At 44.1% G+C, this 57,671-nt stretch carries 47 protein-coding genes (1 of these 47 running past the window's edge); 23 read left to right on the top strand and 24 right to left on the bottom strand.

Annotation, left to right across the window (positions count from 1 at the left end; all coding sequences use genetic code 11):
• The 3 genes from metK to HCZ91_RS10015 all read left to right on the top strand — a co-directional run.
• Window positions 1–88, top strand: the 3' end of a protein-coding gene (gene metK / locus HCZ91_RS10025) for a methionine adenosyltransferase (protein WP_057760687.1). It extends 1,079 nt beyond the left edge of the window; only the last 88 of its 1,167 coding nucleotides appear in the window; the start codon falls outside the window, past its left edge; it ends in the stop codon at window positions 86–88.
• A 76-nt stretch (window positions 89–164) separates the two neighbouring features.
• On the top strand, window positions 165–521 hold the full coding sequence (locus HCZ91_RS10020) for a DUF3144 domain-containing protein (RefSeq protein ID WP_102078350.1): 357 nt from the start codon (window positions 165–167) through the stop codon (window positions 519–521).
• 233 nt (window positions 522–754) lie between these two features.
• A complete protein-coding gene (locus tag HCZ91_RS10015) occupies window positions 755–1,111 on the top strand; it encodes a hypothetical protein (RefSeq protein ID WP_218870139.1) in 357 nt (118 codons plus the stop codon).
• 158 nt (window positions 1,112–1,269) lie between these two features.
• Here the strand turns inward: HCZ91_RS10015 and HCZ91_RS10010 are convergent, their stop codons facing one another.
• The 8 genes from HCZ91_RS10010 to HCZ91_RS09975 form a co-directional block, all read right to left on the bottom strand.
• On the bottom strand, window positions 1,270–2,922 hold the full coding sequence (locus tag HCZ91_RS10010) for a BCCT family transporter (RefSeq protein WP_057760694.1): 1,653 nt from the start codon (window positions 2,920–2,922) through the stop codon (window positions 1,270–1,272).
• A gap of 242 nt (window positions 2,923–3,164) precedes the next feature.
• Complete coding sequence (locus HCZ91_RS10005; RefSeq protein ID WP_179799272.1) at window positions 3,165–4,808, bottom strand: BCCT family transporter; 1,644 nt, start codon at window positions 4,806–4,808, stop codon at window positions 3,165–3,167.
• Window positions 4,809–4,974: 166 nt separating this feature from the next.
• Entirely contained in the window at window positions 4,975–6,252 is a 1,278-nt protein-coding gene (locus HCZ91_RS10000; protein WP_179799271.1) for a PQQ-dependent sugar dehydrogenase, read from the bottom strand.
• Between the two features lie 207 nt (window positions 6,253–6,459).
• Window positions 6,460–9,057 (bottom strand): ATP-dependent chaperone ClpB, encoded by a 2,598-nt coding sequence (gene clpB, locus HCZ91_RS09995; RefSeq protein WP_179799270.1) that lies wholly within the window; start codon window positions 9,055–9,057, stop codon window positions 6,460–6,462.
• A gap of 309 nt (window positions 9,058–9,366) precedes the next feature.
• Entirely contained in the window at window positions 9,367–9,948 is a 582-nt protein-coding gene (locus HCZ91_RS09990; protein WP_179799269.1) for a L,D-transpeptidase family protein, read from the bottom strand.
• A gap of 111 nt (window positions 9,949–10,059) precedes the next feature.
• A complete protein-coding gene (locus tag HCZ91_RS09985) occupies window positions 10,060–10,851 on the bottom strand; it encodes an SDR family NAD(P)-dependent oxidoreductase (RefSeq protein ID WP_179799268.1) in 792 nt (263 codons plus the stop codon).
• Between the two features lie 72 nt (window positions 10,852–10,923).
• Complete coding sequence (locus HCZ91_RS09980; protein ID WP_179799267.1) at window positions 10,924–12,639, bottom strand: AMP-binding protein; 1,716 nt, start codon at window positions 12,637–12,639, stop codon at window positions 10,924–10,926.
• A gap of 304 nt (window positions 12,640–12,943) precedes the next feature.
• Window positions 12,944–14,074 (bottom strand): DNA topoisomerase IB, encoded by a 1,131-nt coding sequence (locus HCZ91_RS09975; protein ID WP_179799266.1) that lies wholly within the window; start codon window positions 14,072–14,074, stop codon window positions 12,944–12,946.
• Between the two features lie 188 nt (window positions 14,075–14,262).
• Between HCZ91_RS09975 and HCZ91_RS09970 the strand changes: the two genes are divergently transcribed.
• Complete coding sequence (locus HCZ91_RS09970; RefSeq protein ID WP_179799265.1) at window positions 14,263–14,715, top strand: GNAT family N-acetyltransferase; 453 nt, start codon at window positions 14,263–14,265, stop codon at window positions 14,713–14,715.
• Between the two features lie 119 nt (window positions 14,716–14,834).
• Here HCZ91_RS09970 and HCZ91_RS09965 read toward each other — a convergent pair whose 3' ends face one another.
• The 4 genes from HCZ91_RS09965 to HCZ91_RS09950 form a co-directional block, all read right to left on the bottom strand.
• Window positions 14,835–15,119 (bottom strand): pyrimidine/purine nucleoside phosphorylase, encoded by a 285-nt coding sequence (locus tag HCZ91_RS09965; RefSeq protein WP_179799264.1) that lies wholly within the window; start codon window positions 15,117–15,119, stop codon window positions 14,835–14,837.
• A gap of 77 nt (window positions 15,120–15,196) precedes the next feature.
• Window positions 15,197–16,292 (bottom strand): peptide chain release factor 2 gene (gene prfB / locus HCZ91_RS09960; protein ID WP_102078362.1). Its coding sequence is split into 2 segments (ribosomal slippage): window positions 15,197–16,219 and window positions 16,221–16,292, totalling 1,095 coding nucleotides; the frame shifts between segments, so codons are not numbered across the junction.
• Window positions 16,293–16,416: 124 nt separating this feature from the next.
• Window positions 16,417–17,118, bottom strand: a complete 702-nt coding sequence (locus tag HCZ91_RS09955) for an HAD family hydrolase (RefSeq protein WP_179799263.1) — start codon at window positions 17,116–17,118, stop codon at window positions 16,417–16,419.
• 158 nt (window positions 17,119–17,276) lie between these two features.
• Window positions 17,277–17,813 carry a gamma carbonic anhydrase family protein gene (locus HCZ91_RS09950; protein ID WP_179799262.1) on the bottom strand — a complete coding sequence of 179 codons (537 nt, stop codon included), beginning with the start codon at window positions 17,811–17,813 and terminating at the stop codon, window positions 17,277–17,279.
• Window positions 17,814–18,316: 503 nt separating this feature from the next.
• Here HCZ91_RS09950 and carA point away from each other — a divergent pair.
• From carA to HCZ91_RS09910, 9 genes are all read left to right on the top strand, one after another.
• The gene (gene carA, locus HCZ91_RS09945; RefSeq protein ID WP_179799260.1) at window positions 18,317–19,558 is read left to right on the top strand and encodes a glutamine-hydrolyzing carbamoyl-phosphate synthase small subunit; all 1,242 of its coding nucleotides are present in this window, start codon (window positions 18,317–18,319) and stop codon (window positions 19,556–19,558) included.
• A 153-nt stretch (window positions 19,559–19,711) separates the two neighbouring features.
• On the top strand, window positions 19,712–22,975 hold the full coding sequence (gene carB, locus HCZ91_RS09940; protein WP_179799258.1) for a carbamoyl-phosphate synthase large subunit: 3,264 nt from the start codon (window positions 19,712–19,714) through the stop codon (window positions 22,973–22,975).
• A 330-nt stretch (window positions 22,976–23,305) separates the two neighbouring features.
• A complete protein-coding gene (gene greA, locus HCZ91_RS09935; protein WP_057760725.1) occupies window positions 23,306–23,782 on the top strand; it encodes a transcription elongation factor GreA in 477 nt (158 codons plus the stop codon).
• Between the two features lie 471 nt (window positions 23,783–24,253).
• Entirely contained in the window at window positions 24,254–24,538 is a 285-nt protein-coding gene (locus tag HCZ91_RS13985; RefSeq protein ID WP_257020040.1) for a hypothetical protein, read from the top strand.
• Window positions 24,432–24,914: a hypothetical protein gene (locus HCZ91_RS09930; RefSeq protein ID WP_257020039.1), complete on the top strand. Its 483-nt coding sequence runs from the start codon at window positions 24,432–24,434 to the stop codon at window positions 24,912–24,914. The genes HCZ91_RS13985 and HCZ91_RS09930 overlap by 107 nt, the downstream gene beginning before the upstream one ends.
• 211 nt (window positions 24,915–25,125) lie before the next feature.
• The gene (locus HCZ91_RS09925; protein ID WP_179799256.1) at window positions 25,126–25,701 is read left to right on the top strand and encodes a hypothetical protein; all 576 of its coding nucleotides are present in this window, start codon (window positions 25,126–25,128) and stop codon (window positions 25,699–25,701) included.
• Window positions 25,702–25,842: 141 nt separating this feature from the next.
• Window positions 25,843–27,111, top strand: coding sequence for a putative DNA modification/repair radical SAM protein (locus HCZ91_RS09920; RefSeq protein WP_179799254.1), 1,269 nt, complete (start codon window positions 25,843–25,845; stop codon window positions 27,109–27,111).
• Window positions 27,112–27,187: 76 nt separating this feature from the next.
• On the top strand, window positions 27,188–28,060 hold the full coding sequence (locus HCZ91_RS09915; protein ID WP_179799252.1) for a TIGR03915 family putative DNA repair protein: 873 nt from the start codon (window positions 27,188–27,190) through the stop codon (window positions 28,058–28,060).
• A 150-nt stretch (window positions 28,061–28,210) separates the two neighbouring features.
• On the top strand, window positions 28,211–29,542 hold the full coding sequence (locus tag HCZ91_RS09910) for a glycosyltransferase family 4 protein (protein WP_179799251.1): 1,332 nt from the start codon (window positions 28,211–28,213) through the stop codon (window positions 29,540–29,542).
• Window positions 29,543–29,783: 241 nt separating this feature from the next.
• On the opposite strand, the gene HCZ91_RS09905 is transcribed toward HCZ91_RS09910, so the two are convergent.
• Window positions 29,784–30,518 (bottom strand): cupin domain-containing protein, encoded by a 735-nt coding sequence (locus tag HCZ91_RS09905; protein ID WP_179799249.1) that lies wholly within the window; start codon window positions 30,516–30,518, stop codon window positions 29,784–29,786.
• Window positions 30,493–31,233, bottom strand: a complete 741-nt coding sequence (locus HCZ91_RS09900) for a gamma-glutamyl-gamma-aminobutyrate hydrolase family protein (protein ID WP_179799247.1) — start codon at window positions 31,231–31,233, stop codon at window positions 30,493–30,495. The genes HCZ91_RS09905 and HCZ91_RS09900 overlap by 26 nt, the downstream gene beginning before the upstream one ends.
• A gap of 466 nt (window positions 31,234–31,699) precedes the next feature.
• Between HCZ91_RS09900 and HCZ91_RS09895 the strand changes: the two genes are divergently transcribed.
• From HCZ91_RS09895 to HCZ91_RS09870, 6 genes are all read left to right on the top strand, one after another.
• Window positions 31,700–33,043, top strand: coding sequence for a glutamine synthetase family protein (locus HCZ91_RS09895; protein WP_179799245.1), 1,344 nt, complete (start codon window positions 31,700–31,702; stop codon window positions 33,041–33,043).
• A 1-nt stretch (window position 33,044) separates the two neighbouring features.
• Complete coding sequence (locus HCZ91_RS09890; protein WP_179799243.1) at window positions 33,045–34,421, top strand: FAD-binding oxidoreductase; 1,377 nt, start codon at window positions 33,045–33,047, stop codon at window positions 34,419–34,421.
• Window positions 34,422–34,619: 198 nt separating this feature from the next.
• Window positions 34,620–36,113 carry a Na+/H+ antiporter NhaC family protein gene (locus tag HCZ91_RS09885; RefSeq protein ID WP_179799241.1) on the top strand — a complete coding sequence of 498 codons (1,494 nt, stop codon included), beginning with the start codon at window positions 34,620–34,622 and terminating at the stop codon, window positions 36,111–36,113.
• A gap of 132 nt (window positions 36,114–36,245) precedes the next feature.
• A complete protein-coding gene (gene aguB / locus HCZ91_RS09880; protein ID WP_346342190.1) occupies window positions 36,246–37,118 on the top strand; it encodes an N-carbamoylputrescine amidase in 873 nt (290 codons plus the stop codon).
• A gap of 68 nt (window positions 37,119–37,186) precedes the next feature.
• Complete coding sequence (aguA, locus tag HCZ91_RS09875) at window positions 37,187–38,296, top strand: agmatine deiminase (protein ID WP_179799238.1); 1,110 nt, start codon at window positions 37,187–37,189, stop codon at window positions 38,294–38,296.
• Between the two features lie 120 nt (window positions 38,297–38,416).
• Window positions 38,417–39,790, top strand: a complete 1,374-nt coding sequence (locus HCZ91_RS09870) for an NAD-dependent succinate-semialdehyde dehydrogenase (protein ID WP_179799235.1) — start codon at window positions 38,417–38,419, stop codon at window positions 39,788–39,790.
• Window positions 39,791–39,868: 78 nt separating this feature from the next.
• On the opposite strand, the gene HCZ91_RS09865 is transcribed toward HCZ91_RS09870, so the two are convergent.
• The 4 genes from HCZ91_RS09865 to HCZ91_RS09850 all read right to left on the bottom strand — a co-directional run bounded on the left by HCZ91_RS09865 (window position 39,869) and on the right by HCZ91_RS09850 (window position 44,518).
• Window positions 39,869–41,311 carry an APC family permease gene (locus HCZ91_RS09865; RefSeq protein ID WP_101205684.1) on the bottom strand — a complete coding sequence of 481 codons (1,443 nt, stop codon included), beginning with the start codon at window positions 41,309–41,311 and terminating at the stop codon, window positions 39,869–39,871.
• A 60-nt stretch (window positions 41,312–41,371) separates the two neighbouring features.
• Window positions 41,372–41,548: a hypothetical protein gene (locus HCZ91_RS09860; protein ID WP_179799233.1), complete on the bottom strand. Its 177-nt coding sequence runs from the start codon at window positions 41,546–41,548 to the stop codon at window positions 41,372–41,374.
• Window positions 41,549–41,635: 87 nt separating this feature from the next.
• Window positions 41,636–42,895: a 4-aminobutyrate--2-oxoglutarate transaminase gene (gene gabT / locus HCZ91_RS09855; protein WP_179799231.1), complete on the bottom strand. Its 1,260-nt coding sequence runs from the start codon at window positions 42,893–42,895 to the stop codon at window positions 41,636–41,638.
• A 159-nt stretch (window positions 42,896–43,054) separates the two neighbouring features.
• On the bottom strand, window positions 43,055–44,518 hold the full coding sequence (locus tag HCZ91_RS09850) for an NAD-dependent succinate-semialdehyde dehydrogenase (protein WP_179799229.1): 1,464 nt from the start codon (window positions 44,516–44,518) through the stop codon (window positions 43,055–43,057).
• Between the two features lie 220 nt (window positions 44,519–44,738).
• Here HCZ91_RS09850 and HCZ91_RS09845 point away from each other — a divergent pair, with 220 nt between their 5' ends.
• Entirely contained in the window at window positions 44,739–45,503 is a 765-nt protein-coding gene (locus HCZ91_RS09845) for an IclR family transcriptional regulator (RefSeq protein WP_179799227.1), read from the top strand.
• 79 nt (window positions 45,504–45,582) lie between these two features.
• Here HCZ91_RS09845 and HCZ91_RS09840 read toward each other — a convergent pair whose 3' ends face one another.
• The 3 genes from HCZ91_RS09840 to HCZ91_RS09830 form a co-directional block, all read right to left on the bottom strand.
• Window positions 45,583–46,653 carry a histone deacetylase family protein gene (locus tag HCZ91_RS09840; protein WP_179799226.1) on the bottom strand — a complete coding sequence of 357 codons (1,071 nt, stop codon included), beginning with the start codon at window positions 46,651–46,653 and terminating at the stop codon, window positions 45,583–45,585.
• A gap of 117 nt (window positions 46,654–46,770) precedes the next feature.
• Window positions 46,771–47,979 carry a CaiB/BaiF CoA-transferase family protein gene (locus tag HCZ91_RS09835; protein ID WP_218870143.1) on the bottom strand — a complete coding sequence of 403 codons (1,209 nt, stop codon included), beginning with the start codon at window positions 47,977–47,979 and terminating at the stop codon, window positions 46,771–46,773.
• Between the two features lie 204 nt (window positions 47,980–48,183).
• Window positions 48,184–49,368 (bottom strand): acyl-CoA dehydrogenase, encoded by a 1,185-nt coding sequence (locus HCZ91_RS09830; RefSeq protein WP_179799224.1) that lies wholly within the window; start codon window positions 49,366–49,368, stop codon window positions 48,184–48,186.
• Window positions 49,369–49,559: 191 nt separating this feature from the next.
• On the opposite strand from HCZ91_RS09830, the gene HCZ91_RS09825 reads away from it, so the two are divergent.
• The 3 genes from HCZ91_RS09825 (at window position 49,560) to HCZ91_RS09815 (ending at window position 53,283) form a co-directional block, all read left to right on the top strand.
• A complete protein-coding gene (locus HCZ91_RS09825) occupies window positions 49,560–50,387 on the top strand; it encodes an IclR family transcriptional regulator C-terminal domain-containing protein (protein WP_257020038.1) in 828 nt (275 codons plus the stop codon).
• A gap of 163 nt (window positions 50,388–50,550) precedes the next feature.
• Window positions 50,551–52,365 carry an FMN-binding glutamate synthase family protein gene (locus tag HCZ91_RS09820; RefSeq protein WP_179799223.1) on the top strand — a complete coding sequence of 605 codons (1,815 nt, stop codon included), beginning with the start codon at window positions 50,551–50,553 and terminating at the stop codon, window positions 52,363–52,365.
• A gap of 105 nt (window positions 52,366–52,470) precedes the next feature.
• Window positions 52,471–53,283, top strand: a complete 813-nt coding sequence (locus tag HCZ91_RS09815; RefSeq protein ID WP_179799222.1) for a phosphodiester glycosidase family protein — start codon at window positions 52,471–52,473, stop codon at window positions 53,281–53,283.
• 214 nt (window positions 53,284–53,497) lie between these two features.
• Here HCZ91_RS09815 and HCZ91_RS09810 read toward each other — a convergent pair whose 3' ends face one another.
• The 3 genes from HCZ91_RS09810 to HCZ91_RS09800 form a co-directional block, all read right to left on the bottom strand.
• The gene (locus tag HCZ91_RS09810; protein ID WP_179799221.1) at window positions 53,498–54,715 is read right to left on the bottom strand and encodes a globin domain-containing protein; all 1,218 of its coding nucleotides are present in this window, start codon (window positions 54,713–54,715) and stop codon (window positions 53,498–53,500) included.
• A gap of 311 nt (window positions 54,716–55,026) precedes the next feature.
• Window positions 55,027–56,250 (bottom strand): VWA domain-containing protein, encoded by a 1,224-nt coding sequence (locus HCZ91_RS09805; RefSeq protein ID WP_179799220.1) that lies wholly within the window; start codon window positions 56,248–56,250, stop codon window positions 55,027–55,029.
• 159 nt (window positions 56,251–56,409) lie between these two features.
• Entirely contained in the window at window positions 56,410–57,273 is an 864-nt protein-coding gene (locus HCZ91_RS09800; RefSeq protein WP_179799219.1) for a MoxR family ATPase, read from the bottom strand.
• Between the last annotated feature and the right edge of the window lie 398 nt (window positions 57,274–57,671).

Below are 57,671 nucleotides of genomic sequence, written 5' to 3'. Positions count from 1 at the left end.
ACACTTTGGTCGTCCAGGTTCAGAGACTGCCTTTACGTGGGAAAAAACAGACAAAGCTGATATCTTAAAAGCAGACGCTGGTTTATAAGAGTCACTACTTTAAAACGTTTACCAACCATTTTTATATACTAAAAACTACTGACACTTATTATTAGGAGTTGCTTATGTCTCAAGACAATATTCAAGACCAAAACGCTGATGCTAACATCGAAATCACCCCTGAAATGCAGGCATTCTATCAACGTGCTGACGCTATCATCGGTATCGCCAACAGCCAGCTAGGCCCTGAAGCACATTCAGGTCAAGTAGGTGCTTCTTTATTGTATGCTGCAGCACGCTATAGCGCGTCAGTTGCCTCTATCGGCTTCGTCAAAGGCGATGATTTCGCCAAAGAAAAAGACGATATCGTCGAGTTTTATGTCAAACAGTATCGCCAAATGCTGAGCGACAATTTGACTGATTATGCTCAAAACTTTGACAAGTACGTTCAGCTAAATCAAGACGACAAACCAGCTGAATAAGCGAATTTCGTCAGTTTAGATGTCTTTGATTTAGACATGCTGTCGTAATATCAGTATTTGATGGCAGAAAATAAACCCCCAAGCTTAATTTAGCTTGGGGGTTTTTGTATGGTGTTTAAGTGGATAGCTACTGACAAATGAGCTACCATAAACGACTAAATATTTATAATCAGTAGACAAATCCATCAGCGATAACAGGACGCTATCGAATATTATTAATAAGGACATTTCTTATGAAACAAACTATATCTACTCGTCGATTTTCCACAATTAATCAATCTTCGTTCAAACCATCATCACTTATATTGATATTAGTTCTAGCCTTAACGGGCTGTAGCTTTATGTCTGATATCAGCACATCTGGTCAAACACCTACCTCATCCAGTCCTGATATCAGTCAGCAATTTGAAGGTGCTCTGACTCAATGTCCGCCCGTTAACCCTGCCAACAATATCTGTACAGCACAATATGAACCCGTCTGTGTAAAGACGAAAGTTGGATCAGTTTTTAGCTACCGAACGGCTAGTAATGCCTGCTCAGCCTGTAATATCCCCGAAGCCGTTGGTTATACAAAAGGCAAATGCAATTAATCTATAAAACGATTATATCGAAAGCTACTGTACTGAAAGCTACTGTACTGAAAGCTGCTGTATTGAAAGATTTTTTATTAAAAATATTGAACATCCATAAAAATACCCAGCTTATGACAAGCTGGGTATTTTTGTAGCTAAGAAATAAACTCTAAAGCTTAAGCATCTTTCTCAAGTGCTGGTGGGCCTTTTAGCAACTCTTCATCACGGAACTCATTAGCTGAGTTATGCTCTGCTGACTCTTCTGTGGTGAACCATTGCTGATTACGATAGAGTATCAAACGATCTCGACTGAGACCGCGCAATAGAGAATACATCATCACGACGATCACAATAGCAAAAGGAAAGCCTGAGACAATCGATGCCGCTTGTAATGCACTCAAACCACCTGCTGCCAATAATACAGCGGCAATAACACCTTCGGAACCTGCCCAAAATAAGCGCTGGATTTTTGGCGGATTGGTATCACCACCTGATGTCAGCATATCGATGACAAAACTGGCTGAATCTGATGAGGTGACAAACCATAAGACAATCATCACCACGATGAGCAAGTTGACCGCACCCGTTAATGGATAAGATTCCATCAATTTAAAGATAGCGCTACCCGTATCGGCTTTGACCGCTTCGATCAGACCTGGACTAACTATGTTAGGGTCTGCTGCTGCCACCAACTCCATATTTACCGCAGAACCACCAAAAGCAGTAAACCACAAGAAAAGTATCGTGATAGGAATTAACAGCACACCTAATATAAACTCACGGATAGTACGGCCACGAGAGATACGCGCAACGAAGACCCCAACGAATGGTGACCAACTAATCCACCATGCCCAATAGAAAATCGTCCAAGAAGCTTGCCAATTTTCTTCGCCTCTATAAGACTCTGTCCATAGACCTAACGGCACGATTTGATGCAAATAGTTGCCGATATTTTCTACAAAGCTGTTAAAGATAAACTGCGTAGGCCCAAAGATAATCACAAAACTTAGCAATATCACAGTGAACAATATATTGGTATCACTTAGACGCTTGATGCCTTTATCCAATCCCATAAACAGAGATAGCCCTGCTAGCATGGTGATAAGGCCAATCAAAATAATCTGCACCGTAATATTATTGGGTATACCAAATAACGTCTCAAGGCCTGAGTTAATCTGCAAGACGCCAAGACCTAACGTGGTCACTACCCCAAACATCGTACCAAATACGGCGAGCGTATCTACCGTATGTCCCCAACCGCCGTAGATCTTTTTACCCAATATTGGATAAAGTGTCGAACGAATAGCCAGTGGTAAACCTACTCGATAATGAAAATAAGCAAGCGATAGCGCGACCATGCCATATAGCGCCCATACATGTAGACCATAATGTAGGAACGAGATATTCATCGCTTGCTTGGCAGCGGCGACTGTCTCCGCCTCGCCTAATGGTGGTGCCATGAAATGATACAGCGGCTCAGCGGTGCCCCAATAAAGCAGCCCAATACCGATACCAGCTGAAAACAGCATACCAATCCAAGAAACCATATTGTACTCTGGTCTCTCATTCTGATGACCGAGTCTGATATCGCCGTAGCGGCTAAATATCATATAAATACTCATGACCAATGTTAAATTGACCACGACAATAAAGAACCAGCCGAAGCGTAAAGAGACAAATGCTTTTGCTTGGTTAAATACTACTTCTGCTTGTTCGTTGAATAAAGCGCCAAAAATAATGAACGCTAGTATCAAGATTGCTGAAGTCAAAAATACAGGTTTGCTTACCCGCGGAAAAGGGCCTAATCGGCCAACTTTTACATGATCCATAGGTATATCCCCAAAAAAGTGCGTAACCATACCAAGGTATGAACGAATTATCAAATATAACACCTTGTAAATACTGCCGAATGTATAGAAATGGTAGTAACATTTCGGTAATAATTTTCAGCAATCCGAATCTGTCCTGAATAAATTTAAGTATCTTCACCCAATAAAGAAGCCCCAATTTAAAAATAAATTGGGGCTTCTTCTATCAAAAGCTTAAATAGCAGTCTTACTTTTACCTACTTTTAGTCACCTTTAACAATCTTGGGTGGGCCTTTGAGTAAATGCTCGTCAACAAACTCATCTGCAGAGTTATGATCTGCTGATTCATCTGTGATAAAGCTTTGCTGCGCTCGATATAGAATCAAACGGTCACGGCTAAGGCCCCGCAACAACGCATACATTATGACAAAAACCACTAAAGCAAATGGCAATCCTGCTACGATGGCAGCTGCCTGCAAAGCAGACAATCCACCAGCCGCTAACAATATGGCAGCGATAACGCCTTCTGTGGTTGCCCAAAATAAACGTTGAATCTTTGGCGGATTGGTATCGCCACCAGCGGTCAGCATATCAATCACAAAACTGGCCGAATCTGACGAAGTCACAAACCAAAGCATAATCATGACAACAATCATTAACGTAATCGGTTTGGCTAGTGGGTAGTACTCAACCAGCTTAAAGATTGCGCTACCCGTGTCTGCTTGTACTGCTTCAACCAACCCTGGGCTAATACCTGTCACAGCAGAGGCAAGCTCCATGTGAATCGCTACGCCACCAAAGGTCGTGAACCAAAAGAACAAGATAAGCATAGGGATTAATAGCACCCCAAACGTAAACTCACGGATGGTACGGCCACGAGAGATACGGGCAATAAAGATACCAACGAATGGTGCCCAACTTACCCACCATGCCCAATAAAATATCGTCCAAGCGCTTTGCCAATCTGTTCCACTATAAGACTCGCCCCACGTACCCAAAGGGACGAGTACGGTCAGATAGTTGCCGATATTTTCGATAAAGCTATCAAAGATAAAGAGCGTTGGCCCTAAAGCCACCATGAATACCAATAAAACGATTGTAAAACCGATATTGATATCACTAAGGCGCTTAATACCTTTATCCAGACCCATCATAACGGAAGCGGCTGCAAGCGCTGTGATGAAAGCTATCAAACCGAACTGTACAGTGAGACTATTCGGCATGCCAAATAGTTTCTCAAGTCCCGCATTGATCTGCATCACTCCAAGCCCGAGTGAGGTGACCACACCAAACATCGTACCGAACACAGCCAAGACATCGACCGTATGCCCCCAGCGACCATAGATTCTTTTGCCGAGTAAAGGATACAAGGTTGAGCGAATCGATAAAGGCAAACCGCGGCGAAAATGAAAATACGCTAACGACAGTGCCACAATCGTATAAATGCCCCAAGCGTGTAGACCCCAATGCATAAATGAGATATTCATCGCTTGCTTTGCGGCTTCAACCGTTTCGGCCTCGCCCATTGGTGGTGCCATAAAGTGATACAACGGCTCCGCTGTACCCCAATAGACGAGACCAATACCAATACCCGCAGAGAACAACATGCCAATCCAAGAAAACAGATTGTACTGCGGTCGCTCCGTTTGATTGCCTAAACGAATATCACCATAGCGACTCATTCCTAAGTAAATGCAAAGCCCGAGCGCTGTATTCACTAAGATAATAAATAACCAACCGAACTTATCGGTAATAAAATTCTGTAAAAAACTAAAAACTGCCCCTGCTGTTTCAGTGAAAAGCGCACCGAAAATAATAAATCCAACGATCAACAGTGACGATGTAATAAACACAGGTTTACTCACCCGTGGAAAAGGTCCTAATCTGCCTACTTTTACTTCTTCCATGTGCAAGTCTCAAAATTTAAGGAATATTACCTTAACAAAATAGGCTTTAACTATCAATCAATTACAAAATAAAACTTGATAAAACCTTTAACTTATTCTAATAAGATTGATAGTTTTTTTAAAATGTCTACATAAATACAGATGTAAAAGCAGCTTTATCATGATGTTACTTAGGCAATAATCTGAGTAATCGTCCACCATCACCATCTTCCAATGCCCAGACCTGCCCATCAACAGCCAGTACGCTGCGGACACGCTCACCCATGTCATAACGATAGCGTTCAGTAGCACTATCATCTTCATCGATACTTACGACAATAAGCGCTTTTGAAGATAAACCACTGATTAAAAAATCGCCTTGTAATGTTGGAAAGTCATTGTGGCTACCAGCCGTATATAAACTCAGTGATGACGGTGAAATAACGGGCGTCCATGTGATTTTGGGTGCTGCAAACTCTGGCTTTGTGTCATGGTCAGGAATGTCTAAACCTGAATAATTGCGGCCATTGGATACCACTGGCCAGCCATAATTGTTACCCTTCTCAATAGTATTAAATTCATCGCCACCTTTTGGTCCCATTTCGTGCGCCCACAGCTGTCCACTATCGTCAAATGCCATACCAAGCACATTGCGATGTCCGATGGTCCAAAACTGTTTGGCCAACTCATTATCAGTAAACGGATTGTCTGTCGGGGCGTTACCATCAGGACTCAACCGTATTATCTTACCCAAATTACCACTCATGTCTTGTGCTGGGTCTTTGTCTTGACGCTCGCCTGAGCTGATATATAGATAGCGGCCATCGGGCGAAAACAGCAGGCGATGACTATAATGTCCCTGCCCTGTGACTTTCGGAGACTGTTGCCAGATAGGCGTGATATCTTGCAACGTAGGTGTGGTTGTCTCTAATCCTGAAAGTGTCGCTTTGATAACTTTAGCACCAAATTTGTTGCTATCAGCTCCTGCCCCTGCTTCCACGTAGCTAAGATAGACGGTATTGGACGTCGCAAAATCTGGAGCCACGATGATGTCGCCTAAGCCGCCTTGACCACCGTAAGCGACTGTAGGCATGCCTTCGATTTTGGTCTTATTACCCGTCGCTGTATCTACGATAAATAGCTCACCTGTTTTTTGTGTCACCAGTAATTTTGGCGCTTTGCTATCTGCAATGGGTAACGCTGTCATAGCCCAAGGCTCATCAAAGGTAGCGATTGCTTTGGTCGTAAAGTCAGGCTTGCTAGTCTTTGTTTGTGTAGTGCTTTTTGTGGCGGTTTGAGTATCGTTATCTGAAGTAGAAATCTCTTTAGACTCTGTTGTGGTACTTTTATTATTACTAGTACTTACTGCTGAAGGATTGGAGCACGCAGCAGTGCTAAACAATAATGCTGCAATGATTAGTGGCGAAGTTAAAGGTATATTTATACGTTCAATATGGGCTGTCATCGTTCTGTTTCTCCATTCAGTTGATACTTATACTATTAGTCTTTGATTTAGTTATAGCATAGTCCTGAGACTTAAGAGATATTGAAATGGTAAAAGAACAGTAACGTAAAACGCTCTTTATAAATAAAAACCCCTTACCTACGATTGTAGATAAGGGGTTTGTTTTAAGCGTAAAGTTGGGTTATAAAGACGTCAAAGCCAATACGATCAGCTCATTCTAAGCTTATCAAAAGTTAGCTTGTCATCGGCACCCACATCGACTTTGATAATATCACCAGCGACAAAATCACCTGCTAATAGTTTCAATGATAATGGGTTTTCGATCTCTTGTTGAATGGCACGCTTCAAAGGACGAGCGCCATAAACAGGGTCATAACCCACGGCAACCAATTTATTCATCGCATCTGCTGACAGCTCAATATCCATCTCACGTTCTTGGATACGCTGACGTAATCGATCCAATTGAATATCCGCAATACCTGCCATCTGCGACATACCAAGCGGATGGAAGACTACGATTTCATCAATACGGTTGACGAACTCTGGACGGAAATGCTGCCCAACAGAATCCATTACTTCCGCTTTGATATCCTCGTAGCTCTCGCCAACCATCTCTTGAATCTTGTGCGAACCCAAGTTGCTGGTCATGATAATCACGGTGTTTTTGAAATCTACCACCCGACCTTGCGAATCGGTTAAGCGACCATCGTCCAATACTTGCAACAAGATGTTGAACACATCAGGATGCGCCTTTTCTACTTCATCGAACAATATGACGCTATATGGCTTACGGCGTACCGCTTCAGTCAACGTACCGCCTTCTTCATAACCGACATAGCCTGGAGGCGCGCCCACTAAGCGGCTGACACTGTGCTTTTCCATATACTCACTCATGTCGATACGTACAATTGCATCTTCAGAGTCAAACAAAAAGTTTGCTAGTGATTTGGTCAGCTCGGTTTTACCCACACCAGTAGGTCCTAAGAATAAGAAAGAACCAGAAGGACGGTTGGGATCAGATAAGCCTGCACGGCTACGACGTACCGCATTGGCCACCGATTCGACCGCTTCGTTTTGACCAATGACGCGCTCATGGAGCTTTTCTTCCATTGCGATCATCTTGTCACGCTCGCCTTGCATCATTTTGCTGACTGGAATACCAGTCGCGGCCGCAACCACTTCGGCGATTTCGTTGTCTGTCACCTTGTTACGTAGCAATTTCACACCGCTACCTTCACCTGTCTGCTCTTTTTGCTCAGCCAAGTCAGACTCATGAATACGTCGTTCTAACTGCGGAATGGTTTCGTATTGCAGCTTACTCATGATCTCATAATCGCCTTCGCGGCTAGCCTTGTCATACGCAATACGGGCTTTATCTAGCTCGTCTTTTAGCTGTTGACTGCCTTTGACCAGTGCTTTCTCTGCCTGCCAAACCTCGTTAAGATCAGCATACTCTTTTTCCAATTCCGCTATTTGCGCATCGAGCACTTTACGCTCGGCTTGCGCGCCAGCATCTTCTTCATTTTTGAGCACTTCACGCTGCATTTTTAATTGAATCAAACGGCTATCAAGCTTACCTAATGATTCAGGTTTACTGTCCATCTCCATGCGCAGACGACTGGCCGCTTCATCAATTAAATCAATCGCCTTATCTGGCAGCTTACGATCAGTGATGTAGCGATGACTCATGCGCGCAGCAGCGATAATGGCACTGTCTTGAATATCGACGCCGTGATGCAGCTCGTAACGCTCTTTTAGACCCCGTAATATCGCAATGGTATCTTCGACCGTTGGCTCATCGACCAGTACTTTTTGGAAACGACGTTCAAGCGCTGCATCTTTTTCGATGTATTTACGGTACTCATCCAGCGTCGTCGCTCCGACACAATGCAGTTCACCGCGTGCCAATGCAGGTTTTAGCATATTACCCGCATCCATCGCGCCTTCAGATTTACCCGCACCAACCATCGTGTGCAGCTCATCGATGAATAGGATGACATTGCCTTCTTGCTTAGCCAAGTCGCTCAATACGCTTTTGAGACGCTCTTCAAACTCACCGCGGAATTTTGCCCCAGCGATTAGCGCACCTAAATCTAACGACAGCACTTCTTTACGGCGTAGACCTTCTGGTACGTCACCATTGATAATTTTTTGTGCCAAGCCTTCGACGATAGCTGTTTTACCAACGCCCGGCTCACCGATGAGCACAGGGTTATTTTTGGTACGGCGTGACAGCACCTGAATAGTACGGCGAATCTCTTCGTCACGGCCAATGACTGGATCTAGCTTGCCAAGCTCTGCTTGTTCAGTTAGATTAATCGTGTATTTATTAAGTGCATCACGCTGATCTTCGGCGTTTTGGTTATTCACCGTATCATCACCGCGCAATTGCTCAATCACAGCTTTTAGCTTGCTTGCCGTTACGCCTGCACTTTCAAAGATTTTTTTGGTTTCGCCCTGTTCAGCAAGTGCCAACATCACCCATTCTGTTGCGATAAAATCATCGCCTTCTTTTTGTGCCTGACGATCTGCCAAGTTCAAGATTTTGACCGAGTTTGGGTTTAGATTGACGTCACCTGTCGGCTCCGAAATGGTCGCTTGGTTATCTAGAGCTTTAGCAACGCCATTTTTTAGCGCTGGAATAGAAGCACCTGCTTGTTGGCAGATAGATAAATTGGACTCATCTTGTAGCAACACAGCAAGCAAATGCACAGGATCGATACCTGTATGATCGCGACCTAATGCTAGGCTTTGTGCTTCTTGAATGGCGGACTGCAGTTTTTGAGTAAACTTCTCAAATCTCATGTCTATATCCTTTTATAATTGGTATTCTCAATAGCACCTCTAAGGATTATCTTAGTCTAGTGCCTACTGTTATCTGTCACTTATATAAGGTATATATACATCTATTTCAAGACAATTACTAAATAAAACCTTACTTAAAGCAATGATATTTATTATTAATAATATTTAAAGGGGCTATTAATATCAGTTAAAGGTAGTTAGTAGATCAGTTGTGCCATTTTATTAGTGCAAATGAAAGATAAACCTCCATTAAATACGTTAATGAATAATGCACTTACTTAGTATAAATTAGATAATAATCCGACTGTTCTACTCCACGATTTCGATAGGAGTACCAAGTATCACCGCATCCATAATTCCATCCATCTCATCATTGGTAACCGCGATACAACCATCTGTCCAATTACGTCGTTGATTCAACCAGCCCAAATGTCCAAAGCCATTCATTTGCCCATGAATCATGATATCGCCACCTGGATTGACCCCTAATGATTTTGCTCGCGCCTTGTCCTCATCATTGGGATAGCTAATATGAATAGAGCGATGCGCAATAGAGTTTTCATTTTTATAATCTAAGGTATAAATCCCAACGGGCGTACGCTGGTCGCCCTCTTGTTGCTTGTGACCTGATGGACTTTCCCCTAGCGCAATACGATACGACCTAATAACTTTACCATCGCTCATCAGTTTTAAGATTCGATCTGATTTGTCGACGAAGACTCGGTCAATCACTATAGAAGGAGGAATGGGATTTTTATTTTTTGAGGTGCTTTTGGCATAAGCAATAGCGCTGGTGCTGACAATGGCAGCAAGACTAAGGCCAATGATAATGGGCAGCCAAGGCGTACGCTGCTCATTTGACGAGTAATATTTTCTATAAAAAAATGGCATAGACTTTGGTTCCTATAATTAATTTCTTGTCATTAATCATATGTATCAAAGCACTATGCCAGATTCTATAGATACGTTTTGTGCAAAAGTGATGAATCACTCACTAGACTGCTACACCATGCGAATCGCACCATCTAAGCGAATAACTTCACCATTTAGATAAGCATTATCGATGATATGAGTGACCAATTTGGCAAATTCATTGGGAGCGCCTAGACGTTTAGGATATGGCACACCTGCCTCTAGCTGCTCGCGTGCCTTTTCAGGAATACTGTCCATCATCGGCGTAGCAAAGACACCTGGTGCGATGGTCATCACGCGGATGCCATGACGTGCCAGCTCGCGAGCAAGTGGCAAGGTCAGACCGACCACGCCTGCTTTGGACGAAGAATAGCTGGCTTGACCTATTTGACCGTCAAAAGCTGCGATGGACGCTGTATTAATGATAATGCCTTGATCTACATTCTTTTCTACATGGTCACCTGCAGTGCCATCACTCGCTATGCGCTTGGCAATGCTAGCAGCGACCAAACGAGCAACGTTAAATGAGCCGACCAAATTGATATTGACTCCGCGGTTAAATGCCTCAAGGTCTGCCGGATTGTTATTACGATCTAGCAGCTTTTGTACCACTACGATACCCGCACAATTGATTGAACCTTGTAGACCGCCGAAAGCTGACTCTGCCATTTCAACCGCTGATTGCACTTCATCGCCGTTAGTGATATCACAGCGTACAAAGCGCGCACTATCACCTAACTCGGCGACCAGAGCTTGTCCAGCCGTTTCATTTAAATCAGCGATAACGACGTTGCCGCCTTGACCGACAATCGCCCGAGCCACTGATTCGCCCAAACCTGATGCACCGCCTGTGACTAAAAAGCTGTTTTCTTTAACTTGCATGATTATTCCTTTAAATTTTTGCTTCTTATTAGATATTTTTCTATTATATTTATAGACACTTTACCAATTCACTTATGCAGCAGACAGACTACGCAACAAAAAGCGTTGAATCTTTCCACTCGGCGTTTTCGGCAGTTCTGTCACAAACTCGACCTCACGCGGATACGCATGAGTGGATAGGCGTTTGCGTACCAGCTCTTGGATTTCTTTGGCGATTTGCTCACTGCCTTCGATACCATCTTTTAGTACCACATAAGACTTAATAGTGTGACCGCGCACTTCGTCTGGCACGCCTACTGCCGCAGACTCTGCCACTGCTTCATGCTCTAAGACAGTATTTTCGACATCAGTAGGCCCTACGCGGTAACCTGCGGTAATAATAATGTCATCATCACGGCCTGAGAACCAGTAGCTGCCGTCACTATGACGCTCAACCACATCACCTGTCAGATAGTAGTCATCAACGAAAGCTTGTTTTTCGTTCCAGCTATAACCATGGAAATAAAATGCAGGTGACTGACTAACGACGACTGCTAGCTGCCCTTGTTCACCATCTGGTAGTACATTCATATCATCATCTAGTACCACCAGCGTGTGACCTGGTAGCGCCATTCCCATCGAGCCAACTGGTGATTCGTGTTTTAGCGCATGATGCGCACAGCACGTCATGCCCGTTTCTGTCTGACCGTAATGATCTTTTACCTGACAGCCCAGATAGGTCTCAACCCAGTTAACGACCTCGGTATTCAGCGTCTCCCCTGCCGAGTTGGCACAGCGTAAAGACAGCTTAGCATTAGTATCGTTATGATCGCCTTCATTAACACTATCAAACACACCACTAGATTTCATCATTCGAAATGCAGTTGGTGAAGAGGCCAAATTGGTAATTTTGTGACGCACCATAAACTCACGGGTATTAGTCGCGTCAAATCCTGCTTCATTAAAATAAGTGGTGATGCCCAGTAGCAAAGGCCCTGTGATGGCATAGTATAAGCCATACGCCCAGCCTGGATCTGCCATGTTCCAATATTGATCATCTTCGCGTAGGTCGATGGCATAACGCATATATAGGTAAAAAGCAGGTAATGCCGCTAATGGAATGCTGACCCCTTTTGATTTACCAACCGTACCAGAGGTAAACATTTGCAAGAATGGCGCGTCCGTATCAAGCATCATAGGTTCAAACGTTTGCAGCTGTGCTGCCATAGACTGGCTATAGTGATCATCACCCCATGTCTGGGCATCCTCCACACTGCCGACCAATACCATTTTGGTTTGCTCAGCCAAATCTTCAAACTTGCTGCGATTTTCTAAGTTAGTAAAAACGACTTTGGTATCGGCTTTGTCCATCCGATACTTGATGGAGTCATAACCAAAAGCAGTAAATAGCGGCTGATATACGGCTCCGATACGCCATGTCGCCAATACAACGGTTAGCAGCTCTGGCGTGCGCGGTAGCATCGTCGCTACTTTGTCTCCCGCTTTTACCCCATACGACTGTAGCAAGTTAGCGATTTGAGCACTCGCTTTGTCAAGCTCACCAAAGCTCATGCGTGTTATGTTGCCTGCCGTGTCTTCCTGTACTAACGCAGCATTGTCAGCGCGACCATCGCGTACATGGCGACCACAGCAAGCCATATAAGCATTTAGTCGATCGTTCACCTGCTCGCCAAAGATTTCTGACAGCAATGTATCCATATCAAAATTATTATAGTAATCGGTATAGTTTTTTGGTGTGACGGTAGTGTCTGTATCAATATTCGTCGGGGTTTGAGAGGTGGTGTTCATAAGCTAATCCTTTAGCAATAGCAGGTAACTGGTAAAATGGTATGTATGATTGTAAAACGGTCACATCCTATAGACCGTTTCATAGGTTCGTACTTATCATGCTCTATTAGTAACGCATTTCTACGTTTATTTCAATACATAACGTATCATTTTTATTTTATAGAAATAAAGATAATCTATAACTAATTATCATTAATTCGCTATAAGTCCACGAAGACACCTACAATAGCCAAAGTACTGCTACATATTTTCAATTTCCTATTAGAGAATTAACACCTCAATATTACTATCTAAAATCTCACACTTAAACATCAGCTCTTAAAAACCCTAACAACGCTTTTTCTTCACAACTTTGGTATTTTTTGGTTCGACCACGGCGCGCTTGTTTGTAAGTTTCAAAAAACTGTCCTGCCAAAAAACGCTCAATGACAATGGGATGAATATAAGAGGCACGGCAGACGGTTGGTGTGTTGCCCAGCTCTGCTGCCACACTTTTTACCATATCAGTGACTAATTGCTGACGCTCAGCGCTTTCTGGTGCACTGGTTAATATGTTAGCGCCTGCAGACGTTTGTAGCTCGTCATAAAGGTAGCTTGCCGCGAGTACACTTGCCATCCATGTGCGAAAATCTTTTGCACTGTATAGCTTACTTTCACAGTCCATCCCGCACGTATGCATCCGCAAGTAATCATTGATATCGCTACTGTCGACGACTTGCTTATGTCCGTTGTCATCTAGATATTTGAATATCTGATAACCTGGTAGTTCAGAGCAGGCCTGCACGATATCAATCAATCGCTCATCTTGTAGCTCAATATGATGCTCTTTTGCACTTTTTCCGACGAAATCAAACGCCAGTCCATTGTCGGTTTCACTGACATGCTTACTGCGTAGCGTACTCAGACCATAGCTTTTATTTTGTTTGGCGTAGCGGCTGTTACCGATACGAATCAAAGTGGTCTCTAGCAATTTAACAACGGCAGCGAGTACATTGGTGCGTGACAATGACTCTGCTTCTAAATCTGTCTCCACCTGTGCGCGTAAATTGGGCAGCGCCTCTGCAAACCCTATCATCGCATCAAACTTTGCTTGATCACGGATATTGTTCCATGAGGGATGATAAAGATACTGTTTGCGCGATTTTTCGTCTCGCCCTGTTGATTGCAGATGGCCTCTTTCATCTTGGCATATCCATACCTCTGACCACATGGGCGGTATCACCAATGCATCAAAACGCTGACGCAATGCTTTGTCTTTGACCGTGTTGCCCGTTGCATCACGATAAGTAAAGCCGCGACCCCAACGTCTACGCTCGTAGCCTGGTTCGTCGTCACTCACATAACGCAAATTGGCACGGCGTGCGAGATGCTCGTAATCATGACGCACGTCTTTGGTCATTGTTTGCTGGCTTGCCTTTACTGTTGCCTTTGTCATAACACTATATACCTTCGAGAATTCATGGTCTTAGCATAATTAATGAGTGTTTTTTTTGCTGTTTATTTGGCACAGACAAAGTGTAATCCTGTGTAAAATAAAGCAGTGATAGAAATAGCGATACGGGTTCCAAGTGCTGTACTTTTGAGGCATAATTCAGCACTACTCACGACTTAAGTTTATAAAAAATGAACCATTCACCTGTGAAAATAAAGGCACTCGCCCTCGCCGATCATGATCTTTGGGCGCACTTATGGCAAAACTATCTGACATTTTATAAGACCAGTTTGCCATCAAGCACGACAGAGACGACGTGGTGCAGTCTGCTTGATGATGACATCCCTGTTTATGGATTTGGGGCGTGGAAAGATGGTGTTTTAGTAGGTATCACCCATGTAGTAATGCATCCAACAACTTGGAGCAGTACTGCATGTTGTTATCTACAAGATCTCTATGTCGATGAGTTGGTACGGGGACAGAATATTGGAAGACTATTAATTGAAGTCATATATCGTTTTGCTGATGAGAAAGGCTGTAATCACGTTTATTGGAAAACTCAAGAAAGCAATACAACGGCACGCAGCCTGTATGACACCATTGCCACTCAAACTGACATGGTGCAGTATCGTAAGAACTTATAAATCACGCTCGATTGTTTTATCTTTCGAAGTTAGCTAGAGAATAAAATGCCCACAAAAAAAACGCCAAGCATAAAATACTTGGCGTTAGTTGTTTTAATAATGCTACAACTTAGAGGTCGTTATTTACCATATACACATAAGTAAGCCGTTTCTACCTCTACTTTCACTTGGAATTTTTTATTGGCTTCAACGGTAAACTGCTCGCCAGCATTAAAAATTTTCCATTCATCACTCTCTGGTAGCTTGACGGTCAATGCACCGCTCACCACACTCATGGTTTCAAACTCGCTGGTGCCGAACTCATACTCACCAATTTCCATGACGCCGACAGTCGCAGGCTTGGTAGCCGTTTGAAAAGCAATAGAAGTCACTTTATCTTCAAAATAATTATTTACGCTTGGCATAATTTTCCTTAATTAAATGTTAGTTGCTATTTTAATTAGTTACTATTTTAAAACGGTTGCTTGTTTAAAACGGCTGCTTACAATCCTGCTTTTAGACTCGCTTCGATGAACTGATCGAGGTCACCATCTAGCACAGCACCAGTGTTAAAGGTCTCAACACCCGTACGCAAGTCCTTGATACGAGAGTCATCGAGCACGTATGAGCGAATTTGACTGCCCCAGCCAACATCAGACTTACCGTCTTCTACCGCTTGCTGTGATTCCATACGTTTTTGCATTTCAAGCTCATAAAGCTTAGCACGTAGCATCTTCATGGCGGTGGCTTTGTTACCATGTTGACTACGCTCATTCTGACAGGTCACTACCACGCCCGACGGCTCATGGGTAATACGTACCGCAGAATCTGTCGTGTTTACGTGCTGGCCACCCGCTCCAGATGAGCGATAGGTATCGATACGCAAATCCGCTGGATTGATATCAATCTCGACATTGTCGTCAATCTCAGGCGACACAAACACCGCAGCAAACGACGTATGACGACCATTATTACTATCAAATGGTGACTTACGTACTAGACGGTGGACACCAATCTCGGTACGTAACCAACCAAACGCATAATCGCCTTTGATCTCAATCGTTGCCGACTTGATACCAGCCACGCTGCCTGAAGATACTTCAATTACATCTACTTTGAAACCATGTGCTTCTGCCCAGCGTGTGTACATGCGTAGTAGCATTTCGGCCCAATCTTGCGCTTCGGTGCCGCCACTGCCTGATTGAATATCCAAGTAGCAATTGTTTGGATCCATCTCACCGCTAAACATCCGGCGGAATTCCAAATCAGCGACACGTTTCTCAGCGCTATCTAGCTCGCTCTGCACATCGGCTAGCAATGACTCATCTTCTGCTTCGACTGCCAACTCTAGCATAGCAGACGCGTCTTCTAGTGTGGTTTCAAGAGAAACCACCACATCGATGACACCATCAAGGTGACTTTTTTCTTTGTTGATTTTGGTCGCGCGCTCTGGATCGTTCCATAGCTCAGGGTTTTCTAATTCCAAATTGACTTCTTCTAAGCGTTCTTGCTTACCATCGAAGTCAAAGATACCTCCGCAAGTCCTGCCCACGCTCTGATAAATCTTTAATTTGCTCTTGATACGGATTGATTTCCATAAATATTCCTGTTTTTCTAATAAAATAAATAACGCATGTGGCGCTATTTTAAATGAGATTGAGACTAAATGGTTCGCTAATTATCACTATTGATAATGTTGCTACTATTACTAGCTTAAATAATCTAAATTGACCAATCTTCTACTGCCCAGCGATGTGCCAAAGCATGCGCATGTAACGCATCATCAGGTGATACGCAAACGGCCACATCAGCCCATTCGAGTAACGGAATATCATTTTTGGAATCTGAATACGCATACGTTTTTTCAAACGTGATACCAGAGGCTTGCTGTTTATTTAGCCATTTATCCAAATGGTATATTTTGCCCGCTTGGAAGTTTGGTCTGTCAATTAGCTTACCTGTATAGCGATTATCTTTGATCTCTAATGGCGTTGCCAATACATTGGCTTCTTCCACGCCAAAACGCTTGGCAATAGCCGATACCACAAAATCATTGGTCGCAGAAATAATCACCACGTCGTGACCTTGCTCAATGTGCTGGCACAACGCTTCCATCGCTTTTGGGCGAATATGTGGCTCGATTTCGCTTTTGATATAGTCTTCTCTTAGCTCATCAAGTCTATCAAGCGGCAGACTACTCAAAAACTGCGCGACGAATTCATTGTACTCTGTCGCATCTAGCGTACCTTCAATATAGTCATTATAAAACTTCTGATTAGCAGTGCGGTACTGCGCCTCATCGACAAGGTCATGCTTTACGATATACTCGCCCCAGAGATAATCGCTATCGACATCAAGTAATGTATGATCTAAATCAAATAATGCCAGTTGTTTTTGTTGTGTTTGTGCTTGATTTGCCTGCATGGTGAGACCTTATCGTTGGTTGCGAAAAAATATGAATCGTTTAATAAAATTGGGTACAGTTATCTACTAAAGCTGAGCATATCACTTAAATAGCATGTAAACGAAATAAGCCTGTACCTTGTAATCTATCCCTTTAGAATGGCTTAGACTCTTTACCTTTAGTCAGGCATCGCTATTTCTGTTAAGCCTGTTTTAAATTTCTGGCAACGCTCAGCATAATGTAGCGCTGACATTTTTAGCATGGCGGCTTGCTCACCTGTTAGCGTTTTGACCACTTTTGCAGGCGCGCCCATCACTAGCGAGTTATCTGGAATAACCTGACCTTCAGTAATCAAGGCTTTCGCCCCTATCAGGCAATTTTTACCGATCTTGGCATTATTGAGTACCACAGCACCGATACCAATCAGGCTGTTATCACCAATCTCACAACCGTGTAGCATAGCCAGATGGCCGATAGTGACGTAATTACCAATAGTAACTTTGACACCTGCATCGGTATGGATCACACTATTTTCTTGTACATTACTATAGTCACCGATATGAATACGATCATTGTCACCGCGTATCACTGCACCGAACCACACATTGGCCTGATGGCCTAAATATACATCGCCCATCACTTGCGCCGAATCTGCCACCCAACCGTTGAATGGCACAGCAAACTCAGGGGTTTTGTCTAAATACTGATAAATCATAACGACTCCTTGTCATCTTCATTATTGTTATAACAAACGATCATAAAAATTGGGTTTAGCGCTGCGCTGTCCATTGTGGCAAAGCCAACTGCGAAAATCCAGCGCTATTAATATACGCTCGATGTCGAATTCGATAAAAGAGAAAGTAGCTAATATCGGCTTAGGCTATTCTTATAACGTAAGTATCTTTATAAAGTCTTTGTTATTAGCCATGAAATGACTATTAATCCAGTAAATCGGCTAGCTATAACCGTCTATTTTGTATATAATACGCAAAATCTGTGCCTAAGCGAGCGGACATGATGCAAGTTACCTATTCACTATCTAGTGGGTTTTGTAGTTTTCATCAATAATGTCTTCTCGCTTTTTTGTGGAAAATTTTTGTGTATCGCCCTTTTTTTACTTTTATATGACAACAGTCAAATGCCGTAAATAAAAGGATACGGAGCAATTCTAGACCAACAAAACATGATGGCACTCACCAATAACAGCGGAGGCAATCCTTGAATTCATCGGCAGAAATACAAGCAATTTTGGCACTAGCAGACGGTACAATCTTTCGCGGTGTCAGTATCGGCAGCCTAGGTCATCGTATTGGTGAAGTGGTATTTAACACAGCCATGACAGGGTATCAAGAAATCCTAACCGATCCAAGTTATGCCCGCCAGCTGGTGACTTTGACTTACCCTCATATCGGTAATACAGGCACCAATAGCGAGGACACAGAATCTGGCAATGGCCATAAAGTATGGGCAGACGGTCTTATCATCCGTGATGCCACCATGGCAACCTCTAACTTCCGTAACTCAGAGTCACTCAGCGACTATTTACAGCGTAACGAAACCGTAGCTATCGCTGAAATTGATACGCGTCAGCTAACACGTCTATTACGTGATAAAGGTGCACAGAACGGCTGTATCATGACTGCTTCAAACGGCGAGACGATCAGCGCTGCTGATGAGCAAAAAGCGATTGAGTTAGCGAAAGGCTTTGCAGGTCTAAAGGGTATGGACTTGGCAAAAGAATGCTGCACTACAGAGAACTTTGAGTGGACAGCAGGTACCTGGGATTTATCAGACACCCTACTCAACCGTGATATTCCTGGTAGTCATGATAGCGGTACTGGCGGCTTCTTTAAGCAACTCGGCACTCACATCGATTCTAAATACAACGTCGTCGCTTATGACTTCGGTAGCAAAACCAATATCTTACGCATGCTCGTCGACCGTGGCTGTCACGTAACGGTCGTACCAGCACAGACCCCTATCGCAGACGTGCTAGCAATGAACCCAGATGGCATCTTCTTATCAAACGGCCCTGGTGATCCTGCAGCTTGTGATTACGCAATCGATGCGGTACGCCATATCATTGAGCAAACTGACGTGCCAACGTTTGGCATCTGCTTAGGCCATCAGCTAATTGGTTTGGCTAGCGGTGCAAATACTATCAAAATGAAAACGGGCCATCATGGTGCCAACCATCCAGTACAAGACTTAGCGACTGGTACGGTTATGATTACCAGTCAAAACCATGGCTTTGCGGTTGATGAAGACACACTACCTGACAATATTAAATCTACTCATCGCTCACTGTTTGATGGTACTAACCAAGGTATCGAGCTGACCGATAAGCCTGTATTTAGCTTCCAAGGTCACCCAGAAGCCAGCCCTGGTCCACATGACTGCGCGCCATTATTTGATAAGTTTGCGGATATGATGGAGCAGTCTAAAACTGCCCAAGCGTAAACGGTTGATTATAACTACATAACAAGTAAACGCTTGAATTGTCCATAGCGGTTCAAGCGGTACTAAATAAAGCACTGCAAGCATAAAACGCCATGAGCGTTATCAAAAATAAAGATTACTCAAATTATCACCCAAACGAAGGTAGCTCCAACTATGCCAAAACGTACCGACATAAAAAGCATTCTTATCATTGGCGCAGGCCCTATCGTCATCGGCCAAGCATGTGAGTTTGACTATTCAGGCGCACAGGCGTGTAAAGCACTAAAAGAAGAAGGCTACCGCGTCATCTTGGTCAACTCAAACCCTGCAACCATCATGACTGACCCTGTCATGGCTGACGCGACCTACATCGAGCCGATTACTTGGCAAACGGTTGAGCAAATTATTGCCAAAGAACGTCCTGATGCCATCTTGCCAACGATGGGCGGACAGACAGCACTAAACTGTGCGCTAGAGCTAGACAAGCATGGCGTACTGACTAAGTATAACTGCGAGTTGATTGGCGCGACCAAAGACTCAATCGAGATGGCAGAAGACCGCAACTTGTTTGATAAAGCCATGAAGCGTATCGGCCTTGAGTGCCCTCGCGCTGAAACGGCTGAAACCATGGAAGAAGCCTTTGCGACTCAAGAAAAAATGGGCTATCCGTGTATCATTCGTCCATCATTCACGATGGGCGGTTCAGGCGGTGGTATCGCTTATAACCGCGATGAGTTCATCGAAATCTGCGAGCGCGGATTTGACTTGTCTCCAAACCATCAGCTACTCATCGATGAATCATTGATTGGTTGGAAAGAATACGAGATGGAAGTGGTTCGTGACAAAAACGACAACTGCATCATCATCTGTGCCATCGAAAACTTTGACCCAATGGGTGTGCATACCGGTGACTCAATCACCGTCGCACCAGCACAGACCTTGACCGACAAAGAATACCAAATCATGCGCAATGCGTCATTAGCAGTACTGCGTGAGATCGGTGTTGAAACAGGCGGTTCAAACGTACAGTTCGGTATCAACCCTGATACTGGTCGCATGGTCGTCATCGAGATGAACCCACGCGTATCACGCTCGTCTGCCCTAGCCTCAAAAGCCACTGGCTTCCCGATTGCCAAAATCGCAGCGAAACTAGCCATTGGTTATACGCTAGACGAATTGCAAAATGACATCACAGGCGGCAAAACGCCAGCCAGCTTTGAGCCTGCGCTTGATTATGTCGTGACTAAAATACCTCGTTTTAACTTTGAAAAATTCCCACAAGCAGACAACATCCTATCGACTCAGATGAAATCAGTTGGTGAAGTGATGGCAATTGGTCGTAATTTCCAAGAGTCTATGCAAAAAGCCTTACGCGGTATGGAAACAGGTGCAGATGGTTTTGACGAGCAAATTGACTTATCAAAAGTCAGTGCTGAGAAGGCTCGTAGCGAAATCATCAATCGCCTAACCATTCCAACACCTGAGCGTATCTACTATGTTGCTGATGCCTTCCGCGTTGGTATGAGCGTCGATGAGGTGTTCAACTTTACCAAGATTGACCCATGGTTCTTGGTACAAATCGAAGACATCGTTAAGACTGAAGCGACGGTAAAATCACTCGGCTTTGGTGGCTTAAACGAAAACAACCTACGTAGCTTTAAACGTAAAGGCTTGTCAGATTTGCGTTTGGCTAAATTGCTTGGTATCTCACAAAAGCAGCTACGCAAAAAGCGTTGGGATCTAAACGTCTATCCAGTCTATAAGCGTGTTGATACCTGTGCAGCAGAGTTTGCTACTAGCACGGCTTACATGTACTCGACGTACGATAGCGAATGTGAAGCGAATCCAACAGACAAAAAGAAAATCATGGTTATCGGTGGTGGTCCTAACCGTATCGGCCAAGGTATCGAGTTTGATTACTGCTGTGTACATGCAGCGCTTGCCATGCGTGAAGATGGTTACGAGACCATCATGGTCAACTGTAACCCTGAAACGGTTTCCACCGATTATGACACTTCTGACCGTTTATACTTTGAGCCAATCACGTTAGAGGACGTGCTAGAAATCGTCCGTATTGAAAACCCTGATGGCGTGATTGTACAGTTCGGTGGCCAAACGCCATTGAAACTTGCTCGTGCACTAGAGTCAGCAGGCGTTAAAATCATCGGTACTAGCCCAGATGCAATCGATCGCGCCGAAGATCGTGAGCGCTTCCAGCATATGATTCAGCAGCTAAACCTAGTACAGCCATCAAACGCACTAGCAACCAGCTTAGAAGATGGCTTGGTTAAAGCAAAAGACGTAGGCTATCCATTGGTTGTACGTCCATCTTATGTATTAGGTGGCCGCGCGATGGAAATCGTCTACAACGAAGACGAGCTAAGACATTACCTACGTACTGCGGTACAAGCATCGAACGAAGCGCCTGTCCTACTAGATCGCTTCTTAGATGATGCTATCGAAGTTGACGTAGACTGTGTATGCGATGGTACTGATGTCGTCATCGGCGGTATCATGCAACATATTGAACAGGCTGGCGTTCACTCAGGTGACTCAGCATGCTCATTGCCACCATACTCACTGTCTAAAGAGTTATGTGACGTGATGCGCGCGCAAACGGTCGCCATGGCAAAAGAGCTAGGCGTTATCGGTCTAATGAACGTACAGTTCGCGGTAAAAGGCGAAACGGTATACATCCTAGAAGTGAACCCACGTGCTGCACGTACAGTACCGTTCGTCTCTAAGTGTATCGGTACTTCGTTAGCACAGGTTGCTGCTCGCTGCATGGCTGGCACTTCGCTTAAAGATCAAGGCTTTACTACTGAGATTGTCCCAGCATTCTATGCGGTCAAAGAAGCGGTATTCCCATTCGCTAAGTTCCCAGGTGTTGACCCAATCTTGAGTCCTGAGATGAAATCAACGGGCGAAGTTATGGGCGTGGGCAAAACCTTTGGCGAAGCATTCTACAAGGCCATTATCGGTAGTAATGAGCGTCTGCCAGGTCTACCGACTGAAGGCGAGACAAAAACCGTCTTTATCTCAGTTCGTGACAGTGACAAAGCCCAAATCGCTCCGATTGCTCGTCAGCTTGCAGACTTTGGCTTTAAGATTGTCTCGACCACTGGCACGCAAAAAGTACTGAGCGACGCTGGTATCGAAAGTCAGCAAATCAACAAAGTTACTGAAGGTCGCCCGCATATCGTTGATGCCTTGAAAAACGGCAAAATCGACCTTATCATCAATACCACTGAAGGTAAGCAAGCTCAAGAGGATTCGTTCTCTATTCGCCGTAGTGCGCTACAAGGCAAAGTATTCTACGTCACCACGTTAGGTGCCGCTGATGCTGTCTGCAAATCTTACGCGATTGACTTACCGTTTGATGTCTATAAATTACAAGATTTGCATGAGCAAGCAAAGTCTATTGACGTGGCTGAATAATTTCAGTAGATTAAGCATAACCGTTAGGCTTGCCTAAAAGCTCACTCAAGTATTGTTGTTTGCTTTAAATATAGCCAACCATGCTTGAGGAACGATACCTTTACCGTGATAGACCTAAAAAGCATAGTGGCTAAATTGCGACTATGCTTTTTATTACGTAAGCTTAAGTACGCCTATGCTTGAATTGAGGTGAAATACACTCATAAATGATGGCCAACTTATTCATTACATCGTCTTAATTATCACTCTTTTATATTTTATATCCATTGCAACAACACTGACACCATCTCATTATGAGGTGGTGTGGTGTTATTGGTTTAAGGAAAAAACATGCAACGTTACCCAATGACTCCGCAAGGACACGCGGCTCTAGAAGCCGAATTAAAACAGCTAAAAAGTGTCGACCGTCCACGCATCACAGCATCGATTGCTGAAGCACGCGAACACGGCGATTTGAAAGAAAATGCTGAATACCATGCTGCCCGTGAGCAACAAGGTTTTTGTGAAGCACGTATTCGTGACATCGAAGCCAAACTCGGTGGCGCTCAAGTCATCGATCCTTCGACACTGCCAAAAGAAGGCCGTATCGTGTTTGGTGTTAGCGTCGTGATCGAAAACATGGACACTGAAGAAGAAAAACAGTACAAAATCGTTGGCGACGATGAAGCTGACTTTAAAGCTGGTAAAATCTCAGTCAACTCACCAATCGCTCGTGGTTTGATTGGTAAGTTCGAAGGCGATGAAGTACGCATCGAAACGCCTAAGGGTGTGGTTGAATATGAAGTCATGAAAGTTATCTACGACTAATAGCTACACTGCGTTCTAATCTAGAATTTTGATACTCTCCATTGTAGATAGTTTGAAAAATGACTTTTAGATAATAGTCTTTATGACAATGATTGTGACTAGCGACTTAGTTATGCGACTCCATAGATGAAAGCCGTACTACACATAAATAGCATTTATACCATTTCGGTTACACAATGCTGCTTTTATCCCTGATTTGTTTTGGCGCATAATTATTTGAGTTTAAGGACACGACAGCTTTAGTATTCAGTCTATTCAGTAAGAAATAGTTAGGATTGAATAACTTCTATGCAAGTTAACACTGCTGCGCGCTTACTAAAAATAATGATGGTCTGATTGCACACATAGGCTAATATCAGCACTACTACCCTCGTTATTTGGCATATTTTTCGGTGTCATTTAACGGGGGTTTTGTTTATCTAAGCATTATCTATTGTTGTATTACTTACTATTATTTTTGAGGAGTCTTTTATGATTATGAACGATGGTTTTCAGGCATCAACTGCTAAAACGACTATGGCAAAAAATACAGCTATGTCTGCAATGCTAGCAGGTATCATGTTGGCCGCATCATCGGCCAATGCTGCCCCTGAGATTGCCATTAGCTCCTCTGCGAGCGGTAGCACCACGGTGGTCGAGCAATACTCTGATGGCAACCAACGTCACCCCACCAGTGATTATGCAGCAGCCAGTGACCAATCAAGTAACGACCACGACCACAACTTTGGATACGTTGCAACTGACCCCGACTTTTAGCACGCCTGGCGTGGTCAATGCCAACACCAAAGTCATGAAAATTCTAAAAAATGCTGATGGACGTGAAGTTGCCGTTCCTGCCAATCATATTGCTCCAGGCGATGTGATCGAGTATCACACCACTTATACCAACACCACAGCACAGCCGGTTAATGACATCAACGCCATGATCTCATTACCAAGTGGCGTCCAGTTAGTCTCGTTGAATAGTCCTCTTCCGACGCTTGCTACCACTGGCGGAGATAGCTATCAAACCATTCAGCAAGTTGGCAATACGGTGGTTGTCCAAGAAAACTACTCTGGTCTGAAATGGAACTTGGTGAACTTTGATGCCAATGCGGCCAAAACCGTCGTCATACGTGCCAAGGTTCAATAAACATTAAATTGTCGCGTATTATTATTTAACGGTTATCGGTATATGTAAAAGGTCTTGTGGACTAGCTATCTAGTCAGCAAGACCTTTTTTTAGAAAATAGCCAACTTATTGTGATATAAATAAACGTTTGTTAATCTGAAAAATGAGCCTTGTAGTTGTATTGACTGTAACACGTTATTATTAAGCTCTATATTACTAAGGAAGATGAATAATGAGCATCCTATCCATTAGAATACTTCTATTCATCCTTGTTCTTATTAGCATATTTATTGTCTTTAAAGCGATAAAATTGTTTAGCAATGCATTTAATGGCGTCATATTATTGACGCTACCATATAACGATAATGCAGGTAGTTTCACTGTCTCAAAATCAGGCGTTTATGCAATCTGGCACAAGAGCCCTCTCTTCAAAAAAACGCCGCTGACCCAGTTTAGACCACATATTCTCAATACCGCTACTGATAAAGAAATTAAGCTTAATCGCTCGATACTGTCTCCGCGCTCAAATAGTCTTAATACTGGAAGAATGGAACTTTTTACTTTTAAGGCGAAGGCTGGTCACTACGAATTAAAGTTAGTACCAGGTTCAAGTACCTCAAGATTTCAAGCAATGATAGGAGCCGCCCTACCGTTAGCAGGTATTGACTTAAACCACTACTCTATTGAGATTCAAAAAAGCCAAGCACAGATACTCACGATACTAGCCATTCCTCTCTTATTACTCGGTATTGCAGGTATCGTTGGCGGTTTTGTTATTGGATTATTAGCTGAAAAAATATTTATATAAACTCAAATCATATCCAAAAATTCAGATTTTCTTGACGACAACCGTTGTCGCATATCATTTCAACTTCACCTATAAATACAATGACTTAGCGATAATTTTGGTAAAATAGTCCTTCATCAATTAATTGGTAAAACGCGACTTATGGCAAACATCAATTATGAAAGATTACAGGGCAAACTCAATATCTTGGCCGATGCTGCCAAGTATGATGTCTCTTGCTCATCCTCCGCTGGTACTCGTAAAAACCAAGGCGGCGGACTAGGCGATGCCTCAGCAACGGGGATCTGTCACAGCTATACCGAAGATGGTCGCTGCGTCAGCCTATTAAAGATTCTTTTGACCAATCACTGCATTTACGACTGTGCTTATTGTACCTCGCGCAAGAGCAATGATACGCCGCGCGCCGCGTTCAGTGTCGAAGAAGTCGTTGACTTAACCATGCAGTTTTATCGCCGTAACTATATTGAAGGTCTCTTTCTTAGCTCTGGTATCTTTAAAAGTGGCGACTATACAATGGAGCGACTGGTCGAAGTTGCCAAACTCTTACGTACGCGTGAGCGCTTTAATGGTTACATCCATCTAAAGACCATTCCAGGTGCGTCAAAAGAACTGCTGCTAGAAGCAGGATTATATGCTGATCGTTTGAGCGTCAATATCGAGATTCCGACCAAATCAGGGTTGGCTTTGCTTGCGCCAGAGAAATCACATGACCAATTAAAAGCACCGATGGAAACGGTAAAAGAAGAAATCATTACTATTCGTGAAAGCCGTAAGACTCATAAAAAAGCGCCTAAGTTCACGCCAGCAGGTCAGACCAGTCAAATGATTGTCGGTGCGAGTAACGAGACTGACTTGCAGGTGATTCAACTATCGAGTCACTTCTACAAAACGTACGATCTCAAGCGGGTCTATTACTCAGGTTATGTACCTATGCTCTCTGATAATCGTTTGCCTGCGATTGGAACGCCCGTGCCGATGGTACGTGAGAACCGTCTTTATCAGGCGGATTGGTTAATGCGCTTTTATGGTTTTGACGCGCATGAGATTGTGGAGCCGGAGTCACCGTTTTTAGATTTGGACTGCGATCCAAAACTGGCTTGGGCAATACGCCATCGCGAGCATTTCCCAGTCAATATCCAGACAGCGACTTATGAGATGATTCTACGTATCCCAGGTATCGGTACAAAGACTGCTAAGAAAATCGTCAAAGCACGTAAGTTCAATCAATTGACGCTATACCATCTAAAAAAAATGGGCGCTGCAGTCAACCGTGCTAAATACTTTATCGCAACCACTGGCAAAAACGAACACCTTGCACATCTAACGCGCGATAATTTCCGTCAGTATGTATTGGCTCAAACGCAGACCAAGTTTAATGATCAACGTACTGGGCAGTTGGCTTTATTTTAGAATGGCTCTAGATAGTGAGTGCTAGAGAAAGTTGCCATCTCGCTACTGTATTTATAATAGAAATTTAGGATAAAACATGTCAGCACTTATGCAAAATGACTCTTATGCTGTCGGTCAATTGACGCCTAGCATTGTACTGTATGAGCCTAGCTTTGAAGGTTGGCTGAGTGCGGTGTTTTATGTTTATGCCAATCGTCTACAAAACGATGTGTCACTGAAGCTAACTGCTCGAGATTGCTATGTGCCATCACTCATCGCTCAGGCGACTAGCGTAGCAACTGATGAGGATAAGGCCGAGCGTGTGTTGGTTAAATTAAATACCTTATTAGGTCGCTCAGGCATGCGAAACATCTTGTGGGGTTTTTTATCAGAAAAGGATGATATCGGTACGACATTGTTCCGCGTGGTCAAATACGCCATCGACTATCCCAATCGTCAAATTATGCAAGATTTGGGTAATTTAGATGTGCTTGAGCTGGTGCAAACGGTCAAATCGGTCGGCCGTGAAAAACACCGTATGGAGGCGTTTGTACGTTTTGAGTATACGACTGATGATATTTATTTTGCACGTGTAGAGCCTGATTTTAATGTATTACCACTCATCGGAGAGCACTTTCGGCAGCGTTATCAGGATCAACACTGGGCAATTTACGATCTAACGCGAGGCTATGGCATCTATTATGATAAAAGTAATAGCACGCCATCACGTCCGGCAAAGCTGCAAACCATCACCGACCTCGATGATGCGGTACTACGCAACCCTGCTAGCATCCATAGTCCTGATGAGCAGCGCTATCAAAAATTTTGGCAAGGTTACTTTACCAACGTCAATATCAAAGAGCGCAAAAATCCTAAGCTGCATAAACAATATCTCCCGCAGCGCTACTGGAAATACTTGAGTGAGAAACAAGTACTGCCCAATGCTGAGCATTTACAAAAACGACGCTAATGGCTTTTGGTGTTTATTAAGCCCCGTCTTACGCTTATATAGTCTAAAAGCAGCCTATCTGACCTTATCTTTTTATCTTGATGGTTGAGTTTTAATCGCTTTTAACTGACAATAGCAAATTGATATTACTAACCGGTGACCAACGCTATTATGAAAGTTATGCGCTTACTGTCGTCTCTAAAGCATGATGAATCCGAGCGCGGCATTTTTCATCTTGGACGAGCATTGGTCAAAAATGAGCATACCTCTATCATTGTCTCCAGTGCCGATGAAGACAACGACTTGGTTAGACGTCTCAAACGTGATGGCAATATTTACCATCAGCTACATGTGAATAAAAAGTCTTGGCTATCATTATTGCAAGTCTCTGCACTGCGGCATTTGATAGAAAAGTACGAACCCGATGTCATTCATGTACATTCGCGTACCCCTGCATGGATATTGCATTTGGCACTGCGCCGCGCACGCGTCAGACGTTTTCCCAAACTGGTCTCGACCATGTATGGTTTTTATCCAATTAATAAATATTCTCAAGCCCTACTCAATGTTGATACGATAATCACCGTATCTGATAGTGTCACTCAATACTTAAAAAAAGGACTGCGCATCGAAGACGTAGATCCTAAAGTCATCACGCGTATCTATCGTGGTATCGACACTCGGCGCTACCCCTATCGTCATAATCCGTCGGTTTATTGGTTACGTCATACCTTTGCTGAATACCCTGAGCTTGAGCACAAAAAATGGCTCGTATTCCCAACTGTCATCGGTAATGAGTACGGGCAAGAGTGGCTCATCGATATCTTGGGTAACCTGCAAGAGCAATTCCCAAATATTCACGTCATTATTATGGATGAAGACTATAAAGACGGCGATGTCGCTCATGAAGACTTTCGCCAACGTACCAACAGCTTGGGACTGGCGGAGCGCATTACCTATGTGGGCAGCAAACGTAACGATATGCGAGAATGGCTATCGGCGGCCAATATTGTCATGGCACTTGCCAATGAACCCGAGTCAATCGGTATCAATGCCCTACAAGCCATACATCTAGGTACGCCAGTCATTGGTTGGGATCAAGCCGCCTTTAGCGAGATTTTACAACCGCTCTACCCGCAAGGATTGGTAAAAAAGTACAATGCCAATGCGCTTTGTAAAGCGGTTAGAAATCAGTTAGAAAGTGTGACGCGTCCTGAAATGACCAACAAATTCACCATGCGTGAGATGATTGAAAAGACGCTTGAAGTATATCAAAGCTTACATGATACGGCGCTTGCCGAAGAACAAGCCGAAGCAGATGCTATCGCAGTTCGACGCATCAAACGCAGTCTGAAAAAAGCATCTAAACCTGCCCTAAATGTCGCTGTAAAAAATATCGAACCTGTTGCTAAAAATCCAAAAATAAAGCTAACCAAAGAAAAGTCTAAGACAGCAGATAGTGTCGATACGGTAGATACGACAGAAACCATTGAAGACAATTAACAGCCGTAAGCTAAGCGTTTTATTTAATAGGTAATTTTATAATCAAAAAAAGGCTACTTCTAAAATGGAAGTAGCCTTTCTTATTATTCAATCATTACCGGGCAATATCAAACCTAACGAAATTTAGCTTATAGTCAAAGAAATCTAAAACAGCTACAAGGCAGCCGACCGCAGATTGTACTTATAGTACCTCTAGGGAGGGTAACACCGTAGCGGTTTAGTGGTTCGCTGACTATAAGGTTTAATAAGTCGTCGGTGTATGGGCACTTACAATACGAGTGATGCTATCGGTAGGATTAATAAAAGTATGCGGTTGAATGGTATCAATCACATAGCTATCACCTTGATTTAATAAATAGGTGCTGTCTTCGATACGAATAATAATCTTACCCTCGATGACCGTACCAATCTCCTCACCTTCGTGAGCGATCTTTTCTTCTGTTGAGCTATTTGGCTGATAGGTTTCTATCAAGAACCCTAAGTTTCTTGTCCTGCTGCAGTTATAGACCTGCTTTAGCGACACTTTGCTATGGGGTTCATTAAGTTCTAATAGATCCTTTGGCGTTACAATCACTCTAGCCTTTGGCTCTTTCCACTCGTCACTAAAGAACGTGGTCAGATCAGAACCCAATACTGTCAAAATTGCCTTTAACGTATTGACCGCTGGACTGACCTTATTGCGCTCAATCGAGCTGATAGACGTGTTTGTCAATCCTGACAGTTTTGCCAATTTACGTTGCGAATAACCTTTTGCTAGACGCAGCTGGTTAATCTTTTTGCCAATGTCTTCTTTCAACGATTCATCTGTTTCAGAATCATTCAATTCATCATCATCGATATTATCTATTTCAATATCAACATCATCTGCATCTTTGTCATCGACACTATCAACATCGTTCTCAATGTTATCACTATCAGTGACAGCAGTTTCTGCCTTACTTTTAGTTGTGCTACTCGGTTTGTGGTTCTCTGGCATGGTGAATAAATTCCGTGAATAGAAATTTGGACAAGCTATCTTGCGCATAATTTAACTCAGGATGCCATTGTACACCAATCATAAATGGATGTTGTAACAAGCTGATAGCCTCTACCAGACCATCAGGCGCTAACGCTTCGACGAATAAACGCTCGCCTACCTTATTGATGGCTTGTTTGTGCAATGAGTTGACGTGCCACTTTTCACCAAATGCTGCCAGCCTTCCTTGAGGTTGAATGATAACGTCATGTATGGGCTGATACTGCACCTCAAGCGGCTGGGTATTGTCTTCTAAATGCTGCTCATAAAATCCATCGATATCACGCCAGTCAGAATATAGCGTGCCACCAAAATGAACATTCATCTCTTGCAAACCTCGACACACTGCAAACAGCGGAATGTTTTTTTCGTCTGCATAAGCCAATAATTTGAAGCTCAGCTCATCACGGCCTAGGTCTTGTTTGGCTTCGGTATGCGTCGCGCCATAACGAGTTGGGGCGACATTGCTATAACTACCGGTCAATAAAATTCCATCTGCTATTTCGAGCAGCGCATCGAAATTTTCGCTATCGGCAGCTGTATTTGGCAGCAGTATAGGATTGCCACCATAAAAGTTTACTGCATCGATGTATTTTTGATATACCGCCTGTGCTGGCTGTCCGTCAACCATCTTATGACAAGACACAATAGCAATAATAGGTCTGGAATTTTTCATATTATTTTCCCTCGTTATAACAACTAGACCTAGGCTGTCTATGTTGTCTAATCCCTTATTTAGCTAAAATTTAACACAACGCCTCGTAAAATGTAAACTATAAACTTCATTAATATCGATATTTGTACTATAAACCCGCATTTGAGTTATTTTAAGATAATTTTAAATAAAAATTGACAATTATAGTTTTCATCCATATATTAAAAGTCAGCAGCAATGATAACCAACATAGTTTAACTTTTAAACTGAATAAAAATGCCTAAGAGCACAGTCTATAAGTCACTAATATCATTGATAAAAAATTTAGCAGTAGTATAAACACCTCATATTCAACCCGTCATTTATCAAATACTTATTTATTAAGTGTTCGTTATAAATGCCACTAGCAGAGAATTTAGACACCACAGCCAAAACGTAGTAGCAGTAACAAACCCAGTAATTCTACAAATTCATAGGAAGAACAGACATGATGACAACCAATGGAATGGTCAAATCTGCAAACAGCACAGAGTACGTGTATGTTGCCGCAGGAGATATCAATGGCTTACTTCGTGGTAAGCGCATCCCTTTTGATCAAATGGAAAAAGCAGAAAACGGCGCAATCCGATTACCTCTGTCAATCTTAGGTGTCGATATATGGGGCGCTGATGTCATCGAGTCTTCGCAGTGCAATGGTGATATCGATGCCATTGCCCGTCCAACTGGCCGTGCTGCTTATCCGCTTCTCAATACCAGTGCCCCTTCATCGCTACTACCGATTTGGCTATATACCGAAGACAATGAACCTTACTACGGTGATGCCCGCCATGTTTTGGACTACATCAGTAAAAAGTTCAAAGCACTGGGACTGACGCCAGTGATGGCAACCGAACTAGAGTTTTATTTGGTTGACTATACCGAGGGAGAGACACCCAAGCCGCCTATCCGTCCCAAGAGCGGCCTAAGACTAAATAAGACGTCCATCTTAAGTATCAATGACCTATTACAATTCGATGAATTTTTAGATGAAGTCTACGAGCAGTGTGAAAAGCTCGATATCCCTGTTGATGCGGCACTGGCTGAAAATGGTTGTGGGCAGTTTGAAATCAATTTATTACACGTCGATGATCCATTAAAAGCTGCTGACGACGCGATTTTGTTTAAACAAGTGGTCAAAGCCGTGGCAGCTCGTCGTAAGCTTACCGCGACCTTTATGGCAAAACCTTTTGGCTTACAGTCTGGCAATGGCTTTCATGTACATTGCAGCTTGTTAGATAAAGATGGCAACAACGTATTTGATGATGGGTCAGATGAAGGCTCAGATATGTTGCGTCATGCAGTGGCTGGCCTACTAAAAACCATGTCAGATTGCACCTTATTGTTTGCACCGCATGTCAACTCTTACCGCCGCTTTACCCCCGGTACATTGGCCCCAAACAACGTGTCATGGGGTTATGAAAACCGCACCGCAGCTGTACGTATCCCCGGTGGTGACACCAGAGCACGCCGTATCGAACATCGGGTGTCTGGTGCAGATGCCAACCCTTATCTAGTTTGTAGCGCAGTGCTGGCGGGTATGCTATATGGTATCGAAAACAAGCTTGAAGCACCTGAGCCGATTAACAGCATTACTTATGATGCAGCAGAACTAAAAACCTTACCGTTGGACTGGCTCTCAGCCATTCGTCAATTTGAGAGCAGCGATGTGGTTGACTCACTGTTTCCAAGCGAGATGATTGAGCTATTGATTGCGGTCAAAAAGCAAGAGGCCAAACGCTTTGCTCAGCAAGTGACTAACCTTGAATACCTAACCTATTTACAGGATGTTTGATATGTCAAATAGTAGCCCAAATAGCAACCAAAGTAGCAATATGACAGCGAACCAAAACCCACCTTCTAACAACACGCGCAATATCCCGCATTACTCGGATAAGGGTCAATACCCTGATAGCTATTATGCAGCCAGTCGCAACCCTAAGCCTGACAGACCAACGCTTAAAAACGATATTCAAGTAGAAATCTGCGTGGTCGGTGGCGGTTACAGCGGCCTATCAACTGCCCTGCACCTTATCGAGACAGATCATGAGGTCGTCGTGCTTGAAGGCGCACAGATTGGTTGGGGCGCATCAGGTCGTAACGGCGGTCAAATCGTCAACGGTCTAAATGCTAGCCTACAAAAAATCAAAAAATCTTACGGTCAGCAAAGCGCAGACTTCGTCGGTCAACTCGTGACTCGCGGTGGCAAAATCATTCGCCGCTTTGTCAGTGACTACGATATCAGCTGCGATCTGAAAGAAAAAAACATCTTTGCAGCATTGAATAACGGACAGCTAAAAGACTTGCAAGAGACACATGCACTGTGGGAAAGCCACGGTATGCACGACCGAGAAATGCTAGACAAAAACGGCATTCAAGAACATATCAAGTCAGATGCTTATGTGGGCGGCGTCATCGACCATTCGGGTGGACACTTCCATCCATTGAACCTTGCATTGGGTGAAGCGGCAGCTATCGAAAAAAATGGTGGCACAATTTATGAAAACACCTTAGTCGTAGATATTGAATACGCTGACGATTCTATCAAAGTTGTTACTGAGTTTGGCACGGTGACTTGTAAGCAAGCCGTTCTATGCGGTAACGCTTATCTCAATAAAGTCATTCCTAAGCTGACTGATCGCGTAATGCCAGTATCGACGCAGATTATCGCGACCGAACCATTGGGTGATTTGGCCGATCAATTACTCCCTACTGATGTCTGTGTCGAAGATGTGCGCTACATTCTTGACTACTATCGCCTCTCAGCAGACAAACGCATGTTGTTTGGCGGCGGTACGGTGTATGGCGGTCAAGATCCTGCTGATATCACGGCCAAAATCAGACCCAATATGAATAAGATTTTCCCAGAGCTGCGCGATGTGAAAATCGACTACGCGTGGAGTGGTAACTTTGCCCTGTCTTTCTCTCGTGTACCGCAAATGGGCAAGCTACATGAACGCGTATATTTCGCCCACGGCTATAGTGGACACGGTGTAACAGGCTCTCATCTGTTCGGGCAAATCTTGGCTGATGCCATCAATGGCAAAACCAAAGAGTTTGACACCTTTGCACAGATTCCTTGGATTCCATTCCCAGGTGGCAGGGCTCTACGAGTCCCTTACTCGGTCATGGGCTCGTGGTGGTATGCACTAAAAGACACCACCGGCATGTAAATACATGACCAACCGTGCATAAAAGCGGTCGACATAGACGATGTTTTTATCATAAAAACTACTGTTGCCTTGACCTATCACAGTAATGGATTGCTGTGATAGGACGCTCGATAGAAAGTTGATTCGCTACTGGCTGTCGAGCATCAACCACCGAATAGAGTTTGTTTTAAAAAATGAGGTTCTACAGGGAGCGTAAGTATGAACATGAAACTCAATGATGCTGTCGAAGGGCACTATCATAACAAGCGAGTCTTTCTCACCGTAATAGTAGCCGTCGTCATCTATCTGGCCTTTGCTTGGCTATCCATGAGCCGTGGTCCAGATGAATCTTGGGGTGCTTTATCTTTATTACCCACATTATTAGTATTAGTCACCGCCATTGTCTCTAGGCGACCGTTTGAATCTATGATCGCAGGCTGCGTCGCTGGCCTTGTGATGCTCAACCCCTTTGATCTGGTTTCCCCCTTTGCAGACAATATGTCGATGGTTTTGGGCAACGAGACCATTATCTGGATTGTCCTCGTCTGTGGTCTGATGGGCGGGTTAATTCAACTTCTTGAAATCAGTGGCTGCCTAGATGGTTTTAGTGAATGGCTACAAAAAATCATCAAGTCGCGTCGTCAGTCATTGTTGGCCACTTTTGCTTTGGGCGTTGTGGTCTTTATCGATGATTATTTAAACTGTCTTGCTGTATCAACTTCCGTCAAAAAACTCACTGACGTCTATAACGTCTCCCGTGAAAAGCTCGCCTATATCGTCGATTCAACCGCTGCCCCTATGTGTATTATCGTGCCTATCTCGACTTGGGCCGTTTACTTTGCAGGCCTATTAGAAGAAAATGGCGTGGCCACAGAAGGTGAAGGTCTTGGTCTTTATATCAGCGCTATTCCCTATATGGCCTATGCTTGGTTCGCTCTCCTAATCGTGTTCTTGGTTGCTTACGGTATATTAGGTGACTGGGGCCCCATGAAAAAAGCCGAGAAACGCGCTAAGGCTGGCAAGCCTGTCCCTGAAGCGTTTGTAGAAGAGCAGCTGGTCTCAAATGTCCAAGCCAAACGTAAATTATCGTTCAAAGCCAACATCGCCAACTTTGCCTTCCCGATGATCTTACTCATTGTCTCAACCATTTACTTTGAAGTCGATCTGTTACGCGGGGCCCTATTGACCTGTTTTGTGACTGTCGTTGTCTATTGGATGCAGGGTATTTTGAGCTTTGAGACGCAAGTAGAGTCTATCTTTAAAGGCTTTAAAGTCATGCTCTATCCACTCTCGACCGTTATTGGTGGCTTTTTCTTAAAAGCAATCAACGATGAGCTTGGTATGACTATGTATGTGATTGAGGCTATCACGCCTTATATGACCATTATTATCTTCCCTGCGGTTATCTTTGCGGTCATGGCATTCTTGACCTTTGCTACTTCATCAAGCTGGGGTCTGTACGTGTTGGCGATGCCTATCGTGTTCCCAATATCGCTCGCCCTTGGCGTAAGCACACCACTTATGATTGGCGCCTTGTTATCGGCCTCATCATTCGGTAGTCATGCGTGTTTCTTTAGTGATTCATCATTACTTGCCGCGCAAGGTGCTGGCTGCTCACCCATGCAGCATGCCTTTACCCAGTTCCCGTATGCGATGCTAGGTGCAGGACTGTCCGTCGTGACCTTCTTAGGATTGGGCTATATGATGGCTTAAGCCGATAAAACTTAACCAATATGGACTTAGCTATTGTCGCTATACACTAACGAATGATGAGAAATTGTTCGTTAGCAAATACAAATCATCATCTATATGTAGTATTAATTATCTATCAATAAAAGGATTGAGATCATGCGAAACGTTACTATGGCGACTACGCAAATGACATGCGGCTGGGACATCCAGCAAAACATTGCGACCGCGACTGACTTGGTCAAAAAAGCGGCCAACGATGGTGCCAATATTATCTTACTTCAAGAACTGTTTGAGACGCCCTACTTCTGCCAAGTTCATGACTTTGATTATTTTAAACTGGCAACTTCAGTCGAAGACAATGCAGCTATCAATCATTTCAAAAAACTGGCAAAAGAGTTAGAAGTGGTATTGCCAATTAGCTTTTATGAAAAATCAGGCAATACTTTCTTTAATAGCATCACTGTGATCGATGCTGATGGTGAGATACTCGGCACTTATCGAAAAACTCATATACCAGATGGCATTCCTTATGCAGAAAAATTTTACTTCACCCCTGGTGATACAGGATTTAAGGTTTGGCAAACCAAATACGCTAAGATTGGTGTCGGTATCTGCTGGGATCAGTGGTTCCCTGAATGCGCCCGTAGCATGGCATTGATGGGTGCCGAGCTGCTGTTTTACCCGACTGCCATTGGTGATGAGCCAACACTCGGTATCGACTCAAAAGGCCATTGGCAGCGCTGTATGCAAGGCCATTCCGCCGCCAACTTAATGCCAGTCATTGCAGCCAATCGCATTGGCACAGAAACCATCAGCCAAAATGGCAATGACAGCACGATGCAGTTCTATGGTAGCTCGTTCATTACTGACGGCCGCGGCGACATCATAAAAGAAGCGTCAGCAGATACTAGCGAAGTGATTAGCGCCACCTTTGACTTAGATCAACTGGCTATCGATCGTCAGCAATGGGGTGTGTTCCGTGATCGTCGTCCATCGATGTATGGCACACTGCTGACTCACGGTTAATTTGATTTCCGTCTCTTTAGTTTACTCCCACTATTTTTATAGTCGCTCGTGTACGATAAGGTGATTTTATGTCTATATTACTGACAGACTCAACCCCGCAGCAGGATGGCTTTTATATGCCAGCAGAGTTTGAGCCAATACAAAAGGTATGGATGGTCTGGCCATACCGTGCTGATAACTGGCGACAACAAGCGGTCCCTGCCAAGAGGGCTTATGCTGAGGTTGCACTGGCAATTAACAATTTTTGTGACGTTGGCGTACTGGTCAATCCTGATGATTATCAGCAGTGCCGCGATAGCTTGCCTGATGATATCGACGTTATCTCTATGCCGAGCAACGATGCGTGGGCACGTGATACCGTGCCGACATTTTTAATCAATGACGCAGGCGAGCTACGCGCTTGTGATTGGACATTCAATGCGTGGGGCGGAGACTATGATGGCCTCTATTCACCATGGGACGATGACGATAAACTCGCCGAACGACTGTGTGAGCAGCGTGATATTCCACGTTATCGAACGGATGACTTTGTCATGGAAGGCGGCGCGTTTCATGTCGATGGTGAAGGCACGGTTTTGACCACGCGTATGTGTCTGCTAAGCCCGGGGCGCAATCCACATCTGAATGAGCAGCAAATCGAGGATAAGCTAAAAGCCTATCTCAATGTTCAAAAAGTGCTCTGGATTGATGATGGTATCGACCCTGATGAGACTACAGGTCACATCGATGATATCGCCTGCTTTGCGCGCCCTGGTGAAGTGGTTTGCTTATTCACGGATGATCCTGAAAACCCGTTCTATGAAGCAACGCAAAAAGCCTATAAACAGCTCTCAAATATGACTGACGCAAAAGGCAGACGACTAACAGTCCATAAGCTGTGCTGTACTCAGCAGCCAGTGACCTTGCCCGACGATTATGACATTGTACAGTCTCATGATGCCAAACCTCGCCTAACGGGTGATGTTTGTATCGCCTCCTATGCCAACTTTTTGATTTGTAATGACGCGGTCATCGTACCGCAATATGATGATATAAATGATGCACTCGCCATCGAGCAGCTTGAAAAAATCTTTCCGCAGCATCAAGTAGTGGGAGTACGCACAAAAGAGATTGTCTATGGCGGCGGTAATATTCATTGTATTACCCAGCAACAACCTGTAACCAAAGCGTCACTCTAAAACACGCCGCTTGGTATAGAGTGAACCATAATAAATCACACTTATTAGCAACTGAAAGTATAAGCATAAACCCAAAAATGGATTTTAAACCCAAAAACACGCTAAAAATAAGGAAAAAGTATGAGCGATTATCAAATCAACAATCCAGCCACTGGCGAACTAGAAGCCACTTACCCTACCGCCACTGAACAAGATATCCAACAAGTCATTGAGCAAGCAGATACCGCTTATCAAGACTGGCGTAAAGTGCCATTAAATGAGCGCAGTGCATTACTGCATAAAATCGCTGATATCTATCTTGAGCGTCAAGACGAGCTATCACGTATCGTTGCAAATGAGATGGGCAAACCTGTTGCCCAAGCAAAAGGCGAAATTGGTCTGGTGGCTGATATCTATCGCTACTATGCAGATAACGCTGAGCAGCTACTGGCAACCAGTACCATTGAAGTTGATTCAGGATCAGCATCGGTAGAAAAACACCCTGTAGGCGCGCTATTAGGTATCATGCCGTGGAACTATCCACATTACCAAGTAGCCCGTTTTGTCGCGCCAAACTTTATGGCGGGTAATACAATTATTCTAAAACACGCACCGCAGTGTCCAAACACCGCAGAAGTCATCGTCGATATCTTCAAAGATGCAGGCGTACCTGAAGGCGTTTATAGCAATATCTTTGCAACCAATGATCAATCAGCGACCATTATCAATGACACACGCGTACAAGGTGTCTCGCTAACAGGTTCTGAACGCGCTGGACAAGCCGTGGCAAAAGAAGCTGGCGGCGCACTCAAAAAAGTCGTTTTAGAATTGGGCGGTTCAGATGCCTTTATCGTCGCAGCCGATGCCGATATCGAACAAGCGATACAAGGCGCTATCTCTGGTCGTTTTGGTAATACTGGACAAGCCTGTAACGCAGCCAAGCGTTTGATCGTCATTGAATCAGTCTATGACAAATTCGTCGAAGGCTTTACCAATGCGGTCAGCAACATGACTTTGGCCGACCCGCTTAAAGAAGATACGTTTATTGGCCCAATGTCATCAAAAGCCGCTGCGGTCAACTTGCAAGCGCAGTTAGACAGTGCTATCCAAGCAGGTGCGACAGTATTAGTAGAAGGCGGCATGGACAAAGACAAGCCTGGTGCTTGGTTTAAGCCTGCGGTACTGACAGATGTAACTGAATCCATGGATGTATATCGTGAAGAGCTGTTTGGTCCTGTAGCAGTCGTCTATAAAGCAAATGATATCGACCATGCTATCAAGATTGCCAACGATGTGCCTTTCGGTCTTGGTGCCTCTATCCAAACGCAAGATGCTGCCCTAGCTGCTGACATTGCTGACAAATTGGAAGTGGGCATGGTCACGATCAACGCACCTTCTGGTACGGAAGCAAACACACCATTTGGCGGCGTTAAACGTTCAGGATTTGGTCGCGAGCTTGGCACACTTGGTATCACTGAATTCTTAAACTATAAACTGATTCGTGATAAGTCTTAATAGATTAAAACCTTAGTTAAATAAAAAAAGCCTAACGTTTGACGTTAGGCTTTTTTATGAAAGGTAATTAAAGTAAGTCTACTTTTTATATGGATTTTCTTTTAACCACTGCTGGTTAGCCGTTTTTAGCTCGCGCAGTTCATGATCCATAATGTCTTTACTCTTACCAGGATTCTTCATCGTAGCATAACCGTACAATACCCCACCAAGTACGATCCAGCCAAGGAAAATCCACCACTCAATAGCGACAAGTGCTGATGGCATACCTGGTAGATATAGTGCCAACATACCAAGACTGAGGATAATAGTGATAATACCAACCAATTTACCTGCTGGTACTCTAAACGGACGTACCATATCAGGCTCACGGTAACGCAGCACTAAGAATGAAAGAGCCACACAAGTATAAGCAATAACGATACCGAACCCGCCAGCATCTACAATCCATACCAGCATTTTGCGACCAAATAATGGCGCAAGTGTCGCGAGACCACCGATCAATAAAATCGCATTGACGGGCGTATTATATTTCGGATGCAGCTTGCACAAAAACTGTGGCAACATGTGCGTTTTGCCCATAGCATATAGCAGACGACTACCACCGATAAGAAACGCATTCCAGCTTGATAAAATACCCAGTACACCGCCGATAACGAGCAAGGTACCAGCCCATTTACCATTCCAAGCATTGGTCATCGCATCAGCAGTAGCCAATGTTGAGTCTTGTGCTTGTAATAGCGGTAAAGTCTTGCCCACACTCCAGGCGACTGCTACATACCACAGTACAGCGATAATAATAGAGACGATCAAAAACTTACCGATGTTCGGACGAGATAGATTGATTTCTTCTGCCGCTTGGGGAATGACATCGAAGCCAACGAACAAGAACGGTACCATTACCATCACCGTCATGATGCCACCCATACCGCCAATAAAGTTAGGCGCTTGTACGGTATTAGAAGTTTCAGGACTGAACAGTAACGCCCCTACGAACAGTAATATACCAACTAGAAAGATACCGACAACTGCTGTTTTTTGAAACCACGCGCTGACTTCCATACCGCGTATGTTCAGCCAAGTAACAATCACTGAGCCAAGCATCCCGACGCCTACCCAAGTGGCGTAAACATCCCAGCCAGCAACATTCCAAAGATACCCTTGGCTATAATTAGGAATAATGTATTCGACGACGGTGGGCAGTGCTACTGCTTCAAAAGCAACGACGGAAAAATAACCAAACAAAATACTCCATGAGCAAATAAAGGAGACATTGACCCCTAGTGCTCGGTGGGTATAAGTATGCTCACCGCCAGTAATTGGCATGGAGGCCGCAAGTTCAGCATACGTCACACCAATCAATACGACTACCAGACCGCCTATTAAAAAGGCGCTAATTGCGCCCCATATACCTGCCGAGATGATCCAACTACCTGCCAGTACAACCCAGCCCCAACCGACCATTGCACCGAATGCCAGTGCAATGATATCGAACACCCCTAGCGACTTTTTTAATTCAGACATAACCTACTCCTTGTCTGTGTTTCATCCGTGTGAGCCTGTTACAGCTACACTATTTTTGTTTCATGGGATCATACCCATCATGTTTGTTGTGTCTGTCGCGTCGCCGCAAAGTTTAACTTTGCTATCGGTATAGTATTCAAACAGCAAAAACAAAAACGGCGTCTTGACTTGCAAGGCGCCGTTAAAAAACTCACTCAAAGCGAGTGTTATAAGGGCAACCTTGCCGTTATCTTTCATACAATCTTTTAACCAATATCGGTACTTGAACTAGCTGTACTTGGTTAAAAGCGCTCCATCGCTAAAGTAAATAACACTCAGTATTGCTTATGCCGTTAGGATACCTTTAATGATATCAAGACCTTCTTGTAGCACGTCGTCTTCAACTGTTAATGGCACCATCACACGAATAGCATTGCCATACATACCACAAGACGCTAGTAGCAAGCCTTGCTCAAATGCTTTTGCTTTTAGATTGGCTGCTGCTGCTGCATCAGGTTTACCTTCGCTATCGATTAGCTCAAACGCTAGCATCGCGCCTTTATGACGGATATGACCGATGCTGCTTAGATTTAATCCTTTTAAGAATGAAGCAATGGTATCGCCAATCTCAATACTACGCTCCAGTAAGTTTTCTTCTTCGATCACTTCCATGACAGCAAGCGCGGCCACACAAGCCAGTGGGTTACCAGAATAAGTGCCACCTAAGCCGCCAACTTGCGGGGCATCCATGATATCAGCACGGCCGATGACCGCAGAGATAGGATAACCACCCGCCAAACTCTTCGCAGCAGTCATCAAATCAGGCTCAACGCCTAACTGTTCAGTGGCGAACAACGTACCTGTACGAGCAAAACCACACTGTACTTCATCAAAAATAAGCACGATGCCATGCTCGTCACAGATCTCGCGTAGTGCTTTGGCAAATGATGGCGTTACCTGATGGAAGCCACCCTCGCCTTGGACTGGCTCAACAATCATCGCCGCTACTTCACTAGGATCGATATCTGCTTGGAAGATCATATCAAGGCTATGTAGCGCTTGTTCTTCTGTCACATTCAACTCTTCTGCAGGGAACAATGCATGGAACACAGGTCCTGGCATTGGGCCAAAGTTCTTTTTGTATGGGAGTACTTTGCCTGTTAGGCTCATACACATCATGGTGCGACCATGCCAGCCACCAACAAAAGAGATCACACCTGGACGACGGGTTTTGGCACGCGCAATCTTGATGCAGTTTTCGACCGCTTCTGCACCAGTGGTCAAAAAGAACGCCTTGGTATCACCGCTGATTGGGGCTTTTTCGCACAGCTTTTCTGCCAAATCCACGTAGCACTCATAGTTGATCATTTGCGCCGCAGTGTGCGTAAATTTGTCGAGCTGCTCATGCACACGCTGAGTGATTTTTGGATGGCTGTGACCGGTGTTCAATACTGAGATACCACCGACAAAGTCGATATAACGCTTGCCTTCGATGTCCCAGATTTCTGAGTTCTTTGCTTTTTCTGCAAAGATAGGAAAGGCAACCCCAAGTCCTGTTGGTAAAACAGCTTTGCGGCGCTCAAGTAATGATTGATTGGTAGTCATGGGAATGTCCTTTTCTGTGTTCGTAACATAAATGCCATCTAGTGATTGGCGGTTCATTTAAGACTTAGTGATATCAAACGGTGCTTGTCTGAGATAAAACACCGTAGATACCTATTAGGTTTTGTTAAATGCTCTATTAAATACTGGGCGAGTTATTTATTAGCTGATATCAGAACACCAGTATTTGGTCGTAATATAGTCTTCGATACCATATTTTGAGCCTTCACGGCCAAAGCCAGACTGCTTCACACCACCAAATGGGGCAACTTCTGTAGAAATCAAACCCGTGTTGTGACCGATGATGCCGTACTCAAGACCTTCGGTAACGCGCCATGAACGCGCATAGTCGCTACTATAAAAGTAAGCGGCCAAGCCATAAATCGTATCGTTAGCAGCACGGATAACTTCTGCTTCGTCTTTGAAGGTAAAGATGGTTGCAATTGGTCCAAAGATTTCTTCAGAGGCGATGTCCATATCACTGCTAATATCGGTGATAACCGTTGGGTTATAAGTCAGTTCTGAAGCATCATTGATACTACCGCCAGTGACCAGCTTTGCGCCTTTATCTAGCGCGTCTTTTAGCAAGGCTTGGACTTTATCTAACGCTTTTTTGTTGATAAGAGGGCCGATATCTACGCCTTCTTCTAAGCCGTTGCCTACTTTTAATTCAGAGACTTTTTTGACAAAGACATCTAAGAATTTATCTTTAATGCTGTCTTGAACGTATACTCGGTTGGCGCAGACACAAGTCTGACCAGCATTACGATATTTAGAAGCGATTAAACCGGCAGCGGCTTTCTCTAGATCGGCATCATCAAAGACGATAAATGGCGCATTACCACCCAACTCTAACGATAGCTTCTTAATAGTTGGCGCGCATTGTGCCATCAACGTACGGCCTACTTCTGTAGAGCCTGTGAATGACAATTTATGAATGCGAGCATCACCCGTTAGGATGTCGCCGATGACAGAAGACTTACCAGTGACGACCTGAATGACGCCAGCTGGAATGCCCGCTTGCTCTGCCAACACGCCTAGTGCCAATGCAGAGTACGGTGTCTCGGTAGCAGGTTTGACGATAATCGTACAGCCTGCTGCTAGTGCAGGAGCAACTTTGCGCGTGATCATCGCAGCTGGGAAGTTCCAAGGCGTGATAGCGGCACAAACACCGACTGGCTGCTTGAGAACGACATGACGTAGCTGTGTGCTATTAGCAGGAATCACATCACCATAGACGCGTTTACCTTCTTCAGCGAACCAGCGGATAAAGCTGTTGGCATAACCCACTTCACCACGTGACTCAGTCAGCGGCTTACCTTGCTCAGCGGTCATAATGATGGCCAAATCTTCTTTATTGGCATCGATTAGATCAGCCCACTTTTGCAATAACTCTGCACGCTCTTTGGCTGTTTTTGCTGCCCAGTCTGCTTGGACATCATGAGCGTAAGCAACGGCTTCGTTGACATCTTCTGTGGTAAGGCTTGGTACAGTACCAATGAGCTCGCCATTGAAAGGATTGTTGACATCAAGCACAGCTTCATCACTAGCAGCATGCCAGCCGTCTTTAATGAAGCAAGATTGTTTGAGTAAATCTGGATTTGATAACTGCAGCGCGTTTGACATGTTGACGCTCCTTGTCATATAGGGTGTGTTTATAAGAATGAATAAAATAGTAAGTCGTAAATAATTATTGATAATTCATTATTTGTTCAATATACTGAACACGTATTCTATATACGAGACGTCATTATAAGAACGATATGACGCGATTTGCAACCCTTAATCTCATTATTTTAAAAATTATCTTGTACTTCTTTCTTTTATTTCATTTTATAGGTTATTTATGAGCTCGACTGCCGTGCCTGCGCTAGACAAAACGTTTCAGATTTTGGACTTGATTACTGATAGCTCACAGCCTCTGACAGCGGCTCATATCGCAAAAGAGCTTGGGCTACCGCGTAGCTCCACTCACAATATCTTGCAGAGTCTATTGACCAAACATGTCATTTACAAAGACCCTGAAAGCCGTTTTTATTTGGGTTCATATTTGATGTATTGGGCAGGTAAGTACGAACAGCAGCAAGGCGTGGTTCAGTTGTTTAAGGATTTGATTGTGCAGTATCCGGTACTTCTTCAGCACACAGTAACCTTGTCAAAGCTTGATTTGGGCGAAGTGGTATTTTTGGCTTGTCATGAATCACCTGCGCCGCTTGGCTTTACCTTTCGTGCAGGCGTTCGCGTACCTGCCGTATTTTCAGCGACAGGCAAAGCCATGCTATCGACGTTGTCGCTGGACAGTATCAAATCATTGTATAAAGATACTTTTCCGACGCCGATGACCCAACATGGGGTCAAGAATTTTACCGATTTATCCGCTGAGCTTGCAGCGATACAAGAAAGCCGAGTGTCTCTCGATGATGGACAGTTGCGCGATGGGATGTACTGCTTGGGCACTTATATTCGTAACGCATCAGGCAATGCAGTTGCTGGTATGGCAGTGAGTTTTTTACAAGGAGAGTATGAGTCTAAACGGGCTGAGGTCAGTGCAGTATTGATTGAATTGGCGGAGCAAATTGAGCAGCATTTAGGCTTTACGGCAAATTCATAATGGGTAGGAATCTATAAAAAATAGGTCGCAGAGTTTACTACTACACTCTACGACCTGTTTTATCTACTTTTAGTTTGATTTAAATATTACTGCCGCTATTGCTGTTCTCGTCCATCAGTCCTAATAGGAATGCTTGTAGATTGTCGTTGAGCTTTTGAATGTAATAACCACCTTCCACCAAGACAATCAATGGCTTGTTTAAGGCTGCCATTTTCTGTGCCAATAGTTTAAAGCCTTCGGTACTGACAGAACATCTCGCTTCTGGGTCATTTTCATAAACATCAAACCCCAAGACATGAACGATAACATCAGGGTCAAATAGTGTCACTGCCTCGATAGACTTATCAATATACTCAAAAAATCCCACTTCATCGGTGCCATGTGGCATCGGGAAATTGATGTTGTAACCTTCGCCCTCGCCTATGCCTTTTTCAAACGCGTGCCCTGTTACTGCTGGGTAGAAGTTAACGGGGTCGCCATGTACTGAAGTATAAAGCACGTCTTTACGGTCATAGAATATTTCTTGAATACCCTGTCCATGGTGCATATCCGTATCGATAATGGCAATTTTTGCATATTTCTGGCGTAGATGTTCAGCGATGATGGCAGCGTTATTCAGATAACAAAATCCACCCGCGGCGCTTTTGCGAGCATGATGACCAGGCGGCCGTGAAAAGCAAAGCTGTATATGACTGTCAGCACGCTCGGTATCTGTTGCCTTATCATTTAGCAGTGCTTCGGCTGCATTGAGCGCAGTCTGTGCCGACCAATAGATAGAGGTCCAAGAGTGCTCGCTGATAGGTGCACTGTCATCTGCTTGATACTTCGCCGCTTTTGCCATGATGCCAATACCAGGATTGTCATAAGGCACAAAAATCCCTGTCTGCACCTGCGCACCCAAATCTTCCTCAACCGCCATCCAGTCATCATAGCCATGCTTAAGAAATTCAACATAACCGAAGTCATGGACCGCTAATATTGGTGCGATGCCGATATCGGTGGCAGTAGTCACTTCTAAGCCTAAAGCCGCTGGCGCTTTCGAAAACTCGACTATACGTTCTGGTATTTCTAACGGCTCATGCATCTTTCCATAAGAAAAATAAGGTAATGGTCTATGCAGACTTAGGTTTTCATGGCTGTATATTTTCATGCATCACATTCCTTGTTTGACACTACTTGGTTTTACATTATTTTATTAAAGAAATTCCATTTCCTAGCTTTTGTGTTTAGTTTCTATCACTGTAAATATAAGGCTGTTGACGCTACTTTAAACAATCCCATCGGCTTTTAGCTTTGCGATCATCTCACTGTCATAACCCAAATCAGCAAGCGTACTATCAGTATGTTCGCTCAACTGCGGTGGCGGCGTACGATAGCTGACTGGTGATGCGGATAATTTGATAGGGTTGCCAAGAGCGCGTACTGGACTGCCTTGCTCGGTGAAATTAACGATCATCTCCCTTGCTTGCGCTTGTGGCATAGCCAAGGCTTCAGCCACGTTATAAATCGCACCGCATGGAATACCTACCTGATCTAAAACCTCTAGCCAATAGGTACGTGGCTGCTTGGCAAATTGCTTAGTCAGCTCACCGCACAGCAGTTCGCGATTGGCAACGCGTTGTGGATTGGTCGCAAAGCGCTCATCGGTATGCCAATCAATTGCTAGTACCTCACACAGTTTGGCAAACTGACGGTCATTGCCGCAAGCTAAAATAAAGTGCTGTTCACCCTCGCCAGCAAACACTTGATAAGGCACGATATTAGGATGCTGATTGCCTAGCCTTGGCGGTATCTTATCGGATGCCAGATGATTCATACCGACATTGCCTAGCATGGCAAGCGCACTGTCGAGCAACGCCACATCAACATGTTGACCAACACCCGTATTTTGACGAGCCAATAGTGCCGCCTGAATACCAATCGTTAGCTGCAAACCTGCAAACAAATCGACGACTGCCACGCCAACTTTGTGCGGTTCGCCATCACTAGGACCTGTGATACTCATCAGCCCTGACAGACCTTGGATAATATAATCATAACCAGGACGCGCCGCATCAGGACCTGTCTGACCAAACCCTGTCAATGATGCATAGATCAGACGCGGATTGGACTGTTTTAGGCTGTCATAATCCAAGCCATATTTTTTCAGACCACCGACTTTAAAGTTTTCGACCAAAATATCACTCTCAGCGATTAGCTGCTTAATAATGGTTTGCCCTGTCGGCGTAGTGATATCAACTGTCAGCGATTTTTTATTGCGGTTAATGGTAGCGTAATAAGCGGAGGTGTCATCGCTGAATGTTGGCGGTGCCCAATGACGCGTTTCATCACCGATATGCGGACGCTCAACCTTAATGACTTCGGCACCAAGATCAGCCAGTACTTGTGTACAAGAAGGGCCAGCCAGCACTCTCGATAAATCGAGCACCTTGATGCCATGCAATGCGCCCTTTGGCATATTAGCCATATCAATCATATCAATCATGAGCTTCCCTTACTCTGTCGCGTATTTTGCGACTTTTAATCATAAAATTGTTATTCATGATTTAGCTATTTAACCGTTGAATCATGAATAACAACTGAAAAACGTACGCTACTGTTAATGCTCTTTTGATAAAAAGCCAAGCAGTAACGTACGTCATAAAATACAGTTGTACCAAAAACTATTAGCTAAAAATTCTTAAAAGAACGCTTGAATGCCTGTCTGTGCACGGCCTAGGATAAGCGCATGAATATCATGTGTACCCTCGTAAGTATTGACGGCTTCCAAGTTCATCACGTGACGGATAATATGGAACTCATCAGAGATACCGTTGCCGCCATGCATATCACGAGCGATACGAGCGATATCAAGCGCCTTGCCACAGTTGTTACGCTTAATAAGTGAGATCATTTCAGGTGCTGCATTGTCTTCATCCATCAGACGACCCACGCGTAGCGCCGCTTGTAGACCTAAGGTAATTTCTGTCTGCATATTGGCAAGCTTCAACTGTACCAGCTGCGTTGCCGCTAGTGGACGACCAAACTGCTTACGATCGAGCGTATACTGACGGGCGGCTTTCCAGCAGAATTCTGCTGCACCCATCGAACCCCAAGCGATACCGTAACGGGCTTTATTCAAGCAGCCAAATGGCCCTTTTAGACCACGGATATCTGGGAAGGCATTGGCTTCAGGAACGAATACTTTGTCCATGACAATCTCACCAGTGACTGATGCACGTAGTGAGAACTTACCTTCGATTTTCGGCGCAGATAATCCTTTCATGCCTTTGTCTAAAACAAAACCACGAATCTCGCCAGCATCGTCTTTTGCCCACACGACGAATACGTCAGCGATAGGACTGTTGGTGATCCACATTTTATTACCAGTCAACTCATAACCGCCATCCACAGCGCGCGCACGAGTAGACATCGATGAAGGATCAGATCCTGAGTCTGGTTCAGTCAGACCGAAGCAGCCTACATACTCACCTGTGGCAAGCTTAGGCAAATAACGCTCTCTTTGCTCTTCTGTGCCATACGCCCAAATAGGATGCATCACTAGGCTTGACTGTACGCTCATCGCTGAACGGTAGCCCGAATCAACGGCTTCTACTTCCTTGGCAATCAGACCGTAAGCAACACTCGATAAGCCAGCACAGCCATAACCTTCAATCGTGACACCAAGCAGACCCATTTCACCCATTTGACGCATGATATTACGGTCAAAATTCTCATTGCGATTGGCCTCAATAATGCCAGGCATCAGCTCTTTTTGAAAAAACTGACGCGCGCTGTCGGTGACCATACGCTCTTCTTCAGTGAGCTGATCACGTAGTAAAAAAGGATCTTCCCAATCAAAGCGTGGGCTAGTAGATGTTGCCATGTGGATCTCCTTGGTATCAGTCATCCCGACTGACGAATAGTGATTGATACATCATTTGGTCTAACAAGTCATTGACTTTTTTATTCCGCTGTGCGAAACTTAGTTTCATAATTTAAAACCATTAAAGCAAACTTTCGCTGCGCTGTAAACCTTTATCAAAAAATATCGCCATCAAAAGAGATAGGAATAAAATGACAAAACCATCATTGACAGCTACGCCACTATTAGAACGCATGCATGGCGTTATGAGTCAGAGCAAAGAAGAGAACGACCGACAGTTTGTGACGGCATTGGGACGGGGACTGATCATACTGGCGGCTTTTGAGCACCATGAGCGGCTCACCCATCAACAGCTATGTCAAATGACCGAACTACCAAAAGCAACCATTACTCGCCTTATCCATACTTTGACCACGCTTGGTTTTTTACGTGTCACTGAGCACGGACAGTATCAATTGGGCAGTAGTGCGGTACGCCTAAGCGCGACCGCATGGAGTCGTCACGATATGGTGGCAGCAGCTGAACCACTATTACGGCAGTTCGCTAGTGAAAACGAAGTATCGGTGAATTTGGCAACCGAAGTCGAAGGAGAAATGCGCTATCACGCCTGTTGCCGTAGTCCTGCTCGTCTATCGGTCAATTTACAGGTTGGCTCCGCCGTACCTGTCGCACGCACTGCCATTGGACGTGCTTTTTATGCGGTAAGTACGCAAGCGAGAAAGGCGGTCATCATTAGTAATCTACAAGAGAATTTGTCTGTTGAAGATTATAACCATGCGCAAACTGCCCTAGCCAGTGCGGCAGAGCATTATGAAAAATACGGCTATACCGTGTCTGATGGGGAATTTTCTACTGATATACTGGCAGTCGCGGTCGGGGTCTATGATGTTGCAACAGGACAATACGCGTATTCGCTGAATGCCAGTGTGCCAAGTGCTAACTGGGAAGCGGATGAGTATGCTGCGATGTTCGTGCCAAAATTACAGGCGTTAGCGGAGCGGATTGGTGGTGGTACATAGAGCATATTCAAATGAATAAAATCAAGGTTTAGGCTGGATAAACGAAAACACCATCTATAACCCTGTTACCCATTGATACCGACGTAATGACGTCATGCGTGTATGATGTACGCGACAAATGTAAGCATCTTATCTATATCAATCATTACTATTGAGCCTCGCTATGCCTGAATCTCGTACCAATCTAAACCCTGAACCCAAAACCAGTTCGCCGTACTTTATCGGATTATTACTTCGCTATAGCACGTTTGGCGCGGCGATTTTAATTCTATTGGCGGGCTTATTATTGGTAAGTTGGTGGCTGATTGTGATCGGTGGTTTGGCTGTGGCACTTGGTATCTATGATTTGATTCAGTCTAAGCACGCCATATTGAGCAACTACCCTATCGCTGGACATATTCGCTATGTATTAGAGGATTTTCGCCCTGAGATTCGCCAGTACCTGCTTGAGGACGATAAAGAACAAGTACCGTTTTCACGCCAGCAGCGCGCGCTAGTCTATCAACGTGCTAAGAATGTCAGTGATACCAATGCCTTTGGTACGTTGGACAATTTATATACTCATGGTAAAGAATGGTTTTTGCAATCTACCATCAGTGCACCACTAGAGAACAAAGACTTTCGAATTATGGTCGGCGGTGAGCGTTGTCAGCAGCCACACGATATGTCAGTATTCAATATCTCAGCAATGAGCTTTGGCAGTCTGTCAGCCAACGCCATCATGGCACTCAATCAAGGCGCGAAACTCGGCGGTTTCACCCATGACACGGGCGAAGGTGCGATCAGCCCTTACCATCGCAAATTCGGTGGTGATTTGATTTGGGAATTGGGTACGGGTTATTTTGGTTGCCGTGATAATGATGGTAACTTTGATCCACAGTCTTTTGCTGAAAAAGCCGTCGATCCGCAAGTTAAAATGATTGAAGTCAAGCTTTCACAAGGTGCCAAGCCTGGTAAAGGTGGTGTCCTACCCTCTAGCAAGATCACCCAAGAGATTGCCGACACGCGCCAAGTGCCGACGGGTCAAGACTGCATTTCGCCCTCTTCGCATACTGCATTTAGCACCCCGCGCGAGTTAGTCGCCTTTTGGCAGCAGCTACGTGATTTATCAGGCGGCAAGCCAGTTGGCTTTAAGCTATGTATTGGTCAGCCATGGCAGTTTATGGCGATTGTCAAAGCGATGATAGAGACGGATAACTATCCTGATTTTATCGTTATTGATGGTGCAGAAGGTGGCACAGGTGCAGCGCCCGTCGAGTTCATGGACAATGTCGGCATGCCAATGGTCGAAGGGTTTTTGCTGGTACACAATACCTTAGTTGGTGCTGGTATTCGCGACAAAATTAAGCTTGGCGTCAGCGGCAAGATAGTCTCAGGCTTCGATATTGCGCGCATGATTGCGCTAGGTGCAGATTGGTGCAACTCAGCACGTGGTTTTATGTTTGCGGTCGGCTGCATTCAGTCGCGCTCTTGTCATACCAACACTTGCCCGACAGGTGTGGCAACTCAAGACCCTTATCGTCAAAAGGCGCTCGACGTCCCTAGTAAAGCTGAGCGTGTTGCAAGTTTCCATAAAAACACGCTAAAATCGCTTGCCAGTATCGTAGGTGCGGTTGGTTTACAGCATCCTAGCCAATTACAGCCGTATCATATTGCACGCCGCTTAGACGATGGGCAGATTAAGCTGTTATCCAAATTCTTCTACTTTACTGATAAAGGCGCATTGCTCGATCATAGTGCCCGTGCCGATGTATTTAACCAGATGTGGGTCATGGCAAACCCTGATAGCTTCTTAGCCAATAATGACGCACTCATTGCTTATAATAAAGACTCGCGCGATAAGGGCAAAGACACTGGCGCGCCAACAGAACAAAGCGCTGGATATAATGCTGAGCATTTGACCAATCTTACCGATGGTGGACGATTAATTGGCAATGTGAATAATACAATCCGCGACTTGCCGCCTACTAGCGACTGAATCAGCGCCTAAATCGTTGTACTTGAAAAGTAGGGATGTAAGTGTAATTAAGCAGTAGATAGCAACCAAACTTAAATAATTTGTACATTAAAAGACGCGTGATTGATGCCAAGTTCTCTTTTTACCTTATCCCTATCAACGATAGTGCTTGCGCTAGGCCTTAGTGCCTGCCAGCAGACAAATCCTGACGCAGCTAGCAGCGACACCGATAGCTGGTCATGTCAGACTGAAGACACGCCCTTTGCTTATAGTGTTTGCCGTGTCGATGCTACCGCGTTAGCGAGCGAGCGTTATTCATTACAACTGTTTTGGCAATCCTCTGATAACAATGAGCCTCTGCTGACCTTTGATGCGTTATTGGCCACATTACCGAATCATGAGACCCTCAAATTTGCAATGAATGCAGGCATGTATAATGAAAACTATGCGCCGATTGGCTATACCGTAATCGAAGGCAAAGAACTCAAATCGCTAAATACAAAAGAAGGTGGCGGTAATTTTCATCTATTACCTAATGGGGTTATGTGGTGGGACAAAGCTGGCACAGTGCAAATCACCGAAAGTAATGCGTTAAATGAGCAGCTAAACAATGGTGATGTGCAGCCTTGGTATGCGACGCAATCGGGCCCTATGCTGGTCATCAATGACGAGATACACCCACAGTTCAACCCCAATAGCAGCTCAATCAAACTGCGTAATGGTGCAGGTGTTTGCCGTGATGGCGGTATACAGCTTGTTAATAGCGATGAGCCTGTAACCTTTTATCAGTTTGCAGAGCTATTTAAAGATGAGCTGGGTTGTTCAAACGCGCTGTTTTTAGACGGTGGTATTGCCTCAGCGTTGTATGCGCCTAGTATCGACAAGCAGGATAAAAAAGAGATGGGCGTGATGATTGGATTGGTTGAAAATAAAGAGTAATGCACCCTGATACTCTTTATTTTCAACTAAGATTAAAAAGCACTTAGCGTGATTGTTTCATGCTAAGTGCTTTTTAATAAACGTTTATTTTGAATATTATAGTCAAATAACTTTAAAATGGATACAAGGCAGCCGACTGTAGATTGTACAATTAGTAAATCTAAGGAGGGTAACGACGTAGCGGTTGAGTAGTTCACCGACTATATGTTAAAAACTAACCACCCAAGCTCATCTTAGGGCCAAACGGTTCGTAGTGGACACTATCAACACCATGATCTAATGCTACTAACCCATTAATCATGCTCTCCATAAACGGCATCGAGCCGCACACATAGATATCCGCAGGCTTAGGCAAGGTAGCAAGCCATGTCTCATCTAATATCTGCTCAGACTCAAAGTAGAATATATGCTTTTCTACACTCTCAGCCTGTTCGAGTAACTTACTAACTTGATCAGAAAAAGCATGATGAGCGATATTTTGACATGCATAAACCCAAATAATAGGACGTTTAGGATTGGCTATTACTTGCGCCTCTAACATAGACAGTACAGGCGTCACCCCGACCCCTGCACTCATCAACACTAACGGAATATCATTTTGCTGTACCAAATCTTGATTGAGCGCGAAGTCACCAGCTGGTGCCGATAATAAAACCGTATCACCGACTTCTAGTTGATCATGCATATAGTTAGAGACCAGCCCATGATGTTCATTACGGTTGTCACGTCTGACAGCAAACTGAATCCCTGCATCGGTACTGGCAGAGTATAAAGAATAATGACGTAAGGCTATATGGTCGCTGTCTTTTGGGTCTGTTTTCACCGTGATGTATTGACCAGCGGTTAAGATTAACTTGCTCAAATCAATCTCTAAAGCGTTTGCTGAATCATTGCCCGAATTGTTCTCACTCTTATCGACTGGTACCACGGTAAAGGCTGCGATATCTGTAGCAACTGCTTCTTTTTTAGTGACCTTAAACAGTGCAAACCCCTGCCACATTGCTTCTTCATACATACTATGTTCAATTTGGATAAATACTGAGGCAATTTCATCATAAGCTTCTGTCCAAGCGTCGATAATGTCATCGGTAGCCGCCTCACCTAATACTTCTTTGATCGCCCCAATCAGATGCTTGCCGACGATAGGATAATGCTCAGGCAATATCTGTAAGGATCTATGCTTGTGACTAATTTGAGTCACTTGCGGTAATAACATAGCCAACTTGTCCAAGTGCTTGGCAGCAGCCAATACCGTCATTGCTAGTGCCGTCTGCTGTCTTCCCAATTTTTGATTGGTCTCATTAAAAATATCTAACAGTTCAGGATGCTCGTTAAACATATTTTTGTAAAACACAGTGGTAATCGCAACGCCATGCTCTTCAAGTACAGGAACAGTTGCGGTGACGATTTCTAACGTTTTTGGTGAGGCCATGTTGTTTCTCTTAGTCATTAACTACATTGATAAATTGAGATGTTAAAAATAATCGGTCTAAACTGGCAATAATGAGCAGACCTTTTTACAGTAGTCATCAAAATTTTTAACCGCCCAATTCAGAACATTTATAACATTCATTTAAAATGAATGTTAACACACTTTATTAGACATACCAATATACAATCAATATCGAGCTTATTGGCATCGATAAAAAAACAGCCGCTATGTTATCATAACGGCTGTTGTTATAAGGGTTTAAGCTGTGTTAACAGATTTTATTTATTCATCAATCGGGCTGAATATTAAAATCACCGTGCCATATATTGAGTCATTTCTTCAACACCATGTAGCGTCATCGGATACATCTTATTTTCAAATAGTTTTTTAATTTCAACGATGGTTTGCGTATATTGCCAATACGACGGGTTTTCAGGATTGAGCCAAGTTACTTTATCAAAATGCTCAAGTACGCGCTTCAACCATACGATGCCCGCTTCATTATTCATATACTCTACGCTACCACCGACTGTCATCAACTCATAAGGTGACATCGATGCATCACCGACGAAGATAACACGATACTCACGGCCATATTTATTGAGCAGCTCAAAAGTTGGCATCGGCGCACTATGGCGACGATTGTTATCCTTCCACACATAGTCATACAAGCAGTTATGAAAATAGAAGAACTCTAATGTTTTAAATTCATTTTTTGCCGCAGAAAATAGTTTTTCGAGCGCTTCGACATGGATATCCATACTGCCACCCACATCAAACAGCATTAGCACTTTGACACGGTTACGGCGCTCTGCCTGCATATGTATATCGAGCACACCCTTTTTTGCCGTGCGTTTAATAGTCTCATGAATATCTAGCTCGTCAGCACTGCCAGTCCGCGCAAACTGACGCAGATTGCGTAGCGCCATTTGAATTTGGCGAGTACCGAGCTGATTATCGTCATCGAGATTGCGATATTTACGCTGCTCCCAGACTTTTGCCGCACTGCGTTTGCGAGACTCACCGCCGACACGCACGCCTTCTGGATGGTCGCCGTAGGCACCAAATGGCGAAGTGCCGCCTGTCCCTACCCATTTACTACCACCTTGATGACGCTCTTTTTGCTCTTTTAACCGTTCTTCTAACGCCTTCATCAGCTCTTCAAGCGAGCCGTACTTTTTTAGTAGGCGTCTTTGCTCTTCAGTCAGATTCTTTGGGTCGAGCTTCAGATCCAGCCACTCTTTGGGCACATCTGTTAGCTTGGCTAATAGCTCATCCATATCGAGACTATCGATACCTTCAAAATAATCCGCCATGGCCCGATCGAACTTATCAAAATGGCGCTCATCTTTGACCATGCACAGTCGAATCAGCCGATACATATCTTCGCGGCTAGCAAAAGTAGTCAGTGCTGGATCTTCAGGATGCGTCTGCATCATCAGCCCTTTATCTAACGCGGCATTGAGATCGAGCAGCTCGCGCGTACTGACTGGCACGCCATAAGTACGCAAGGTATAGAATAGTTTGATAAACATAAGAGTCGTATCACTTATTGGCTGATATTATTATCTGGTGATATTGCTGATATCATTAATTGGTACAGGTACAGTCACAGGATGAGCGTTTGCATTGACCTTCATAATAGACATCCGATATCGGACATAAGACGTTAAAGTCAACGCAAGCGGCAAACATTAACGACGCATCATATTGGCAAAACGCTGTAATAAACTCACATCTGCTTCATTTTTGAGCAACGCACCGTATAGAGGCGGGATAGATTTCTCGCCGCGCAGATTTTCTTCTAGCTCGTCTTGAGCCATATCATCAGCAAGTAACAAAGTTAACCAGTCGACCAACTCAGACGTTGATGGCGGCTTTTTAAGACCTTGAATACCACGCAGCTTATAGAAGATATCCAATGCATCATTGACCAGTTTTTCCTGAATGTCTGGAAAATGCACTTCGATAATTTGGCGCATGGTTTCTTCTTCTGGGAAGTCGATATAATGGAAAAAGCAACGACGCAAAAACGCATCTGGCAGCTCTTTTTCATTGTTTGAGGTAATAATAACTACTGGACGCTGCGCCGCTGTAATAGTTTCGCCAGTCTCATAAACATAAAAAGACATCTTATCAAGCTCATGTAGCAAATCATTTGGGAACTCGATATCGGCTTTATCAATCTCATCAATCAGTAGTACGCTACGCTCTGTACTGGTAAAAGCATCCCACAGCATGCCCGGCTTGATATAGTTGGCAATGTCATAGACCTTATCATCACCCAACTGTGAATCGCGCAGGCGTGATACCGCATCATATTCATACAGTCCTTGCTCAGCCTTAGTCGTCGATTTTACGTGCCAAGTAATCAATGGCATGCCCAAACTCTCAGCAACTTCTTCGGCAAGCAACGTCTTACCTGTACCAGGCTCGCCTTTGATCAGCAATGGCTTTTGTAAGGTCATGGCGGCATTTACGGCCAGTTGCAAATCATCGGTAGCAATATAACTACTGGTACCAGTAAAGTTTTGCTTAGTATTGTCAGCTGTGGTCATAATCAGATCTCGATTGTTGTTATAGATAAGTTGTTATAAATGGATAGGTCTAAAACATAAATGACTAATAACGAATAAATTGGTAAAGAATAAATTAGATTAGCACAGCCTGATGCATTGCCAAAATACTCATGCGTTCGCATTTATTAACAATTGTTATGTGCAATGTATAGTGAGCAATTATTTATATGCCTAATAAACAGTCGAGCATAAAAAAAGACACGCAGCGGTGTCTTTTTATTCGGGTATCAAATAAATTCTAAAACAATAGTACTATCTTAAGGAAGTTTCCTAAAAACTGTGTAACTGCTTATAATCCATTAACAGGAGAATAAGCAATGACTAACCAAACTGACATCAAAAAACTGGCCGAGCAAATGGCTGGTAGCATGAAAAGC

This window comes from Psychrobacter sp. BI730 (genome assembly GCF_013414195.1).
In the GTDB taxonomy this organism is placed as follows: domain Bacteria; phylum Pseudomonadota; class Gammaproteobacteria; order Pseudomonadales; family Moraxellaceae; genus Psychrobacter.
The sequence above is the reverse complement of the archived record's forward strand: the minus strand, read 5'-3'. Positions and strand labels throughout refer to the sequence as shown.

What these genes read in the sequence shown, in the direction of transcription:
- HCZ91_RS10020 (WP_102078350.1), top strand. Translation starts at nt 165, where the DNA reads ATGTCTCAAGACAATATTCAAGACCAAAACGCTGATGCTAACATCGAA.
- HCZ91_RS10015 (WP_218870139.1), top strand. Translation starts at nt 755, where the DNA reads ATGAAACAAACTATATCTACTCGTCGATTTTCCACAATTAATCAATCT.
- HCZ91_RS10010 (WP_057760694.1), bottom strand. Translation starts at nt 2,922, where the DNA reads ATGGATCATGTAAAAGTTGGCCGATTAGGCCCTTTTCCGCGGGTAAGC.
- HCZ91_RS10005 (WP_179799272.1), bottom strand. Translation starts at nt 4,808, where the DNA reads ATGGAAGAAGTAAAAGTAGGCAGATTAGGACCTTTTCCACGGGTGAGT.
- HCZ91_RS10000 (WP_179799271.1), bottom strand. Translation starts at nt 6,252, where the DNA reads ATGACAGCCCATATTGAACGTATAAATATACCTTTAACTTCGCCACTA.
- clpB (WP_179799270.1), bottom strand. Translation starts at nt 9,057, where the DNA reads ATGAGATTTGAGAAGTTTACTCAAAAACTGCAGTCCGCCATTCAAGAA.
- HCZ91_RS09990 (WP_179799269.1), bottom strand. Translation starts at nt 9,948, where the DNA reads ATGCCATTTTTTTATAGAAAATATTACTCGTCAAATGAGCAGCGTACG.
- HCZ91_RS09985 (WP_179799268.1), bottom strand. Translation starts at nt 10,851, where the DNA reads ATGCAAGTTAAAGAAAACAGCTTTTTAGTCACAGGCGGTGCATCAGGT.
- HCZ91_RS09980 (WP_179799267.1), bottom strand. Translation starts at nt 12,639, where the DNA reads ATGAACACCACCTCTCAAACCCCGACGAATATTGATACAGACACTACC.
- HCZ91_RS09975 (WP_179799266.1), bottom strand. Translation starts at nt 14,074, where the DNA reads ATGACAAAGGCAACAGTAAAGGCAAGCCAGCAAACAATGACCAAAGAC.
- HCZ91_RS09970 (WP_179799265.1), top strand. Translation starts at nt 14,263, where the DNA reads ATGAACCATTCACCTGTGAAAATAAAGGCACTCGCCCTCGCCGATCAT.
- HCZ91_RS09965 (WP_179799264.1), bottom strand. Translation starts at nt 15,119, where the DNA reads ATGCCAAGCGTAAATAATTATTTTGAAGATAAAGTGACTTCTATTGCT.
- HCZ91_RS09955 (WP_179799263.1), bottom strand. Translation starts at nt 17,118, where the DNA reads ATGCAGGCAAATCAAGCACAAACACAACAAAAACAACTGGCATTATTT.
- HCZ91_RS09950 (WP_179799262.1), bottom strand. Translation starts at nt 17,813, where the DNA reads ATGATTTATCAGTATTTAGACAAAACCCCTGAGTTTGCTGTGCCATTC.
- carB (WP_179799258.1), top strand. Translation starts at nt 19,712, where the DNA reads ATGCCAAAACGTACCGACATAAAAAGCATTCTTATCATTGGCGCAGGC.
- greA (WP_057760725.1), top strand. Translation starts at nt 23,306, where the DNA reads ATGCAACGTTACCCAATGACTCCGCAAGGACACGCGGCTCTAGAAGCC.
- HCZ91_RS13985 (WP_257020040.1), top strand. Translation starts at nt 24,254, where the DNA reads ATGATTATGAACGATGGTTTTCAGGCATCAACTGCTAAAACGACTATG.
- HCZ91_RS09930 (WP_257020039.1), top strand. Translation starts at nt 24,432, where the DNA reads ATGGCAACCAACGTCACCCCACCAGTGATTATGCAGCAGCCAGTGACC.
- HCZ91_RS09925 (WP_179799256.1), top strand. Translation starts at nt 25,126, where the DNA reads ATGAGCATCCTATCCATTAGAATACTTCTATTCATCCTTGTTCTTATT.
- HCZ91_RS09920 (WP_179799254.1), top strand. Translation starts at nt 25,843, where the DNA reads ATGGCAAACATCAATTATGAAAGATTACAGGGCAAACTCAATATCTTG.
- HCZ91_RS09915 (WP_179799252.1), top strand. Translation starts at nt 27,188, where the DNA reads ATGTCAGCACTTATGCAAAATGACTCTTATGCTGTCGGTCAATTGACG.
- HCZ91_RS09910 (WP_179799251.1), top strand. Translation starts at nt 28,211, where the DNA reads ATGAAAGTTATGCGCTTACTGTCGTCTCTAAAGCATGATGAATCCGAG.
- HCZ91_RS09905 (WP_179799249.1), bottom strand. Translation starts at nt 30,518, where the DNA reads ATGCCAGAGAACCACAAACCGAGTAGCACAACTAAAAGTAAGGCAGAA.
- HCZ91_RS09900 (WP_179799247.1), bottom strand. Translation starts at nt 31,233, where the DNA reads ATGAAAAATTCCAGACCTATTATTGCTATTGTGTCTTGTCATAAGATG.
- HCZ91_RS09895 (WP_179799245.1), top strand. Translation starts at nt 31,700, where the DNA reads ATGATGACAACCAATGGAATGGTCAAATCTGCAAACAGCACAGAGTAC.
- HCZ91_RS09890 (WP_179799243.1), top strand. Translation starts at nt 33,045, where the DNA reads ATGTCAAATAGTAGCCCAAATAGCAACCAAAGTAGCAATATGACAGCG.
- HCZ91_RS09885 (WP_179799241.1), top strand. Translation starts at nt 34,620, where the DNA reads ATGAACATGAAACTCAATGATGCTGTCGAAGGGCACTATCATAACAAG.
- aguA (WP_179799238.1), top strand. Translation starts at nt 37,187, where the DNA reads ATGTCTATATTACTGACAGACTCAACCCCGCAGCAGGATGGCTTTTAT.
- HCZ91_RS09870 (WP_179799235.1), top strand. Translation starts at nt 38,417, where the DNA reads ATGAGCGATTATCAAATCAACAATCCAGCCACTGGCGAACTAGAAGCC.
- HCZ91_RS09865 (WP_101205684.1), bottom strand. Translation starts at nt 41,311, where the DNA reads ATGTCTGAATTAAAAAAGTCGCTAGGGGTGTTCGATATCATTGCACTG.
- HCZ91_RS09860 (WP_179799233.1), bottom strand. Translation starts at nt 41,548, where the DNA reads ATGAAAGATAACGGCAAGGTTGCCCTTATAACACTCGCTTTGAGTGAG.
- gabT (WP_179799231.1), bottom strand. Translation starts at nt 42,895, where the DNA reads ATGACTACCAATCAATCATTACTTGAGCGCCGCAAAGCTGTTTTACCA.
- HCZ91_RS09850 (WP_179799229.1), bottom strand. Translation starts at nt 44,518, where the DNA reads ATGTCAAACGCGCTGCAGTTATCAAATCCAGATTTACTCAAACAATCT.
- HCZ91_RS09845 (WP_179799227.1), top strand. Translation starts at nt 44,739, where the DNA reads ATGAGCTCGACTGCCGTGCCTGCGCTAGACAAAACGTTTCAGATTTTG.
- HCZ91_RS09840 (WP_179799226.1), bottom strand. Translation starts at nt 46,653, where the DNA reads ATGAAAATATACAGCCATGAAAACCTAAGTCTGCATAGACCATTACCT.
- HCZ91_RS09835 (WP_218870143.1), bottom strand. Translation starts at nt 47,979, where the DNA reads ATGATTGATATGGCTAATATGCCAAAGGGCGCATTGCATGGCATCAAG.
- HCZ91_RS09830 (WP_179799224.1), bottom strand. Translation starts at nt 49,368, where the DNA reads ATGGCAACATCTACTAGCCCACGCTTTGATTGGGAAGATCCTTTTTTA.
- HCZ91_RS09825 (WP_257020038.1), top strand. Translation starts at nt 49,560, where the DNA reads ATGACAAAACCATCATTGACAGCTACGCCACTATTAGAACGCATGCAT.
- HCZ91_RS09820 (WP_179799223.1), top strand. Translation starts at nt 50,551, where the DNA reads ATGCCTGAATCTCGTACCAATCTAAACCCTGAACCCAAAACCAGTTCG.
- HCZ91_RS09815 (WP_179799222.1), top strand. Translation starts at nt 52,471, where the DNA reads ATGCCAAGTTCTCTTTTTACCTTATCCCTATCAACGATAGTGCTTGCG.
- HCZ91_RS09810 (WP_179799221.1), bottom strand. Translation starts at nt 54,715, where the DNA reads ATGGCCTCACCAAAAACGTTAGAAATCGTCACCGCAACTGTTCCTGTA.
- HCZ91_RS09805 (WP_179799220.1), bottom strand. Translation starts at nt 56,250, where the DNA reads ATGTTTATCAAACTATTCTATACCTTGCGTACTTATGGCGTGCCAGTC.
- HCZ91_RS09800 (WP_179799219.1), bottom strand. Translation starts at nt 57,273, where the DNA reads ATGACCACAGCTGACAATACTAAGCAAAACTTTACTGGTACCAGTAGT.